Origin of the sequence: Peptacetobacter hominis, assembly GCF_006861675.1 — a bacterium.
Taxonomy (GTDB): Bacteria; Bacillota; Clostridia; order Peptostreptococcales; family Peptostreptococcaceae; genus Peptacetobacter; species Peptacetobacter hominis.
Genome location: NZ_SGJB01000005.1, coordinates 1 through 57,671, shown reverse-complemented (window position 1 = coordinate 57,671; position 57,671 = coordinate 1). Strand labels below are relative to the sequence as shown.

43 protein-coding genes, 1 pseudogene, 1 CRISPR repeat array and 1 riboswitch are annotated in these 57,671 nt (G+C 29.8%); of the genes and pseudogenes, 38 read left to right on the top strand and 6 right to left on the bottom strand.

Going from position 1 to position 57,671, the window contains the following annotated elements:
- The first annotated feature begins 33 nt into the window (after window positions 1–33).
- The 18 genes and pseudogenes from EXD82_RS03760 (at window position 34) to EXD82_RS03680 (ending at window position 17,320) form a co-directional block, all read left to right on the top strand.
- Window positions 34–1,401: a GTP pyrophosphokinase gene (locus EXD82_RS03760; RefSeq protein WP_142535575.1), complete on the top strand. Its 1,368-nt coding sequence runs from the start codon at window positions 34–36 to the stop codon at window positions 1,399–1,401.
- Entirely contained in the window at window positions 1,401–1,994 is a 594-nt protein-coding gene (locus EXD82_RS03755) for a molybdenum cofactor guanylyltransferase (protein ID WP_142535574.1), read from the top strand. The genes EXD82_RS03760 and EXD82_RS03755 overlap by 1 nt, the downstream gene beginning before the upstream one ends.
- A 4-nt stretch (window positions 1,995–1,998) precedes the next feature.
- Complete coding sequence (locus tag EXD82_RS03750) at window positions 1,999–2,508, top strand: MogA/MoaB family molybdenum cofactor biosynthesis protein (protein ID WP_142535573.1); 510 nt, start codon at window positions 1,999–2,001, stop codon at window positions 2,506–2,508.
- On the top strand, window positions 2,480–3,457 hold the full coding sequence (gene moaA, locus EXD82_RS03745) for a GTP 3',8-cyclase MoaA (RefSeq protein WP_246082004.1): 978 nt from the start codon (window positions 2,480–2,482) through the stop codon (window positions 3,455–3,457). Before EXD82_RS03750 ends, moaA begins: the two co-directional genes overlap by 29 nt.
- Before the next feature lie 2 nt (window positions 3,458–3,459).
- Window positions 3,460–3,921 (top strand): annotated as a pseudogene (gene moaC, locus EXD82_RS10560) (cyclic pyranopterin monophosphate synthase MoaC); the annotation flags it as partial.
- Window positions 3,922–3,942: 21 nt separating this feature from the next.
- The gene (locus EXD82_RS10555; RefSeq protein WP_206668147.1) at window positions 3,943–4,371 is read left to right on the top strand and encodes an MOSC domain-containing protein; all 429 of its coding nucleotides are present in this window, start codon (window positions 3,943–3,945) and stop codon (window positions 4,369–4,371) included.
- A gap of 170 nt (window positions 4,372–4,541) precedes the next feature.
- Window positions 4,542–5,135: a DUF3793 family protein gene (locus tag EXD82_RS03735; RefSeq protein WP_142535571.1), complete on the top strand. Its 594-nt coding sequence runs from the start codon at window positions 4,542–4,544 to the stop codon at window positions 5,133–5,135.
- 32 nt (window positions 5,136–5,167) lie between these two features.
- A complete protein-coding gene (locus EXD82_RS03730; protein WP_142535570.1) occupies window positions 5,168–5,602 on the top strand; it encodes a flavodoxin in 435 nt (144 codons plus the stop codon).
- Between the two features lie 230 nt (window positions 5,603–5,832).
- The gene (locus EXD82_RS03725; protein WP_142535569.1) at window positions 5,833–6,768 is read left to right on the top strand and encodes a 1-phosphofructokinase family hexose kinase; all 936 of its coding nucleotides are present in this window, start codon (window positions 5,833–5,835) and stop codon (window positions 6,766–6,768) included.
- A gap of 42 nt (window positions 6,769–6,810) precedes the next feature.
- Window positions 6,811–6,978: riboswitch (Lysine riboswitch) on the top strand.
- 117 nt (window positions 6,979–7,095) lie between these two features.
- Window positions 7,096–8,715 carry a Na+/H+ antiporter NhaC family protein gene (locus tag EXD82_RS03720; RefSeq protein ID WP_142535568.1) on the top strand — a complete coding sequence of 540 codons (1,620 nt, stop codon included), beginning with the start codon at window positions 7,096–7,098 and terminating at the stop codon, window positions 8,713–8,715.
- 195 nt (window positions 8,716–8,910) lie between these two features.
- Entirely contained in the window at window positions 8,911–9,702 is a 792-nt protein-coding gene (locus EXD82_RS03715) for a zinc dependent phospholipase C family protein (RefSeq protein WP_142535567.1), read from the top strand.
- Window positions 9,703–9,711: 9 nt separating this feature from the next.
- Window positions 9,712–11,001: an MFS transporter gene (locus EXD82_RS03710; RefSeq protein WP_142535566.1), complete on the top strand. Its 1,290-nt coding sequence runs from the start codon at window positions 9,712–9,714 to the stop codon at window positions 10,999–11,001.
- A 3-nt stretch (window positions 11,002–11,004) separates the two neighbouring features.
- Window positions 11,005–11,682 (top strand): HAD family hydrolase, encoded by a 678-nt coding sequence (locus EXD82_RS03705; RefSeq protein WP_142535565.1) that lies wholly within the window; start codon window positions 11,005–11,007, stop codon window positions 11,680–11,682.
- A gap of 163 nt (window positions 11,683–11,845) precedes the next feature.
- Complete coding sequence (locus EXD82_RS03700) at window positions 11,846–12,532, top strand: response regulator transcription factor (protein WP_142535564.1); 687 nt, start codon at window positions 11,846–11,848, stop codon at window positions 12,530–12,532.
- Entirely contained in the window at window positions 12,529–13,770 is a 1,242-nt protein-coding gene (locus EXD82_RS03695; RefSeq protein ID WP_142535563.1) for a sensor histidine kinase, read from the top strand. The genes EXD82_RS03700 and EXD82_RS03695 overlap by 4 nt, the downstream gene beginning before the upstream one ends.
- 103 nt (window positions 13,771–13,873) lie before the next feature.
- Window positions 13,874–14,587, top strand: a complete 714-nt coding sequence (locus EXD82_RS03690; RefSeq protein ID WP_142535562.1) for a polyphosphate polymerase domain-containing protein — start codon at window positions 13,874–13,876, stop codon at window positions 14,585–14,587.
- A 21-nt stretch (window positions 14,588–14,608) separates the two neighbouring features.
- The gene (locus EXD82_RS03685; RefSeq protein ID WP_142535561.1) at window positions 14,609–15,301 is read left to right on the top strand and encodes a DUF4956 domain-containing protein; all 693 of its coding nucleotides are present in this window, start codon (window positions 14,609–14,611) and stop codon (window positions 15,299–15,301) included.
- Between the two features lie 18 nt (window positions 15,302–15,319).
- On the top strand, window positions 15,320–17,320 hold the full coding sequence (locus EXD82_RS03680; RefSeq protein ID WP_142535560.1) for a carbohydrate-binding domain-containing protein: 2,001 nt from the start codon (window positions 15,320–15,322) through the stop codon (window positions 17,318–17,320).
- A gap of 42 nt (window positions 17,321–17,362) precedes the next feature.
- Here the strand turns inward: EXD82_RS03680 and EXD82_RS03675 are convergent, their stop codons facing one another.
- Genes EXD82_RS03675 through EXD82_RS03665 form a run of 3 tightly spaced genes read right to left on the bottom strand, consistent with a single transcriptional unit; the run spans window position 17,363 to window position 19,628 of the window.
- On the bottom strand, window positions 17,363–18,124 hold the full coding sequence (locus EXD82_RS03675; protein ID WP_142535559.1) for an ABC transporter permease: 762 nt from the start codon (window positions 18,122–18,124) through the stop codon (window positions 17,363–17,365).
- Window positions 18,125–18,143: 19 nt separating this feature from the next.
- Window positions 18,144–18,866: an ABC transporter permease gene (locus EXD82_RS03670; protein ID WP_142535558.1), complete on the bottom strand. Its 723-nt coding sequence runs from the start codon at window positions 18,864–18,866 to the stop codon at window positions 18,144–18,146.
- Window positions 18,867–18,878: 12 nt separating this feature from the next.
- Window positions 18,879–19,628: an ABC transporter ATP-binding protein gene (locus EXD82_RS03665; RefSeq protein ID WP_142535557.1), complete on the bottom strand. Its 750-nt coding sequence runs from the start codon at window positions 19,626–19,628 to the stop codon at window positions 18,879–18,881.
- A 153-nt stretch (window positions 19,629–19,781) separates the two neighbouring features.
- Here EXD82_RS03665 and EXD82_RS03660 point away from each other — a divergent pair, with 153 nt between their 5' ends.
- Both EXD82_RS03660 and EXD82_RS03655 read left to right on the top strand, forming a co-directional pair.
- Window positions 19,782–20,489 (top strand): response regulator transcription factor, encoded by a 708-nt coding sequence (locus EXD82_RS03660; RefSeq protein WP_142535556.1) that lies wholly within the window; start codon window positions 19,782–19,784, stop codon window positions 20,487–20,489.
- Between the two features lie 2 nt (window positions 20,490–20,491).
- A complete protein-coding gene (locus EXD82_RS03655; protein WP_142535555.1) occupies window positions 20,492–21,859 on the top strand; it encodes a sensor histidine kinase in 1,368 nt (455 codons plus the stop codon).
- 399 nt (window positions 21,860–22,258) lie between these two features.
- On the opposite strand, the gene EXD82_RS03650 is transcribed toward EXD82_RS03655, so the two are convergent.
- Window positions 22,259–22,477, bottom strand: a complete 219-nt coding sequence (locus tag EXD82_RS03650) for a hypothetical protein (protein WP_142535554.1) — start codon at window positions 22,475–22,477, stop codon at window positions 22,259–22,261.
- A 426-nt stretch (window positions 22,478–22,903) separates the two neighbouring features.
- The gene (locus tag EXD82_RS03645) at window positions 22,904–23,794 is read right to left on the bottom strand and encodes a LysR family transcriptional regulator (protein WP_142535553.1); all 891 of its coding nucleotides are present in this window, start codon (window positions 23,792–23,794) and stop codon (window positions 22,904–22,906) included.
- A 136-nt stretch (window positions 23,795–23,930) separates the two neighbouring features.
- Here EXD82_RS03645 and EXD82_RS03640 point away from each other — a divergent pair, with 136 nt between their 5' ends.
- From EXD82_RS03640 to EXD82_RS03565, 16 genes are all read left to right on the top strand, one after another.
- Window positions 23,931–24,254, top strand: coding sequence for a carboxymuconolactone decarboxylase family protein (locus EXD82_RS03640; RefSeq protein ID WP_142535552.1), 324 nt, complete (start codon window positions 23,931–23,933; stop codon window positions 24,252–24,254).
- A gap of 20 nt (window positions 24,255–24,274) precedes the next feature.
- Window positions 24,275–24,676 carry a cupin domain-containing protein gene (locus EXD82_RS03635; RefSeq protein WP_142535551.1) on the top strand — a complete coding sequence of 134 codons (402 nt, stop codon included), beginning with the start codon at window positions 24,275–24,277 and terminating at the stop codon, window positions 24,674–24,676.
- A gap of 24 nt (window positions 24,677–24,700) precedes the next feature.
- The gene (locus EXD82_RS03630; RefSeq protein ID WP_174919146.1) at window positions 24,701–25,219 is read left to right on the top strand and encodes a flavodoxin; all 519 of its coding nucleotides are present in this window, start codon (window positions 24,701–24,703) and stop codon (window positions 25,217–25,219) included.
- 68 nt (window positions 25,220–25,287) lie between these two features.
- A complete protein-coding gene (locus EXD82_RS03625) occupies window positions 25,288–25,824 on the top strand; it encodes a DapH/DapD/GlmU-related protein (protein ID WP_142535644.1) in 537 nt (178 codons plus the stop codon).
- Window positions 25,825–25,925: 101 nt separating this feature from the next.
- The gene (locus EXD82_RS03620; RefSeq protein WP_330573694.1) at window positions 25,926–26,993 is read left to right on the top strand and encodes an iron-containing alcohol dehydrogenase; all 1,068 of its coding nucleotides are present in this window, start codon (window positions 25,926–25,928) and stop codon (window positions 26,991–26,993) included.
- Window positions 26,994–27,291: 298 nt separating this feature from the next.
- On the top strand, window positions 27,292–28,041 hold the full coding sequence (cas6, locus tag EXD82_RS03615; RefSeq protein ID WP_142535549.1) for a CRISPR-associated endoribonuclease Cas6: 750 nt from the start codon (window positions 27,292–27,294) through the stop codon (window positions 28,039–28,041).
- Between the two features lie 16 nt (window positions 28,042–28,057).
- Window positions 28,058–29,473 carry a type I CRISPR-associated protein Cas8a1/Csx8 gene (gene cas8a1, locus EXD82_RS03610; protein ID WP_142535548.1) on the top strand — a complete coding sequence of 472 codons (1,416 nt, stop codon included), beginning with the start codon at window positions 28,058–28,060 and terminating at the stop codon, window positions 29,471–29,473.
- 38 nt (window positions 29,474–29,511) lie between these two features.
- On the top strand, window positions 29,512–30,405 hold the full coding sequence (gene cas7i / locus EXD82_RS03605; RefSeq protein WP_246082002.1) for a type I-B CRISPR-associated protein Cas7/Cst2/DevR: 894 nt from the start codon (window positions 29,512–29,514) through the stop codon (window positions 30,403–30,405).
- A 71-nt stretch (window positions 30,406–30,476) separates the two neighbouring features.
- A complete protein-coding gene (gene cas5 / locus EXD82_RS03600) occupies window positions 30,477–31,580 on the top strand; it encodes a CRISPR-associated protein Cas5 (protein ID WP_142535546.1) in 1,104 nt (367 codons plus the stop codon).
- 50 nt (window positions 31,581–31,630) lie between these two features.
- Entirely contained in the window at window positions 31,631–33,937 is a 2,307-nt protein-coding gene (gene cas3 / locus EXD82_RS03595; RefSeq protein WP_142535545.1) for a CRISPR-associated helicase Cas3', read from the top strand.
- 19 nt (window positions 33,938–33,956) lie between these two features.
- The gene (cas4, locus tag EXD82_RS03590; RefSeq protein ID WP_142535544.1) at window positions 33,957–34,451 is read left to right on the top strand and encodes a CRISPR-associated protein Cas4; all 495 of its coding nucleotides are present in this window, start codon (window positions 33,957–33,959) and stop codon (window positions 34,449–34,451) included.
- Window positions 34,452–34,469: 18 nt separating this feature from the next.
- A complete protein-coding gene (gene cas1b / locus EXD82_RS03585; RefSeq protein ID WP_142535543.1) occupies window positions 34,470–35,462 on the top strand; it encodes a type I-B CRISPR-associated endonuclease Cas1b in 993 nt (330 codons plus the stop codon).
- Between the two features lie 12 nt (window positions 35,463–35,474).
- Entirely contained in the window at window positions 35,475–35,753 is a 279-nt protein-coding gene (gene cas2 / locus EXD82_RS03580; protein ID WP_142535542.1) for a CRISPR-associated endonuclease Cas2, read from the top strand.
- Window positions 35,754–35,919: 166 nt separating this feature from the next.
- Window positions 35,920–50,490: a CRISPR direct-repeat array (repeat unit 30 nt; unit sequence ATTAAAGTAGAACCATATTGGAATGTAAAT).
- Between the two features lie 132 nt (window positions 50,491–50,622).
- Window positions 50,623–53,874, top strand: coding sequence for an ABC transporter ATP-binding protein/permease (locus EXD82_RS03575; RefSeq protein ID WP_142535541.1), 3,252 nt, complete (start codon window positions 50,623–50,625; stop codon window positions 53,872–53,874).
- 136 nt (window positions 53,875–54,010) lie between these two features.
- On the top strand, window positions 54,011–54,244 hold the full coding sequence (locus EXD82_RS03570; protein ID WP_142535540.1) for a DUF1653 domain-containing protein: 234 nt from the start codon (window positions 54,011–54,013) through the stop codon (window positions 54,242–54,244).
- Between the two features lie 119 nt (window positions 54,245–54,363).
- Window positions 54,364–55,203 (top strand): hypothetical protein, encoded by an 840-nt coding sequence (locus EXD82_RS03565; RefSeq protein WP_142535539.1) that lies wholly within the window; start codon window positions 54,364–54,366, stop codon window positions 55,201–55,203.
- Between the two features lie 45 nt (window positions 55,204–55,248).
- On the opposite strand, the gene EXD82_RS03560 is transcribed toward EXD82_RS03565, so the two are convergent.
- A complete protein-coding gene (locus EXD82_RS03560) occupies window positions 55,249–55,755 on the bottom strand; it encodes a hypothetical protein (RefSeq protein ID WP_142535538.1) in 507 nt (168 codons plus the stop codon).
- Between the two features lie 218 nt (window positions 55,756–55,973).
- On the opposite strand from EXD82_RS03560, the gene EXD82_RS10275 reads away from it, so the two are divergent.
- Window positions 55,974–56,165 (top strand): hypothetical protein, encoded by a 192-nt coding sequence (locus tag EXD82_RS10275; protein WP_174919145.1) that lies wholly within the window; start codon window positions 55,974–55,976, stop codon window positions 56,163–56,165.
- Window positions 56,166–56,465: 300 nt separating this feature from the next.
- Window positions 56,466–57,578: a coiled-coil domain-containing protein gene (locus tag EXD82_RS10420; RefSeq protein WP_246082001.1), complete on the top strand. Its 1,113-nt coding sequence runs from the start codon at window positions 56,466–56,468 to the stop codon at window positions 57,576–57,578.
- The last annotated feature ends 93 nt before the right edge of the window (window positions 57,579–57,671 follow it).

The following is a 57,671-nucleotide window of genomic DNA, read 5'->3' as shown; positions in this document are numbered from 1 at the left end:
AACGCTATGTGCAGTACTGAAAGGAAAATAAAAATGAGTTTAAAAGAGTTTGAATTTATAGATAAATCAGTTGATATACTTGCAGAAATGTCTCCAATGCTTGCGGATATATCTGATGATATAGAAGAATACCTTGAAAAAATTCTTAAAGAGAAAGAACAGGAATATATAAGTATATCTTCCAGGGTAAAATCAGAATCAAGCCTTAGAGAAAAAATAATAAGAAACAGATATCTGATAAAGTTTGATACAGCAGACGAGATGATGGAATTTCTTCCGGATCTTATAGGACTTAGAATAGAGTGTAAATTTATAGAAGAAGAGAACAAAATATATAGGCTTTTAAGAAGATACTTTAATAGAACGGACGATAAAGTATATTATTATAACAAAGAAAATAAAAATATACAGCTTAAGCTATCTGAGAGACAGCCAAGCAAACAGAAAAATGGATTTGAAATCTATAAAATAGACGGAATATACAAAATACTCAATAGAAATATAAATTTTGAACTTCAGATAAAATCACTTGTAAATGTGTTCTGGGGAGAAATAGAGCATAAAATAATATATAAAAACAATACTTATCTACTTGCCGATGGATTTATAAAAAATCTTATGGTGACAATAAAACAGAATCTTACTATGATAGACCAGCAGCTTTTAAGCCTGTATAAAACATTCCATGCTCAGAGAGGATTTAATGAATATACAAGTAGAAAAGAAATAGAAAAATTATTTGCAAAATTTGTATATGACATATTTTCTCAGAAAATGCTCGATAATATCGGATTTATTGTAGATTTTAAAAAAGCATGTGAAACAATAATAAATTATTCACTTAACAAGATAGAATCTGACGATAAAATAGGTCAGTTTGTACTTAGAGAATTCAGCAGACTTACAGAAATAGTTTCAAAGGATATCGATTTTAATAATGAAATAGAATTTGAAACAGAGCCTGAATTTAAAGATGAGTTTTCAAAGAGAATAGGTGGACTTTTCAGAGAGAGACTTAATACAGAATTTCCATGGAATCTGTTCTTCAGGATATTATTTGAAATAGAGCCATATAAGAACAGAAAAGATTTTGAGAATTTTGTTTACTATATAAAAGAAACTGTTCTTGATAGAAAAATGAGAGAAAGTATAATTGAAAAATTTGGTGAAGAGGATGGAAACTCTATAATTCATGAAATATATACAGAAGTTGCAAATCTTTTTGAAGATATAAATGGTGTTGAAATCCTTTATAAACAGAATCTGGAAAAAATTGCCGTGATAACATCTGATGTCATGTATTTTACAGTGGAAAATTATGAAAACTGTATAGAGTATGAAGCAGGAAGAGCAGAACTTTTTGCCAAGTTTACAGAGAGATTAGAGGATATATTTGATTAATGGATTTTATAAAAAAGACGGGTGTAATTTTGTGCGGTGGAAAAAGTAGAAGAATGGGAATTGATAAAGGGAGTCTTATTATAAAAAATAAGATGTTTATCTCGTATGCAATAGATGCATTTGAAAGATTTGAAGAGATTATACTTGCCACTGACAGAATTGAGAGACATGATTATCTGGAAATAGTATCAAAAGAGAAAGAAAGAATAAAAATTATTGAGGATATATATCCTGAAAAAGGTCCCATATCGGGAATATATACAGCAATGAAATCTGCAAAATACGATATAGTTGTGATTGCATGCGATATGCCGTTTATCAGTAGGAACCTAACTGAAAATATAGCCGGCAGACTCGATGAATGTGATGAAAAATATAATGTAATTTTATTTTCAGATAAAAGAATTCAGCCGTTGTGTTCTGGATATAGAAAAATATATAAAGATGAAATTAATAGATGTATAATGGAAAATAAATTGAGTCTGGTTGATTTTATAAAAAATAATAAATATATTTTATTTGAAGAAACCAACAAAACGTATGTGAAAAACATAAATTACCCTGAAGAATACAGGAAACTTGACGGGAGGTAGAAATATGATAAACACTGCCATAATAACGTTGAGCGACAGGGCATATAGAGGAGAGAGAGAAGATCTTACAGGTCCTGAACTCAAAAGATTTATAGAAAATAACAAAGATTATAGCGTAAAAGAGGAAGTTTTGATTCCGGATGAATGCGAAAAACTTAGAGATATACTTATAGATATGTGTGATAATAAAAAATATGATTTCATAGTTACAAATGGAGGAACAGGTCTTTCAAAAAGGGATATTACTCCTGAAACCACATTATCTATTATTGACAGAGAGGTTCCGGGGATATCAGAATACATGAGGATGAAGTCATCTGCAATAACGAAAAGAGCAGTTCTCAGCAGAGGAATATGTGGAATAAGAAAAGAAAGCCTTATAATTAATCTTCCGGGAAGTCCAAAGGGAGCTTTAGAGAATATTGAATCTATAATCGACATAATACCGCATGCAATTGATACAATAAAAGGAAATGTATCGGATTGTGGAAAGTGTATCAAAAATGATAGATAGATATGGAAGAGTAATAGATTATCTGAGAATATCTCTTACTGATAAATGTAATTTGAGATGTGTTTACTGTATGCCGGCTGAAAAAAGATTTAGGCCGGGATATGTAAATGATGTGATGAAGCCTGAGGACTTTAAATTCCTTATAAAAGGATTTGCTGATAATGGAATAAAGAAAATAAGATTTACAGGAGGAGAGCCGTTGTTGTATCCTCAGCTTCCTGAGATTATAAAATTTACAAGAGAATGTGGAGTAAAGGATATAGCAATTACAACAAATGGAATAGGACTTGTAGATAAGATAAAGACTTTGAAAGAGTGCGGACTTACTGCAGTAAATATAAGTATGGACTCTCTTAAACAGTATAAATACAGAGCTGTAACGAGAAATGGTAATTTGAATGAAGTAATAAATGCGATAAATGCATGCAGTGCTATAGGGCTTAAAGTGAAAATAAACTGTGTTGCAATAAAGGATTTTAATGATAATGAAATAGTTGACTTTATTGAAATATCCAGAAGAGCATACGTTGATGTGAGATTTATTGAACTGATGCCTATAGGAGAGGCTAAACAGATATATCAAAGGGGTTATCTTGATATAAGAAATGTAATAGAATCACTTCCGGAAATAAGAAAAGTAAAAGAAAGACAACATGGGAGCATAGCAGATTATTATGTCCTACCTGGATCTAAGGGAAGAGTAGGTGTAATAACTCCTTTAAGTTGTTCTTTCTGTGATAGATGTAATAGAGTAAGGATAACTGCAGATGGTATGCTGAAATTATGCCTGCATTCAAAAAATGAAATAGATTTAAAACCTCTTTTACATAAACAGTATCTATTCAATGAAAGTATAAAAGAATATATCTGGGTAAAACCAAGACGGCATAATCTTGTGAAAAGAAAGAGCAGCGACTCTTCAAGAGATATGTACCAGATAGGAGGATAATAATGCTTACACATATAAATAGCCATGGATATGCAAAAATGGTAGACGTAGGAGAAAAAGACATAACAAAGAGAACTGCTATTGCATGTGCTACTGTAAAAATGAGCCGCGATGCCATGAATCTTGTAAAAAATGGAAGTGAAAAAAAAGGTGACGTTATTGCCGTTGCACAGGTTGCAGGGATAATGGGGGCGAAGAATACATCTTTTAATATACCGATGTGTCATCATATAAGTTTAAGCGGATGTGACTTGAAATTCGATATAGATGAAAAAGAATGTTCTATAAAAATAAAATCAACATGTAGTACATTTGCTAAAACCGGTGTTGAAATGGAAGCCTTAAATTCCTGCACTATGGCAGCACTTACTATATATGACATGTGTAAATCTGCAGATAAGAAAATAAGGATAACAGATATACACCTGATGGAAAAAACAGGGGGAAAATCCGGAGATTTTAAAACAGATACCTTAGAAGAGGAAATGTATGTTGAATCTGTAAATTTGAGCTCTGAGAAAGGAACTGTTAAAACGCCTGTAAAATCAGTAGAGTGTATAAAAGATTATGGTATAAAAGGTGATGCCCATGCTGGAAACTGGCATAGGCAGGTAAGTCTTCTTGGGATAGAAAGTATAGAAAAGATGGAAAATATTTCAGGGAGAAAATTTTCCTATGGTGATTTTGCAGAAAATATAACTACAAGGGGAATCGAACTTTATAAGCTTGATCCTGGAACTCTATTAAAAATAGGAAATTGTGTACTTGAAATAACACAGATAGGTAAAAAATGTCATAATGGATGTAGTATAAAGAAAGAAACTGGTCAATGTATAATGCCGACAGAAGGGATATTTGCAAAAGTAATAAAAGAAGGAATAATAAATATAAAAGATAAAATTGAAATAATATAATATATTGCTGCCGATTTATAATCGGCAGTTTTTTTATTGTCATAAAACCTCAAATAAATGATATAAATTATCAAATAAAAGTCTTGATTAATTAAAAATAATGTAGTATTCTATATATAGATGAAATTGATAATTAAAATCAAAACCTGAAGAGTAGGAGGACATAAAAAATGGATATATCTTGTTTGAGATGCAGTATAAAAGGAAATATAGCACTACAGTGTTCCCTGGTTCTTTCAGGGATTAAACCTTCAAATTTACTTATATATAGTAACGAATGTTCCGGGTGTATATCAGAGGAACTGAAGAATACAGGACTTGAACATACAAAACTATATGAAGGTGAGAAGGAAAGTGTGTCGATTATATACAATAGATTCTCTATTGAAAATCTTATAAACGATACAGGAAATATAGATTTTATCAAAAAATATGGATATATCGATACAGATATAGATAATATACTTGTTCGATTATCAGATAGATATACTTCTTTCAGAAATAGAAAATCAGAATTTCCACACGAAATAGGAATACTTTTGGGATATCCTATAGAGGATGTTGTTGGATTTATAGAAAACAATGGACAGAACTTTATATATTCGGGGTATTGGAAAGTATACAAAAACGCTGAGGAAAAAATAAAAACGTTTGCAATGTATAAGGAAATAAAAAGATATTTTATAAAACAAATTGCAAACGGGAAGAAACTGTATCAAATAAGTTCTGAATTTAAAAATATAGATACAGTATTTGGTTTCTAAGATGAAAGTATTGTAGACAGGAGGATATTACAATGAATGAAGTAAAAATAGTTTATTGGAGTGGAACAGGAAATACAGAACAAATGGCGTCAATCATAGCTGACGGAATAAAAGAAGCCGGAAAGGAAGTTTCTCTTATCAATGTTTCCAACGCAAATATAGATGAAATATTAAAAGAGGATTTAATCGTTCTGGGATGCCCTTCAATGGGAAATGAGGAACTTGAAGAATCAGAGATGGAACCATTTGTAGCAGATATAGAAAAATCATTATCAGGTAAGAAAGTGGCTTTATTCGGATCTTATGGATGGGGATCAGGAGAATGGATGGAGTCATGGGAAGAAAGAATGAAAGCTGCAGGTTCTGAGCTTGTAGGAGAAAAAGGCATTATATGCAATGAAGCTCCTTCAGGATCAGATATTGATGAACTCAAAGAATTTGGCAAAATAATAGCTGAATCTATGTAATTGTTTAACTCATTGCGTGGGATATAAGAATTAGCCTAAAAACCCTATTAATCATATCAACTAACCATTAACCTTTTATTAAAATAAATTATTATAATTAGCCACCCACACAATGTACAAATAAATCCTTAAAGAATACCTTGGAAATGCTCTCGATATATTCGGGAGCATTTTTCATATTATTATGTTATACTAATGATATGGAATCATAAGAAAAGGGAGGCAAGAGGATGATTATAACGCTATCTTTGAATCCATCAATAGATAATACTCTTGATGTTGAAAACTACAAGCACAGAGGAGTGAATAACATAATAAACTCTGAGACTGATGCGGGTGGCAAAGGTATAAATACTGCAAAAAATCTAAAAATGATGGGCAAAGAACCTATAACAGTAGGATTTATTGCAGGTGATTCCGGAGTATATCTGAAAAAAATGCTTGATAAATCGGGGATAAAAAACGACTTTATACCAGTGTACGGAGAGACTAGAACAAATACAAAAATAATAGAAGAAAATGGCGAAATAACAGAATTAAATGAAAAGGGACCTGATATATCAGAAGAGCGGATAAAAGAGCTGATGTTCAAACTTGAAGGGTATGCTGTATCCGGTGGAATTTTTGTACTTTCCGGTAATTCAAAAAACTGCTCAGACCAGGATATATACAGAAAAATAATATCGCTGGCACATTCAAGAGATGTTAGAACTGTTGTTGGTATAGACTCAGAAAATCCTATGGATATAATATCCGAAAAACCAGAAGTGTTAAAATTTAAACTTAAAGATATTTGCAGAATGAAAAATATATCTGAAGAAAAAGCTGATGATAAATTTATATCAAATACAATGAAAGAGCTTATAGAATCAGGAATAGATATTATAGCGTTGTCATGTGGTGAAAAAGGTGCTTATTTTGCAGATAAAAGTGGTGTAATAAAATGTCCTGGTCTAAAAATAAAAAAACACTCTACAGTTGGAGCAGGTGATGCGATGCTTGCAGGACTTGTATATGGATATGAAAAAAAATTAGGGTTGGAAAAGATAGCAGAACTTTCTATGGCTATGTCTGCAGGGGCAATAGCTACAATAGGAACAAAACCACCTTCAAAGGAAAATGTAGAAGAACTTAAAGGCATGGTTGAAAAAATATACTTGACATAAGTCTGAAATAATGTTAAAGTCTAGTTAAAACTAAATTAAGAAACTAATGATAGAGGCGCGATATTTATCAGTATACATGGATTCAGGGCAGGGCAGCCGTCTTTGTAGAAAGGAACTATCGCCGAAGAAACAGAGAATGCTTCAGATCTGTTTCTGGGCTACCGCAGAATATGCGATAGACTGTCACATGAGTGGAGAGCTATCTGGTATTATATATATATTATATTAATTGAATTATTGATAGGGAATTATAAGCCATAAATGCTGTGTTCGAAATGTGACATATCATTTGTGGCTTTTTTATTGTATAAAGAGAGGATGAAAAAAATGAGAAACAGAAGAAATTTTCTAAGCGTGGCGACACTGCTTATTGCCATTTTGATAATGACTACGGCAACTGTATTTGCTGAAGGAGATGCAGCTGAATATACTCCGGCTGTATATGCTACATTCTGGGCACTTGTACCACCAGTTGTAGCTATAGTTCTTGCACTTATAACAAAAGAGGTTTATAGTTCACTTCTTATAGGAATAATCGTAGGTGGAGTATTCTATGCAGGTGGAAACTTTGAGCTTGCAATAACACATGTATTCAGTGACGGTATAATATCAGTACTTTCTGATTCTTACAACGTAGGTATACTTATATTCCTTGTAATACTTGGTGCTATGGTAAGCCTTATGAACAGAGCAGGAGGATCAGCAGCATTTGGAGTTTGGGCTGGAAAACATATAAAAACAAGAGTAGGAGCACAGCTTACAACTATTCTTTTAGGATGCCTTATATTTATAGATGACTATTTCAACTGCCTTACAGTAGGTAGTGTTATGAGACCTATAACAGACAGACATAACGTATCAAGAGCTAAACTTGCATATCTTATAGATGCAACAGCTGCTCCGGTATGTATAATAGCACCGATATCTTCATGGGCAGCTGCTGTTACAGGATTTGTTCCGGGAGAAGATGGTCTATCAGTATTTATACAGGCTATACCATATAACTTCTATGCACTTCTTACAATACTGATGATGCTTGGACTTGTTATGTTCAAAGTGGATTATGGTCCTATGAAAGAGCATGAAATAAATGCTGTTAAAAATGGAGATTTATTTACTACAGGTGCAATGCCTTATGCATATACAGATGAAGAAAAAGAAAATACAGACGGACATGTAATAGATCTTCTTATACCTATATTTTCACTTATAGTTTTCTGTGTTATAGGAATGATATACACAGGTGGATTTTTCAGTGGTGAAAGTTTTGCATCATCTTTTTCAAATGCAGATGCTTCACTTGGACTTTCACTAGGAAGTTTCTTTGCATTAGTTGTTACAATACTTTTATATGTATTTAGAAGAGTTCTTAGTTTCAAAAAATGCATGGAATGTATACCAGAAGGTTTCAAATCTATGGTTCCTGCAATAATGATACTTACTTTTGCATGGGCTCTTAAAGCTATGACAGACAGTCTTGGAGCAGCGGTATTCGTTGAGGGAATAATGAAAACTTATGCTCAGGGACTTAGCAATTTCCTTCCAGCTATAATATTTGTTGTTGGATGTTTCCTTGCATTTGCAACAGGAACTTCATGGGGAACATTTGGAATACTTATACCTATAGTTGTTGGAGTATTCTCTAATGATCATACTATGATGATAATATCTATATCAGCATGTATGGCAGGAGCTGTATGTGGAGACCATTGTTCTCCTATATCAGATACTACTATAATGGCATCTGCAGGTTCTCAGAGTGACCATGTGAACCATGTATCTACTCAGCTTCCTTATGCAATGTCTGCAGCAGCAATATCATTTGTAACATATCTTGTTGCAGGATTTACAAAATCAGCTGTGATATCACTTGGATTTGGAATAATAGCAATGCTTGCATTCCTTATGTTCCTGAAAATGAATCATCAGAGTGCTGATGAACTATAAAAAGCAAAGCAGTAAAATTAAAATAAATAAAGAATCACTCTAATCTGAAAAAGAGCCTTACGTATAATAATACATAGGCTCTTTTTCATGTTGAAATCAATTCTTAAGAATGATTAATATTTTCTTTACAAAATAGAACTGTTCATATGATATAATTTAATAGGCTGATTAATTTTTGAACAGGCAGGTGATATTATGCCAGCAATATATGCTCACGATAGATTTGGGAAAAAAGTATATAAGAAACTGGATGGAAATTTAAAGAGAATAGTATCAGAAAACTATGAACAGTACAGAATAGGCCTTCAGGGACCAGATATATTCTTTTTTTATAAACCTCTTAAAAGCAACGATGTAGCTAAATATGGAAATCATCTTCACAGTATATCTGCATATGACTTTTTTGAGAATGCAGTAAATGTACTTAGGAAAAATGAATATGCAGAAAATGAATATGCGTATATTATGGGTTTTATATGCCACTACATATTAGACAGTGAATGTCATGGATACGTAGATGAGATGATAAAAGAGCTTGGAGTTGATCATCTTGAAATAGAAGAAGAATTTGAAAAAATGCTTCTCAAAAAAGATGGTGAGGATCCTATTGGATACCCTCTGAAAAACCTGATATCTCAGGATGAAAAGACAGTTGTTTCAATTGAGCCTTTTTATGATGATATAATAGATAAGGATGTAGTTAGACAGTCATTAAAAGATATGAAAATGGTAAAAGGAGCTCTATACTCAAAGAGCAGATTTGGCCAGTGGGTAAGAAACACGATTTTAAAGCTTGCGGGTAAAGAGGAATATAAATGGATTATGCATCAGATAAAGGATAATCCGATATGTGAAAAAAGCAATACTGGTCTTTATAAAAGATTTGAAAATTCAGTTGACATTGCAGCTGAAATGATAAAGAGTTTTGATGATACTCTTAAAAATGGAGAAGAACTTAATAAAAGATTTGACAGAAATTTTGAATAGGGGAGAAATATGAAAGACAAATTGACAAAACTTGAAAAAGACTGGATTTTGTATGATGTTGGAAATTCAGCTTTTATTCTTTTGACATCGACAATAATGCCGATATATTTTAATTACCTTGCGGACAGTGCTGGAATATCAGAGGTAAACTATCTTGCATACTGGGGATATGCCGCGTCAGTATCTACCATAATAGTTGCGATAATCGGACCTGTCCTTGGAACAATGGCAGATACCAAAAATCTGAAGAAAATACTGTTTACAGCGGCGATGATGATGGGAGTAATTGGATGTGCAGCATTATCTGTACCTACATCGTGGATAGTATTTCTTGCTGTATTTGTAATAGCCAAAGTAGGATACAGCACAAGTCTTATATTCTACGATTCTATGCTTACCGATGTAACTACATCAGAAAGGATGGACATGGTATCATCTCACGGTTATGCATGGGGATATATAGGAAGTTGTATACCATTTGTTATATCTCTTGTATTTGTACTTATGTATGAAAAAATAGGAATAAGTATGAATATGGCCATGACTATAGCATTTGTATTAAATGCAGCCTGGTGGATGATAGTAACAATACCTCTTTTGAAAAATTATAAACAAACAAACTATGTTGAGAATCAGGAGCATATAATAAAGGATAGTTTTGTAAGAATAGCGGAAACTATAAAAGATATAAAAAACCAGAAACATATTTTTATGTATCTTTTATCATTTTTCTTTTTTATAGATGGGGTATATACTATCATAGAAATGGCAACTGCATATGGTAGTGCACTGGGGCTTGATTCTCAGGGACTTTTACTTGCGCTTTTACTTACTCAGATAGTAGCCTTTCCGTGTGCGATAGGTTTTTCTGTGCTTTCTAAAAAATACAAGACAGATTCTCTTATAAAAGCATGTATAATCGCCTATACAGGAATTGCGGTTTTTGCGATACAACTTGATAAACAATGGGAATTCTGGCTTCTTGCAGTACTTGTAGGAGTTTTTCAGGGAGCAATACAGGCTCTCTCACGTTCATACTTTGCAAAAATAATACCTCCAAATAAATCAGGAGAATATTTTGGAATATATGATATATGTGGAAAAGGAGCTTCTTTTATAGGAACAACTCTTGTTGGTATAGTTGCTCAGATAACAGGTATAGCAAATGCAGGGGTTGGAATAATAGCTGTTATATTTGTAATAGGTTTTGTACTTTTCTGCAAATCAGCAAAATTGAACAGAGATATAATAAATAAAAAAGAGCTTCATAAAAATGAAGATATGAAAGGTATGGTTTAATAAATGAAGTTAAATGAAAAAATATCGGGTATAGTTTTTGATATGGATGGTCTGATGTTTAACACTGAGTGGGTGGTTAAACATTCATGGGATCTTGCAGGAAAAGAACTTGGATATGAAAATTTTGGAGATAATATATACAATACATTAGGAATGAACTTTAATGCCAGAAAAGAGTATTTTCTGAATAAATATGGTAATGATTTTGATTTTGAAAAGTTCACAGATATGTACAGAGCACATTCTCTTGGATACTTAGAGGAAAATGGAACGCCGGTAAAAAAGGGATTATTTGAACTTCTTGAATATCTAAAGAAAGAAGAAGTTCCTATGGCTGTTGCAACATCATCTACAGAGCAGTTTGCAATGTCAAAACTTACAGAAACTAAAGTAAAGGATTATTTTGACTATATAATATGCGGAAGTATGGTTGAATTTTCTAAACCTCATCCGCAGATATATCAGATTGCATGCAGAGAACTAGGTATAGATCCCTCAAAGGCAATAGCATTAGAGGATGCGCCAAATGGAATAAGGGCAGCACTCGGTGCAGGAATGAATGTAGTAATGATACCGGATCTTTTAAAAGATGCTCCAATAGAGCTTGAAGAAAAGCTTATGGCTAAGCTTGAAAGTCTGGACAAGGTTATTGAATTACTTGAAGAAATTAATACTTTATAATGAATTGTCATATCGAATAGAATATATGAAATAATCAAAAAGTAGCTTTCACATAGTATCTTTTAGAGATATAAGTGAGGGCTCTTTTTATATTATAAATTTTTATTGATTTTTCTTTGACATAAGATGTATTATAAAATATAAACAAGCAGGGGGGTATTTTATGAAACTTATTGTTGCAGAAGATGAAAAAGAGTTGGCAAAAGCACTCAAAAGAATATTAGAGCACAGCAATTATACAGTAGATACTGTTTATAATGGGGAAGATGCGTTGTATTATATAGAAAATGGAAACTATGATGCCGCTATACTCGATATAATGATGCCCAAAATGGACGGAATAGAGGTGTTAAAAAGGATAAGAAAAGATGGTATAAAAATACCTGTAATAATGCTTACAGCAAAATCTGAGGTTGATGATAAAGTAGAGGGTCTTGATAGTGGAGCAAATGATTATCTTACAAAACCATTTCAGACAAAAGAACTTTTAGCCAGAATCAGAGCTATGACAAGAAATTTATCTGAAAATGCCGTATCATCAGTCCTGGAGTTCGGTAATATAAAACTCGATACAGCATCATATGAAATGTATTCAGAGAATGAGAAGATAAGACTTGCAAATAAGGAATTTCAGATGATGGAAATGCTTATGAATTCGAGAAAACAACCTATCCCAACAGAAGTGTTTATGGAAAAAATATGGGGATACGATTCCGATACAGATATAAGCGTTGTATGGGTGTATATATCGTATTTAAGAAAAAAACTTCAGACACTAAAAGCAGATATAAATATAAAGGCAAGCAGAAACCAGGGATATATGCTTGAAGAAATGGGGAAAAATAAATGATAGAATCGCTTAGAAAAAAATTCATACTTGCATCTATGGTTTCGATTTTTCTTGTTTTGACGATGATTTTATCTGCCATATGTGTGCTGAACTATAATAGAATATCGGAAAATGCAGATAGCCTGATACAGATAATATATAATAATGGTGGTATAATGCCGAAAGTAAAGCTTTCAGACGATAACCCTCCAGATGAGTTGCCAAGAAAAAATATTGGAAACATGTCTCCAGAGACACCATACGAATCTAGATACTTTTCTGTAGATATCAAAAACACTGGTGAAATATCTGATGTAAACACCGGAATGGTTGTAGCAATAGATTCTACAACAGCAGTAAAATATGCACAGGAAGTATATTCAATGAAAAAGGAAAAAGGATTTTATGGAAATTATAGATTTCTGTGTATTGATAATGGGGATACAAAAAATATAGTATTTCTTGACTGTAGAAGAGATTTGGATTCTCTTATAAGCTTTATGATGAATGGAATATTTGTGTCTCTTATCGGTATGACAGCTGTATTTGTTCTGATACTGATAATTTCAAAAAGAGTATTTAAACCGGTAGAAGAAAGTTATAGGAAACAGAAAGAATTCATAACAAATGCCGGGCATGAGATAAAAACTCCTCTTACAATAATAGATGCAAATACTGATATAATAGAAATTGAAAATGGAGAGAGTGAATGGACAGATGGAATAAAAAATCAGGTAACCAGACTTTCAAATCTTACAAATGATCTTATTTCTCTTTCCAGAATGGAAGAATGTAGAGATTTCAATATGAAAGAGTTTTCTATTTCAGAAATGATAGAAAAAGAGGTGGAATCTTTCAGACCTGCAATGTCAAAACGAAATCTTGAAATAAAGAAAAATATAACATCTGATATAACATATATCGGTGATGAAAAATATCTGAGACAACTTATTACAATTCTTATGGATAATGCGGTAAAATATGCAGATGAGAATGGATATATAGAGGTGTCTCTGAAAAAACTTCATGGAAGAAGAAAAGTAGAGATAGTGGTTTATAATACATCAGATAAAATCGACAAAGAAAGTATAGATCAGATATTTGAAAGATTTTTCAGAGGAGATAAATCCAGAAATTCTGATTGCAGAGGGTATGGAATAGGTCTGAGTATAGCAAAAGCTATAGTATCTGCACATAAAGGTAAGATAAAAGCAGAAAGTCAGGATGGAAAATCAATATCTATAAAAGTAAATATATAAAAAGAGAGGCTGAAGGCCTCTTTTTTTATTATTCTTAACTTAAAGTAATTTAAAGTTCATTTAGAGTTCGGAGTGTATACTGTTTCAAGAAGGAGGAATACAGATGGAAGTACAGAAAATTTTTAAAAGATATGAGCTGAAGTTTATAATGAACGATGAACAGAGAAACAAACTTCTTGAGATAATGAAAAAATATATGAAAGAAGACGAGTACGGCGAAAGTACAATAAGGAGTATTTATTTTGATACAGACAGCTTCAGAATAATAAGAAAAACGCTTGAAAAACCAGCATACAGAGAAAAACTTAGAATAAGAAGCTATACAAAAGCAAATTCTGAAAGTGATGTATTTGTTGAACTGAAAAAGAAATATAAATCAGTTGTCTACAAAAGAAGAGTCATTATGAAAGAAAAAGATGCTATGAATTATCTGTGTAATGGAAATGTATCACCAATAAAAAATCAGATTACAGATGAGATAGATTACTTTAAAAGCTATTACGAAAATTTAAGGCCGTCAGTCATGATAAGTTATGATAGAGTAGCTTTTTATGGAATTGATGACAGAGATTTAAGAATTACATTTGACAAAAATATTATGTGGAGAGATTTTGATTTATCTTTATGCAGTGATGTATATGGGAGAAAAATACTGGATGATAACAAAACATTAATGGAAGTAAAAACAACAGGGGCAATGCCGATGTGGCTTGTTGAATTTTTAAGTTTTGAGAAAATATATAAATGCAGATTTTCAAAATACAAGAATGCATATTATGATATGTGTGAAAAAAACGAAAAAATGAAAGTATCGTAGAAAGAAAGTTGAGGTATAAAAATGAGCGGATTATTTAATGGAATATTTGATAGTAATATGGTATCAACGATACCGGTAAATCAGTTTATGATATGCATGGTAACATCTATATTAATAGGAGTAATGATGGCATATACATATATGTACAAAAGCAGATATACTCAAAGTTTTGTTGTAACAATGGCACTTTTACCTATGGTTGTATGCGTTGTCATAATGATGGTAAACGGAAACATAGGAGCAGGGGTAGCCGTTGCAGGAGCGTTCAACCTTGTAAGATTCAGATCAGTACCAGGTACAGCAAAGGAAATTGCGGCAATATTTATAGCAATGGGTGCAGGTCTTATTGTTGGAATGGGATATATAGGATACGCTGTTTTGTTTACAGTTATTGTATGTGCAGTGGATCTTATATATAGACAGATTGGATTTGGAAACGGGAAAAACAGAGAAGTTTTTAAAACTGTAAATATAACAATACCTGAAAACATAGATTATTCAGATGTATTCAAAGATATATTCGAAAAATATACAAGAGATGTTAAACTTGCACAGGTTAAGACGACAAATATGGGAAGTCTTTTTAGATTGACATATCAGATTGAATTTAAAAAGGATATATGCGAAAAAGAATTTATAGATAATATAAGATGCAGAAATGGAAATCTTGAAATAACTGTATCAAATCAGGATACGATGGTTTATGAACTATAATTATAAAGGGGGAATATTATGAAATTCAGAAAGTATATAAAAACGTATATAGTAGCTGCAGCGGTGATTGTTTTACTTGCAGGTTGTAATAAAGATAATAGCACTACAACAGAGGCTTCATCAATGGATCTGAGTGAGAGTGGAATTTCTGTTACGGATATGTTTACCGATAATGATATGGAATCTGGATATGATGAAAGCAACTGTACAAAAATAGAATTGTCTAGAGATAGTGCCACATCAGATGGAGAAAGTATAATAGCTGAAAATGGTGATATCGAGATATCAAAAGAAGGTACATATGTTTTCAGCGGAGAACTCGAAAATGGAAGAATAGTGGTGGATGCAGATAAAAGTGATAAAATAAGAATTGTACTTGATAATGCAAGTATAACAAGAAAAAACAGTTCGGCAATACTTGTAAAAAATGCGGACAAAGTATTTGTAACACTTGCATCTGATTCTGAAAATATATTGTCGTCTTCTGGTACTTTTGAAGCTGAAGACGATATAAATATAGATGCTGCTGTATTTTCGAAAGAGGATATAACCTTCAATGGAAGCGGTAAACTAAGTATAGAATCAGAACGGGGACATGGTATAGTATCAAAGGACGATCTTGTCTTTACAGGAGGAAACTATAGTGTGGTATCAGAAGGTCATGCGCTTAATGGAAAAAACAGTGTAAGAATATGTGATGGAAAATTTGAAATAGAATCAAGTCAGGACGGAATACATGCAGAAAATAAAGATGAGGAAAAGTCAGGATTTGTATATATAAGCGGTGGTGAATTTGAAATAACATCTGTCAATGATGCTATCGATTCAAAATATGCTGTTCAGATAGATGACGGAAACTTCACTTTGAATACAGGCGGTGGAAGTGTAAATGCAAGTACTGATTCAAATGGAAATACAAATGAAAACTGGGGAAAATGGGGTGGAGGAATGACACCTCCAGGTGGAAATCCACAGGATATGCAAAACTCTGAAATGAAAGAACCACCTAAAATAGATGAAAATAGTGAAACGGAAAAAACAACTCCAGACATTCCATCTCAGGACAGTACTACTTCAAACTCATCAGAAAATACGGATACAGAAACAAGTGATACAGAAGAAAGTGCGAAAGGAATAAAGGCTTCATCAAATCTTGTCATAAATGGAGGAAGTTTCAATATAGATTCATCTGATGATTCAGTACATTCAAATTCGGATGTTGTAATAAATGGTGGAGAAATGAAAATTCTATCTGGTGATGATGGTGTTCATGCTGACTCAAATACAAAGATAACAGAAGGAAGTATAAATATTTCAAAAAGTTATGAGGGAATAGAAGGTCAGAGTATAGATATATCTGGTGGAGATATAGATATAGTGTCATCTGATGATGGAATGAACGCAGCTGGAGGAAGTGACCAGAGTGGACTTAATGGAAGACCAGGAGCAGGAAGCTTTGAATCATCTGAAGATTGTTATATAAAAATAAGTGGATCAAATACGAATATAAGTGCTGATGGAGATGGAGTAGATTCAAATGGAACACTTGAAATATCAGGTGGTACTGTATATATAGAAGGTAGTGAAAAAAATCAGGCTGATACAGCTATAGATTATGATGGAACAGGAAAAATAACGGGAGGAACCGTGGTGGCAGTTGGACCTGGTGGAATGTCACAGAATTTCAGTGAAGCAACTCAGGGAACTATAATGGTAAATACAGGAAATCAGAATTCTAAAACAGAAATAGTTCTTACAGATAGTAGTGGAAATGAAATAGTTTCATACACTTCTGAAAAGTCATTTTCAAATGTGATAATAAGCTCTCCTGATATAAAGAAAGGAAGCAGTTATACATTAAAATACGGAGAAAATGAGGAGAATATAACTATGGACGATTATATTTATGGGGAAAGTGGATCAGGAATGAAACAACGCCCTGATGGTATGACAAAACCAGATAATATGCCTCAAAAGAATACTCAAGAAGATAATACGGACTCGAGTGAAACTGTATAGAGAAAAGCATCTTTCATTTTGAAAGATGCTTTTTATTATTTTTTATAAAATTTGTTTTTTAAAAGCTTTAATAGATATAAATTGTGTTATTAAAAAAATAATCGTTGCAAAAACTATGAAAGGGATAATTGTTAAATTATTATATACTAGATTTGGTGATACAGTATGCAGAGCTTTTGAGACAAGATATCCACTGTAACAATACGGGTATATTATCCAAAGAGGAGTATTTGCGATGAATATACTAGATATTATCATTAAAATGTTTAATCCAATAGATACTATTGTTTTTTTTGATATAGTAGCAATCATCCATATGCAACTAACAGCAGGAAGCATGCTTATAAATAATTTTAGAGACCATATTAGCATATATGAAATGGATATATTTTCGTTTATATTTTTTATATTAATCATCATAAATCCAAATATGATAAAAGAAATAAAAAAAATGAGTATTTCTAATGAAAGCAACACTAATATTACGATGAATTTTGATAAATATAAATTTGTTCTACTTATAGGAATAGAAAACATTTTTAACATTCCATTATTTTTAGTTTCTATATTTAAAAGTAAAACACAAATTATAACTATTGAAAAAGGTAGCAAGTAATATCCAAAAAGTAAGGCACTTTGAATAAACATTGCAGTCCAAGCATTTGTATATTCTTGTGTTAAATAGTTACCTATACTAGATATACCTGAAACAACAACCAATATAGGTGGTATAAAAAGAAATATAAATATGGCAGATCTTTTAATTTTTACGAACTCAACCCTTAGTAATTTAAAAGTAGACATATTTATCCCTCCTTTTTGATTATATTTTTTTATTCATAGAAAGAAAGTATCCACTAAAAAAGAAAATGAATGTTTCAACTATAGAAATGATAAGAATTAAAATATTAATATCTGCAGAATAATCTACAGAAGGTCTTATCATAAGTACAAATGGATTAATAAGAAAAATATTAAATTTAGAGATAGACATTGTCATACCGCTAAAAAAACCAATAACACCTACTCCTAATGTGAGCCATATATTTTCTAATATAGAAGATATCATCAGCATAAAACTAAATACTGGTAATGTAGAGAAAAAACAGTAAATTGAATAATTAATAAGTGTAAAAGGTTCAAAAGTATTAGCAGGAAGATATTTAAAACCTATAATATATAAAGAGATATCCTGTAAAAGGGCACATATTGCAACAAAAAACAGTAATATAAAGAATTTATTTCTAAAAATATGAGATATTTTAAATGGAAGAAGATAAAAATTTTTTATAGCATGGTTATGAAATTCTAAGTTATATGTCGCTGTAGTAATAATTATGATTCCAAACATATTAAGCATCATAATTACTCCATACAATTGAGTAAGTAATATATCCATGGGATGAAGAGGAAGACTAAGCAACGAATCTTTACGAAATAAAAAATTTGCAAAAGAGTATAAAGCTCCTAAGACACCCACAAAAGGCATAATTTCGAGGATATAAGTATGTTTATATTTTTTTAGCTCAATAATTATACTTTTCATGAAATCACATCCTTATTTTAATAATTTATTGTCCTTATCTATTATATAAAGAAATATTTCTTCTAGGTTACTATCTTCAAAACCATTTTCTGTTGATAGTTTCTTCAAGTTTTCTAAACTTCCTTCAAAAAGTAATCTTCCATGATTTAGGATACCTATATCATCGCAAATAAGTTCGATTTCGGAAAGCATGTGTGATGATATCAATATAGTACAGTCAAATCTTTTTGGAAGAGACTTGATTAAACCTCGTATTTCATGTATTCCAACAGGATCCAATCCATTTGTAGGTTCATCAAGGATAAGAATAGGTGGTTTTCCAATTAATGCTGAAGCAATGCCAAGTCTTTGTTTCATTCCTAGGGAATAGTGTTTAGCCTGTCTATCTGCAAAAGCTGATAAACCAACAATTTCCAGTGCTTCATCTACGCTTGAAGGAGGAAGAGAAAGAATTCTTCTAATAATCTCCAAGTTTTCTTTTCCTGTCAGGTTTGGATAAAATGAAGGTGACTCGATTAATGATCCAATTTTACTAAGAATTTCTATACGGTTATCAGGAAATTTCATATTATCAATCAAAAATGAACCAGATGTAGGTTTTATAAGCCCTAGAATCATCTTAAGTGTTGTAGTTTTTCCAGCACCATTTGGACCGAGAAAACCATATATATGTCCCTTTTTTATATTTATAGATACTTTATCTACAGCAGTAAAATTTTTATATTCCTTTGTCAAGTTTATTGTTTCAATTATATTTGTCATAATATATACAACTCCTTTCTTAATTTATACTATAACTATACTTGTTTACATTAATCTTCTATTTACCTTAAATTTACCTTACAAATATGAAAAAATACACAGAACTATTTTATAAAAGGTATAATAAAATAAAGGAAAGGAAAAGTGATTAAAATGAATGAAAATTATTTAAGAACAAAGAAAATATTAGTAGTAGATGATGAAGAAAATCTTAGAGAATTATTGATAACTATATTGGAAGAAGAGGGATTTATTAATATAGTAACAGCTGCATCAGTAAAATCTGCAATAGATATTTGTCATAAACAGAAACCGGATATTGCAATATTGGATGTTATGCTCCCAGATGGAGATGGTTTTGAACTTATGAATGAAATAAGAAGTTTTAGTAAAATACCAGTAATATTTTTGACTGCAAAGGACGATATACAAGATAAATATTCAGGGTTTGGATTGGGTGCTGATGATTACATTACAAAACCTTTTTTACCAAGAGAGTTTATTTTTAGATTAAAAGCAGTTCTAAGAAGGTGTTACAAAATAGAAAATACAGTTGTAGAATTATCTGATTGTGAGATAGATTTAAGTAAAGCTCAAGTTATAAAAAACGGATGTATATTTTCACTTACTGCAAAAGAACATGATATTCTAGAGACATTAATAAGAAATGCAAATCACATTGTCACTATAGATTCGTTGTGTGAAGCAGTATGGGGAGAAAATTACTTTGGCTATGGAAATTCATTATCAGTTCATATCAGAAGAATAAGAGAAAAAATAGAAGATAATCCATCTAATCCAAAATCTTTGATAACAGTAAAAGGACTAGGATATAAGTTAAAAATAGAAAGTAGGAGTTAATAGTGTACGAATTCGGGAAGTTTATAAGTAAACATTTATTGATGTATATATTGATACTTATTTTTATTGTTGTGATGAATATTTCAGTATTTTTTATTTCGTATAATAATATAGTTTATGGAATTAATAAAGAAAATCCGATTAAAATTTTAGATATGATATCAGATAATCTATCATATAAAAATGAAAAGTTTGAATTAACCCACAACACAACAAAGATCCTGGAAAAAAATGGGACATGGGCAGTTTTGTTAGATGATGAAGGTTATGTAGTATGGAGTTTCAATATACCTAAAGAAATAGCAACAAAATATACAATACAAGATGCAGTAAATTTTTCAAGAGGATATCTAAGCGATTACCCTGTGTTTACTCAGAAGTATAAAGAAAAAATTCTGGTATTAGGTTATCCTAAAGGCAGCTATTTTAAAATTTTGTCTAATTATCTTCCAATGTCAATTATAAAAAGGGCACCTTATACTATAGCAATAATGCTTGTCTTGGATATAATTATTTTATTTATAGTTTATTATTTATCTAAATATAGAGTTATGAGAAAAATAGCACCTATTCTTGATGGACTATCAAGCCTTTCAAATGGTCAAAATGTAACACTTAATGTGAAAGGAGAACTTGAAAAAATAGGTGAAGGGATAAACAAGACATCAGAACAGTTAAAAAAACAGGATAATGCAAGAGCAAATTGGATAAGCGGAGTCTCACATGATATACGTACACCTTTATCGATGATAATGGGTTATGCAGATCAAATTTCAAAAGCATCGGACATAGGCGATGATACAAAAAGGCAAGCAGAAATTATAAAATTTCAAAGTATAAAAATTAAAAATCTTGTTCAGGATCTAAATCTTGTAAGTCAATTAAATTATAATATACAGCCAATTAAAAAATCCTCTATATATCTATGTAAAATAATAAGACAAATAGTATCAGAATATATGAATAATGATATAGAAGAAATATATGAGTTTGAATTATCCTTAACTGAAGAAAGTGAAGTTGTTAGCATAGAAGCAGATGAAAGGCTTATATATAGAGCAATACAAAATATTATTTCAAATAGTATAACTCATAATGAAAATGGATGTAAAATATCAATAAGTTTGGATATTAAAGAAAATATATTTATTTTAACTATTTCAGATAATGGGAAAGGTATCTCAGATGAAGAGATTAAAATATTACATGAAACACCTCATTACATACAAAGTACAGATGATAGATTAGATTTGCGTCATGGATTAGGAATTTTTATAGTAAAAGAAATTGTAATGCTACATAATGGAAAAATAGAAATGAGCAGTAAGTTAAATAAAGGTTTTTCAACAAAGATATATTTACCTATATAAAAAATAAAAGCGCAAACGAAATCATATATATTCATTTGCGCTTTTATTGTTAAATTTATATTCCTGATTTTCCTATTCATTTATAAATATTGTAGTATTCCCAAAAGGATTAATCTTATTACATTTTTAGTAGTGAGATAATCGATATTAACCATTTAAATATCTTTTATTATTTATATATGCCAGAAATACACTAATTACAATAACGAATATGTTTATTGTTATATTGAACTTATTATTGAAACAAACAAGTCTCATATACCCTTCTATTAAAAAATCAATTACAGCAATAGTACTATATATTTTAAATGTTTCTACAATTATCCCAAAAGGCATAAGTAAAATTTTTTCATACTTCATAATCTTAACCGTTCCTATAATCTATTATTATATAAAAAATTATTTTGCATAACCTGTATATCCTACATATAAACAAAAACAAAATGTAATTATACTGCTTCCTATAGTGGTAGGACTATTAAACGATAGAAGTCTATTAGTATTTTGAAATATACTTTCTATCATCGCTATACTACAGTATACTTTTATCGCTTCTATAATAGTTATCGTAATTTTTCTTACAACAGTTTTATAATCCATGACATCACCAACTTTCAAATCAGCTCTACTTTCCGAAATTATTTATTATACATAAGGCAACATTTTTTCAATACTTGCCGCTATCCTTTTTAGCTAATTCATTGTAAGCAAAGCCATAGATATAAATTTTTTAATTTGTTCATCCTCATAATTATCTATCTCCATTTAACATATTTTTTACATTCGAATGTTTGTCCATATAATACTGTATTTTTTAAAATTTGGAAATATAAATTAATAAATAAGACAATATTGTAATTCTTATTAACGAATTCTTAATTAATTATTAAATTTCTATTGAAAAATTAAGAATTGATTTCTATTTTCAGAATATAAAAATAATACCATTAAATAAAATTTAGTTAAAAGATTATTTTCTGTTATTTTTTTTATATTTAAGACTATATTGTACTACCAAATTATTAATCCTATATCCCATTTTTATCATATTCCTGATTTTTTCAACTCATTTATAAACATTGTTACACTCTCTGAAGGGTTAAATGAATAAAGAAGCCCATAATCAATGCTATAATCCCATTCGACTGGAATAGTAACAAGAGAGGGATGAACATTTTTCCAGCATTCAAGAGATAAAAGAGCACAGTTTTCTTTTAGACATCTATTAAATACATTTATATCATAAAAATAGTCAGCATCCTCAATAATTATTTCAGGATGATTGGTGTTCAAATCGTGTCTGAGATAATCGTTTAGAGGAGAATCTCCTTCTTTTACCATTATAAGTTTTTCACCGTATAGATCTTCAAGTCTCAGTATACTTTTGCAGGCAAGAGGATGATCCATTGGTACTGCAACCATTTTTTTATATTTGCCAAGTCTATATAAATCACATCTGTCAAACCATCTTCTTGAATTACAGACTCCTATTATAAAGTCAAATTCTGTTCCAAGATTTTCAATAACGGATAATATGTCATTGTGGTCATCATCAAAAGGAATTATTTCAAGCTGAAAGTCTAACATACAGTGGCACATTCTAGACCATAAATCTATAAAAGCACTACATGGATTAAGAATAGATGTACCAACTCTTATAACTTTTTTGTTGCTGTTTTCTATAATTCTTGCAGCGTCAATAGATCTTTTTGTATCTTCCTTGATTTTGACAAGATCTCTATAAAGAGATTCACCAGAAGGAGTTATTATTACTCCAGAAGGGCTTCTTTTTATAAGGTTCAGATTTAGCTGTGATTCCAGATTATTCATCTGTTTCATAACAGCTGTAGGAGATATAAAAAGTTTTTCTGCGGCTTTGTTGAAGCTTCCACTTTCAACAACAGCGAGAAATGTATCAATTTTATGGTCAAACAAAACAATCACTTCCTCTGTAAAATATATTATATATAAAATATACTATAAACTTAAAGTTCAAACAATATCAACATATAGAAGATTCAGATTGTATTTATTTGGAGATATAATTAAGTTATAAAAGGAGATGATATATATGGTAAAAGTTACAGCAGGAAGAGATGAAATGGGAAAATTCGCACCAGAATTTGCAAGACTTAATGATGATGTTTTGTTTGGAGAAGTATGGTCAAGGGAAGATAAATTATCTTTAAGAGACAGAAGTATAATAACTGTTACAGCATTAATGTCTACAGGTATACTAGATAGCTCTCTTAAATTTCACATATCAAATGCAAAAAATAATGGTGTAAGTGAAGAGGAAATGGTTGAAATAATAACTCAGACAGGGTTCTATGCTGGATGGCCAAAAGCATGGGCAGCAATGAGAATGGCAAAGGAAATATATTCAGAAAAGTAATTTGAAAAGGAGAAAATACTATGAGCGATATAAAGGAAATAAGTGTATTCAAAACAGGTGAAAAAAATGAACGGTATGCAAAATATTTCAAAGGTCAGAGTTACCTTAATATGTTAAGCACAGAACAGGTAGTTATAGGAAATGTTACATTTGAACCTGGTTGCAGAAATAACTGGCATATACATCATGGTGGAGGTCAGATACTTCTTGTTACAGCTGGAGAAGGATGGTATCAGGAATGGGGCAAAGAAGCTCAGTTTCTAAAACCAGGGGATGTTGTAAATATACCACCTGAAGTAAAACATTGGCATGGAGCTTCAAAAGATAGCTGGTTTTCACATATAGCAGTTGAAGTTCCATCAGAAAATGGATCAAATGAATGGCTTGAAGAAGTCTCAGATGAAGACTATATGAAACTTTAATAATTATAGAAAGAAGTGATTAGATTGAGTAAATCAGCAGTAATATATTTTTCAAGAGCAGAAGAAAATTATTTTGATGGAGCTTTAAGATATATAGAAAAAGGAAATACAAAAGTAATTGCGGAAAAGATAGCTGATGAAACAAATGCTGATATTTTTGAAATAAAAATGTTAAATCCGTATTCAGATAATTATAGAACATGTACAGAACAGGCAAAAGAAGATCTTCAAAAAGGTATAAGACCAGAGATAGAGATAGAACTTAAAAATCTGGATGGATATACTACAGTATATCTTGGTTATCCAAATTATTGGAACACAATACCAATGCCTGTACTTTCAGCTATAGAAAAATTTAACTGGGATGGAATAACGATATGTCCATTCTGCACACATGAGGGAAGTGGACTTGGATGTAGTGTAAAAGATATACAAAAGGCTGCAAAAGGAGCATCTGTATCAGAAGCAATTTCGATATATGGAAGTCAAAGAGATAAATCAGATGATATAATAAAATCATGGATTGGTAGAATACAGAAATAAAGGATGATAAATTGATGGATAAAAACTATAAAATAGGAAATGTTAACCTGGAGAATTTCATAGAATATATGAACAGTAAAAAAGAGATTGAAGCTGGCTCTGATATTCATAAATATATGGGATATCTTGCTCAGGAAGCGCTTAAAATAACAGTGGAAATGAACAGTAAATATCATACTCCTGAGGAAGTACATGAACTTATGGAAAAACTTACAGGAAGAAAAGTGGGAGAAGGATTTGCTATCTTCCCTCCTTTCTATACTGACTGTGGCAAAAATACATTTATAGATAAGAATGTATTCATAAACAGTGGATGTAAATTTCAGGATCAGGGTGGAATTACAATAGGAGAAGGTACTCTTATAGGTCATAATGTAGTGATTGCTACATTAAATCATAATATGAGCCCGGAAAAGAGAGGTAATATGATACCGGCACCTGTTCAGATAGGAAAAAATGTATGGGTTGGATCAAATTCTACAATTTTATCTGGTGTAAAAATAGGTGATGGAGCAGTGATAGCAGCAGGTGCAGTTGTTACAAAGGATGTAGAAAAAAATACTGTTGTAGGAGGAGTTCCTGCAAAGAAAATAAGGGAGGTATAACAATGCTTGGAAATTTTGTTTATTCAAATCCTACTAAAATATATTTTGGCAAGGAATCTCTTGAAAATCTTGAAAAAGAACTTGAAAATTATGGTTAAAATATATTACTTACATATGGTGGAGGATCAATAAAAAAATCAGGACTTTATGATAAAGTTATTAAAATCCTTGAAAATGCCGGAAAGAAAGTAACAGAAGTAAGTGGAGTAATGCCAAATCCTACAGTTGAAAAACTTTATGAGGGATGTAAAAAGGCAAAAGAAAATAATGTTGATCTTATCCTTGCAGTAGGAGGAGGTTCTGTATGCGATTATTCAAAGGCTGTATCAGTATCAACATACTGTGAAGAAGATCCATGGGATAAGTATTTCCTTAGAATGGAAGATGTAGATAATAAAATAATTCCTGTTGGATGTATACTTACAATGGTTGGAACAGGATCTGAAATGAATGGAGGATCAGTTATAACAAATCATGATTCAAAACTGAAAATAGGCCATGTATTTGGAGACAATGTATTCCCTAAATTTTCAATACTGAATCCAGAAGAGACTTTTACAGTTCCTAAATATCAGATGGTATCTGGAATATTTGATATAATGTCGCATATACTTGAACAGTATTTCTCAGGAGAAGACGATTGTGCATCTGATTATATAATGGAAGGAATGCTTAAATCACTCATACATAGTGCAGAAGTAGCTGTAGAAAATCCTCTTGATTATGAAGCAAGAAGTAATATAATGTGGATTTCTACATGGGCGCTTAATACAATGGTGGCAAAAGGTAAATCCACAGACTGGATGGTTCATATGATTGGACAGAGTATAGGTGCATATACAGATGCAACACATGGTATGACTCTTTCTGCGGTATCTATTCCATATTACAAACATATAATGCCATATGCTATGCCAAAATTCAAAAGATATGCAGTGAATGTATGGAATGTAAATCCAGATGGAAAAGATGATAAACAGGTTGCTCTTGAAGGACTTGAAAGAATGGAAGAATTTATGAGAAGTATCGGTGTTGTCATGAATATTTCAGAACTTGGAGTGACTGAGGATATGTTTAGTGGTATTGCAGACGGAACTTTTATAATGAATGGAGGATATAAGGTTCTTGATAAAGATGAAATAATTGAAATATTAAAAGAAAGTATGTAAATAAATATAATTATAGGAAAATATTATGTATTCTGATATAATATTATAGAAAATATTATCCATATTGGAATGTAAATTTTAATCATATTATTTTCAGAAGATGTAGTAGTACCATATTGGAATAAAAACTAGTATTAAAAATAGTCCCTAATCATGTTTTGATTAGGGACTATTTTTAATTATCTAAAATTTATCCTTTTAAACATATTAAATTTAGAATTTTTTTAAATAAACTATTTACAAGGGGAAATTCTGGTGATATTATATAAGTGTAAATATTAAAGAAAGAGGTGAAAAAATGAAGTTTAAAAGATATATTCTGTCATTTGAACTTGACAGACCAGAAATGACGATAGAATATAGGAAGCGGGTTTTAAGTTTCTTGAAAAAGACTCTGACCGAAGCTAATGGTGGTAAATATTTTGAGAAATATTTTGGAAGTACAGCTCCAAAAGATTACTGTTTTTCAGTTGTTCTTCCTGGTGCAAAGTATACTGAGTCTAAAATTATAATAGAGGAGAATATGATAAAGGTTATATTCTCTGCAGACAATAGAGATAAAACTGATTTTGTCATGTACTGTGCACTTTTATCTCAAAAGAACAAACCTTTTCCTCTTGGGAACGGGAATTGCATGGTTTTAAAATCTATCAAAGAAATAAGAATGCCGGAAATAAAAAATTCGAGAATGATATTTAAAACATCAAGGGGAAGTAGTATATGTGTTAGAGAACATAATAGAGAAAATAATAAGGATAAATACTATATATATAGCGATGATAAATTTAGAGAAAAAATAAAAGAAGTACTTGCTTTACAGTTGAGGAAAGTCGCAATAGAGGATGATGTAAATGAAATAAAAATTAACCCTATACAATGTAAAAAAGTTGTAGTAAAGCACTATGGTCAATTTATAGATACAAGTGTCGGAATATTCGAAATATCAGCCAAACCATATATACTCCAATATCTACTTAATGTAGGTATTGGAAGTAGAAAATCTGCCGGATTTGGAATGATAGACCTTGTAACTCAAGATCTTTTTTAGAAAAGAGGTGACATAAGTGAAAATACTTTTAGAAAACGAAGAATATGATAGAAAGTTAATCCCGAGTGATTGGAGATATTCTGCAGCTATATATGGGCTATATAAATATCTAAATCAACGAGGACTAAAGTGTCATTATAGCGATGACGAACTTTTATATAACTCTGATGATATAACTGAAAAGGAAATTTTAGAGTTCATTGAGTACAACTATAATGAAGATATGCACCACATGTATATAGAAAATATACTCAGAAAATCCGAGTTTACAGAAGATGATATATCTCTTGTAAATGAAAAACTTTCTAATAAAAGCGGATCATCAAATACAATAATGAAAAATGTATTTAAAGGAATAAAGTTTGATGGAACAAATAAACAGGATATTATAAAAATTATAGATGAAAATAGAGAAACTCTTATAAGAGAGACTTTCAGAAATAAAAAAAATCTGTATTCAAATTTTGCAAATGTAAATCAGCTTTTTAACGATGATCAGGATTATTGCAGACTTGTAGGATACTGTATAGATGCTCCTAAAAAAGGAAAATCTATTGGATACAACTTTGAGGCTAAGTCATATGTGGGAAATGATATAAAAGAGATGGATTTTATACCGTTTGCTTTTTCTGGAGGAAGGGAAAAGTTCTTTATAAACAATAACTATAGCATTAAGTCTATTATAGGTACAAACAATATTCTTGAGAAAGAAATAAATAGTATAAAAAATACAGAAGATGAAAATATTAAAGGATGGAAAACAAGCACCAGAGGAGTATTATTCAAACTTATACAAAAATCATCTGATTTTATAGACTATGATGTCGAAGTTATAGTTAAAAATCAGGATAATGATTATTTTGAAACTATGTATATAAGAAAAGATTCAATAGAGATATTAAGAGAACTTGAATCGAAACATATAAACTATAACTCTATATGTTTTAGATATAAAGTTAATGACAAGCTATATATAGATTTTGAAAAAGAAGTTACAGATAGAATATTAAATAAGCTAGTCCTTGATGACCTTATAGAATTGATTTTAAAGGATAGAGATAGCAGGGAAAAAAGTACTACAAATCATAGTTGGAAGCTAAAAAATATGATATCTATAAATATACTTATAAGGGGTGAAGAGAATATGGAGAAAAAGACAAAACAAGCATTTGCGTGTGCAAAAAAAGTAGTTGAAAGATTTGTAAGAGACAAATCAGAAAATAAAATAAGTACTTATAGTCAGAAGTTGACAAGCGCTATTGTATTCAAAGACTACGATAGATTCTGCGAAATAATGCTACAGCTTTCAAATTATACAGGAATAGAGTTTGGATTTATATATGACTTATTTGAAGACTTTGAGGGACATAAAGATCTGGCTTACACATTTATAAGTGCATTATCAAAGGAATCTGATAAAGTTGAAGAATAAAAAAGAAACTAAAAATAAAGTAAATGGAGGAAAATAAAATGGCTAAGAGCTTAACACTAACAGTAGTGGCAAACATGACAGCAAACTATTCAGAGGGATTAGGAAATATATCAAGTGTACAAAAGGTATATAAAAATGGAAAGGTATACTCTATAAAAAGTAGAGAAAGTCTAAAAAACGCAATAATGGTGCAGAGTGGTATGTATGACGATCTTCAGACAGAGGTAGATGGAGCTACACAGAAAGTTGCAAATGAAAAACTAAATGCATCAAACTGTAGAGCACTTGAAGGTGGATATATGTACACTAAAGGAAATACTTATGTAAGAAACAGTTCTTTCTATCTTACAGACGCTGTTTCTTGTGAGAGTTTTGTAAATGAAACTAGATTCCATAATAACCTTTATCTAGCAATGACTACTGCAAAGTCTAAAAATATAAATCTTCAGAATAACGCAAAAGATGCAGGGCTTATGCCATATCAGTATGAATACGATAAGTCATTAAAGGTATACAGCCTTACAATAGATCTTGAAATGATAGGAAAAGATGAGAACTTCTGTAATGAGGAAAATTACCAGGAAGCATCAAAGGAAGAAAAAGCCGAAAGAGTAAAATCAATACTTGGAGCAGTTGAGAGTTTAAGCCTTATTGTAAAGGGAAATCTGGATAATGCTGAGCCTCTATTTGTAGTAGGAGGATTATCTGATAGAAAAACACATTATTTTGAGAATGTTGTAAGGGTTGAAAATCAGAAACTTGTAATATCAAAAGACCTTAAAGAAAGATTAGCAAAAGGATATTATGCAGCTCTTGTTGAGGGAGATAATTTTGTAAATGAATCAGATATAAAACTAGAGCTAAATCCAATGAGTGTAACATCATTCTTTGACAAGTTGAGAGAAGATGTAGATAAGTATTATGAAGTTTAGTTAAATTTATTTTCATACAGAGTAAAATATTTATTTACTCTGTATGAAATTATAATTGAGGTGAGAATTGGATGAAAGCTGTGAGAATTCTGCTTAGACAAAGCAGTGCAAACTATAGAAAAGAGGAATCTCTTACAAATAAAATGACATATCCCCTTCCTCCAATATCTACAGTTATAGGCGCTATACATAATGCATGTGGATATAGGGAATATGTTCCTATGGATGTAAGTATACAAGGTAAGTTTGAATCTATGCACAAAGAGCCATATACAGACTATTGCTTTCTGAATTCAACTATGGACGATAGAGGGATTCTGGTAAAAATGAAAAATAGCGATATGTTATCAAAGGCATATGAAAAGGTTGCAAGTGCAAAAAAAAGTCAGGGAAACAGTTTTATAAAGGGAATAACTATACAGGTTCATAATAAAGAGCTTCTTGAAGAATATAGAATCTTGAAGAATCTGAAAAATAAAATTGATGAATATAAAAAGGGCGAGTACAAAGAGAAAGTAAATGAGTATAAATCAAAAATTAAAGAACTTTCAGAGTCTAAAAAGAAATATGATAAAAAATCAGATGAATTTAAAAAAATTCAGGAAGAAGAAAAGGCTGTAAAGCAGGAAAAAAAAGAGTTCGAGGATAAAGTAAAGGGATATGAGCAGATAAACTATACAGAACCGGTATCTAAGTTCAGATCACTTACGACAGCTCTTAGATTTTACGAAGTTTTAGATAATATTGAACTTGTACTACATATAAAAGCAAAAGAAAATGTTATGAATGATATTGTCGAAAATATATATAATCTAAAGGCAATAGGAAGAAGTGAAGATTTTGTTGATGTATTAGAGTGTAAGATTGTAGAACTTGACGAGGATATTGTTTTAGATGAAGAAATATCAAATGAAAAGTATTCTGCATATCTAAAATATGATGATGTACTAAATGAAAAAATATTTTCAGATGATGAGAGAAAAAGTATTGTTGGGACAAAATATTATCTTAATAAAAGATACTATATTGAAAATGGAAAGAGAATATTTGATATAAATAAAGAAGATAGTATTGTAAAAGCAGTTTATACTTCAAAATATTTTATAGAGGAAACATCAGAAAATGTATATATAGATAGGGAAGATAATAGAGATTATATAGTTAATTTTCTATAAAATAGGCAGCAGTTAATCTGCTGCCATATTTTAAATAGGGGGAATAAAATATGAATAATGTGTCGAAGAAAAAATATGAAGTGTTCGAAAAACTAAATAAGCCTATGTTAAATCTTATATCTGAAAGAAATGCAAAACCAGATAAAACTGTAAAAGAACATACAGAAGATTTGCTTAATGTTTTAGACTCGTTAAAAAATATGGGATATATAGAGGATAATATTTATAATCTTACAGAATTAGCATGCTTATATCATGATATAGGAAAAATAAATTCGGAGTTTCAGAAAAGGGTAAATCATGGCGGGAAATTTAATCCTGAAAAGGAGATTACACATAATATATTATCGTATTATTTTATAAATCATGACTTATTTGAAGATGAGGATGATTTTTTTAGAGTTGCTTCGGCAGTACTTAAACACCATAATTACAATAAAAATGTTATTGAAGAAGTGAATAAAAAAGAACTTATATCATCTTTGATAGGAGAGTATTCTCCATATAAAATGAAAAGAAGCTATAATAAAAAAATAGAAAAAATAACAGAAACTCAGGATATAAAAGGTATAAAGATAAAAGGATATCTTCACAAATGTGATTACAGTGCAAGCGGAAATTATACAGCAGAGTATCCGAACGATTTTCTTAGTAAATCACTTGATAATCTTATGGAAAAATGGAAAAAGAATAATTCAAAGGCGGGGTGGAATGAACTTCAGGAATTCTGCATGAATAATAAAGATAAAAATATAATTGCAGTGGCTCAGACAGGAATGGGAAAAACAGAAGCAGGTCTTTTATGGATTGATGATACAAAGGGATTTTTTGTACTTCCGCTTAGAACTGCAATAAATGCTATTTATGATAGGGTAAGAATTGAAATGCTAGAAAATAAAAATATAGATAAAAGAGTGGCAATACTTCATTCGAGTTCTCTTGAATACTATCTAAAAAATATAGCTAAAAAAGATGATATAAATGTTGAAGAAGTAGAAAGCACGGATATATTAAATTATGAAAATCTTGCAAAAAGATGGTCAATACCACTGAATATAAGTACAATGGATCAACTTTTTGATTTTGTATTTAAATATCAGGGATATGAACTTAAACTTACGACATTATCGTATTCAAAGATAGTAATAGATGAGATACAGATGTATTCACCAGAACTTCTTGCATATTTAATGTATGGTATAAAAAAGATATATGAATTAGGTGGGAAAATTGCAATTCTTACGGCTACATTACCACCTTTTATAAGGGATTTACTTAAAGATAAAGAGTATGGAGCTGGTATTACTTTTGAAGAAGGCGAATTTATAAATGAATCAGAAAGTAGACATAATATGAAAGTAATAGAGGATAAGATAAATATAGAGGATATCGTTGATTTATTTGAGAAAAATCAAAATGAAGAAAAAGGAAACAAGATACTTGTCGTATGTAATACAATAAAAGAAGCTCAAAGTATATATAGAAAACTTAGAGAAAAAATAGATAATGAGTCTATAAAATCTAAAGAAAATAGAAAAGAAGATTATGTGAATATGCTGCATAGTAAATTTACGAAAATGGACAGAGCTTCAAAGGAAAAAGACATTATAGAATTTGGAAAAACATTTGATAAAAATGGCAATATTGATATAAAAAATGGTATATGGGTTTCGACATCTATCGTTGAGGCAAGTCTTGATATAGATTTCGATTATTTATTTACAGAGCTAAACGATTTGAATTCATTGTTCCAGAGAATGGGAAGAATAAATAGAAAAGGTAAAAAAGATAATAAAAATACTAATATATTTGTATATACAGATATGGATAATGATATTGTAAATAATTCAATGAAGCTATTAGATGAAACGATATATAATCTATCAAAAGAAGCGATTATAAATCAGGGAGATGGCATAATATCTGAAAAAGATAAATTAGACTGTATAAATACTTATTTAACGTCAGAAAATATGAGGGCAAGCAAATATATGGTATCGTATAGAGATGTATTTAGTAAAATAGCTTTTTTAGAACCACATACGATAGAAGAATCCAATATAGATCTTAGAAAAATCAACTCAATAGACATTATACCATCACCTGTTTATAATAAATATTCAGAAGATATAGAGAATATAAAAGATAGTATACAAATATGTACAGATAAAGAAGAAAGAATAAAATTAAAGGAAGATTTGAAAAAATATATTGTATCTGTAAGAAAATTTGAGGTCAAAGATAAAGTAACAACTATTAAACTAAGCAAATACGAAGAAATAGATGTATATGAATGTGAATACGATGAGTATGAAGGATTCAAAAGAGGAGAATGTAAAGAAACTAATATACTATAAATCTTAGGAGTTGATTTTCATGCAAAGAGAAATAACTGGTATGATGATTTACTATTATATGGTATGTGAAAGGAAGTTGTGGTATTTCTGTAATGAGATACAAATGGAATCTTTTGATGATAATGTGCGGATAGGAAAAGCGCTCGAAGAAAAGAGTTATCAAAAGGAAGATAAGCATATAAATATAGATAACATAGTTAATATAGATTTTATAAGATCTAAAAAGATAATACATGAAGTCAAGAAAAGTAGAAAAATTGAGGAAGCGAGTATACTGCAATTAAAATATTATTTATACTTTCTAAAAAGTAGAGGAATAGATGGTATCTCTGGTAAAATTGATTATCCTCTGCTTAAACAAAGTATAGATGTAGAGTTGAATGAGGAAGATGAAATCTTGTTTGAGGATATGAAGTCTAAAATAAAAGATCTAATAGAGAAAGAAACACCGCCTAAAGAGAATAAAAAAAGTATCTGCAGTAAGTGTGCATACTATGAATTATGTTTTATATAAGAAAAAGGAAGTGCTGATATGAAAAAGAGCTATTATGTATATAACAATGGGACTTTGAAAAGAAAAGATAATTCGATGGTATTTATAAATGAAGAGGGTGAAAAAAGATATATTCCAATAGAAACCGTAGATGAGATATATGTTATGGGAGAAATGGAATTAAATACAAAGCTTATAAATTTTTTCTCGCAACATGGTATCACAGCACATTTTTTCAACTATTACAGTTTTTATTCCGGGAGTTTTTATCCAAGGGAAAAATTGGTGTCAGGTAAACTTCTTGTAAAACAGGTTGAAAGTTATACAGATAAAGAAAAAAGATTAGATATAGCAAAAAGAATTATAGATGGAGCCAGTTTCAATATATATAGAAATTTGAGATACTATAATGGAAGAGGAAAGGATCTCAAATCATATATGGATAAAATCGAGGGATTAAGAAGAGAAATCAGTAAAAGCAAAGATATAAAAGAATTAATGGGATATGAGGGTAATATAAGAAAAATATACTATGAGGCATGGAATATAATTATAAATCAGGAGATTGATTTTACCAAAAGAGTGAAAAATCCACCAGATAATGCTATCAATACTATGATTTCTTTTGCGAATACCTTAGTATATACAAAAGCTATATCTGCTATTTATGAAACTCAGCTGAATCCAACGATAAGTTATCTTCATGAACCTGGAGATAGAAGATTCTCATTGAGTCTTGATATAGCTGAGATATTTAAACCTTTAATAGCGGATAGACTGATATTTTCATTGTTTAATAGAAACCAGATTAATGATAAATGTTTTACAAAAGGACTTAATTATCTGCATCTTAATAAAGAAACTTCTCAAATGATAGTATCTGAGTTTGATCAGAGAATGAAAAAGACACTTAAGCATAAAGATTTAAACAGAAGTGTATCTTATGAACATTTGATAAAACTTGAATGCTATAAGCTAATAAAGCATATTTTAGGTGAAAAAGATTATGAACCATTTAAAATATGGTGGTAATTGGGAGGAAGTATGTATATTATTCTTGTTTATGATATAAAATTAGATAAAGAAGGTCAGAAGGTTCTTAGAAAGACTTTTAATATATGTAAGAGGTATCTTTCACATATACAAAATTCTGTATTTGAAGGTGAGTTGTCAAAATCACAGCTTATGTCATTGAAGTGGGAAATTGGAGAAATAATAAGAGAAGATAAAGATTCTGTAATTTTGTTTGAGAGTAGAAGTGATAGGTGGTTAGACAAGGAAATGTTAGGAATAAAAGAAGATAAGACAAGTAATTTTTTATAATTGTCGACCTATGATAAGTATATAATTGTAGGAGATTGACAATGTTGGAATTTGAGTTTTGAGTAGTTTTTATATTCTTTTTAGATAGGTTTTATGTTATGATTTTTAGTAGGAAGACAAGTTTTAATAGTAGAGGCCTTGTAAAGGCTTGATTGTAGAAGGATTGATTAAAGTAGAACCATATTGGAATGTAAATGTTGCCAGTCTTTTAAAAGCAGATTTTTCTAATGCCGAATTAAAGTAGAACCATATTGGAATGTAAATGTAAATGAGGAAAGCATAGAAGAATATGCAGAATTAATTAAAGTAGAACCATATTGGAATGTAAATTTATACTGACTATTTGTATATATATCTAATACAATAATTAAAGTAGAACCATATTGGAATGTAAATTTCATTATGGTTAGCGCTCGCCAGTCCATGTTGCAGATTAAAGTAGAACCATATTGGAATGTAAATTAAATGAACCATTCAGTTTATCCTCTGGCATCTTTCTATTAAAGTAGAACCATATTGGAATGTAAATTATTACTCACTTAAATCACTCCTTTATTTTTCTTGTATTAAAGTAGAACCATATTGGAATGTAAATAAAAAATTGGCATTCGAAGGATATACAGTTCCAGGCAATTAAAGTAGAACCATATTGGAATGTAAATGAATTGGTGTGTTTGATAATTCATTACTATTTTCAATATTAAAGTAGAACCATATTGGAATGTAAATGAAATAAAGGATGAGCAGACAGTAGAGTTCTACAATATTAAAGTAGAACCATATTGGAATGTAAATAGCTCCATTAACTTTGTATTTATATTGTTTTTTGTTATTAAAGTAGAACCATATTGGAATGTAAATGTTTTTTTAGGATTATATGGAAATTTAGATAGCTCTATTAAAGTAGAACCATATTGGAATGTAAATTTAAATATATTTATATAAATATTTTACAATTAAAAAATTAAAGTAGAACCATATTGGAATGTAAATTTAAGTAAGTGGGACTGTGCAGGTTTCGCACCTGCATTAAAGTAGAACCATATTGGAATGTAAATAAAAAATTGGCATTCGAAGGATATACAGTTCCAGGCATTAAAGTAGAACCATATTGGAATGTAAATGTTTAGATAAGTTATAGCACTTTTATAATCGTTGAATATTAAAGTAGAACCATATTGGAATGTAAATTATGAATGAAAATGTCAAAAAAGGAAACTATATAGAATTAAAGTAGAACCATATTGGAATGTAAATGACGCTGGAATTACTTCATAAGAGAAATAGAGCAGGATTAAAGTAGAACCATATTGGAATGTAAATGCAGTATGGAATGAAATATCTCTTGAAGAGTGGCCAATTAAAGTAGAACCATATTGGAATGTAAATATTTGGGTATTTGACAGAAGAGCAATAGAATTCTTCATTAAAGTAGAACCATATTGGAATGTAAATAGATAGTAGCTATAGTAAAGGAAATAGAATCAACTAATTAAAGTAGAACCATATTGGAATGTAAATTGTAAGCCCACATGCTTCTCCTGGTCTTAATCCCATGATTAAAGTAGAACCATATTGGAATGTAAATCTACAAAAGAGCAGGTAATGCAGTTTATAAAATATACATTAAAGTAGAACCATATTGGAATGTAAATTGTTGCAGCTTCACCTATTAATTTAACTATAGCTTCATTAAAGTAGAACCATATTGGAATGTAAATCCAAAAGAAACTGAGAATTTATATATTTTAGCTAGGATTAAAGTAGAACCATATTGGAATGTAAATTTATCTCTGTTCATTTCTGCTGCATCATAATATGCTAATTAAAGTAGAACCATATTGGAATGTAAATTTCGCTGGAATACACCAATCTGCATTGAAATAGCAAATTAAAGTAGAACCATATTGGAATGTAAATTTTTGATACATCAAATCATAGATTTTGTTGTATAGAATTAAAGTAGAACCATATTGGAATGTAAATGATCTTGTTGGAAATAAGGTATTTATGACTGGAATTATTAAAGTAGAACCATATTGGAATGTAAATTAGATAGATGCATTTGCTATTTTAGCTTGACCTACTATTAAAGTAGAACCATATTGGAATGTAAATATGACTGCCCAGGAAGTGGCGGACAGATTAGGTAAGTGATTAAAGTAGAACCATATTGGAATGTAAATACCAACAGTTCTTCCGCCTTTATTTATGTCTTTATGCATTAAAGTAGAACCATATTGGAATGTAAATGTTGAACGTTGGTTTGGTTCAGAGATACTTGAGCATATTAAAGTAGAACCATATTGGAATGTAAATGAAGGATTTAAAAACATTGTAATTGCAGATACATATGATTAAAGTAGAACCATATTGGAATGTAAATTTTGCATTTACTATTTCTTTACCTCTCATGATTTTAATTAAAGTAGAACCATATTGGAATGTAAATATTTTACATTCAGCTTTATTTGCTACAGCAGCAAATATTAAAGTAGAACCATATTGGAATGTAAATACTTTTGAATTATTTGTTTAGCATTTCTTTTATTGAATTAAAGTAGAACCATATTGGAATGTAAATCCATGGAAAAGATAGAAAGGCAAATAGTATGAAATTATTAAAGTAGAACCATATTGGAATGTAAATGATAAAAAAGGCAATCTGAGAACAGTATATTATGTGTATTAAAGTAGAACCATATTGGAATGTAAATCTATAAGAAGTGCACCTGCACCACACGTCGGGTCAATTAAAGTAGAACCATATTGGAATGTAAATACTGGAGAAATATTAAAAGCAAAAATTGAGCTATCTATTAAAGTAGAACCATATTGGAATGTAAATAAATATAGTGTATCTTCAGTTTCATATATGATATTCATTAAAGTAGAACCATATTGGAATGTAAATCAGGGTGAAAAGGGTGATAAAGGAGACCCTGGTAAAATTAAAGTAGAACCATATTGGAATGTAAATGACGAACTTAGATATAAAATTCAAGATGCAGCGACTTATTAAAGTAGAACCATATTGGAATGTAAATATTGTATGTATATCTGTTCTTGATACAACTGTTCAATTAAAGTAGAACCATATTGGAATGTAAATGGGAAAAAACATTTATTAATACAATGTCTTACTTATATTAAAGTAGAACCATATTGGAATGTAAATGGATCAATTTGGTTTTGTCTTGACTCAGCTTTAATGATTAAAGTAGAACCATATTGGAATGTAAATGACATACTTTGTGAATAAGTTTTTAAACCCAGAAATATTAAAGTAGAACCATATTGGAATGTAAATTTTACATTATCATATTATGAAAACAATAGAAAAAATATTAAAGTAGAACCATATTGGAATGTAAATGACAGAAAATATAACTGTAGAAGACGACCAGATAGATTAAAGTAGAACCATATTGGAATGTAAATATATGGCTCTGCTGAAAATGAGTAAAAGCTTAACAATTAAAGTAGAACCATATTGGAATGTAAATTCTTTTTTTGCATATCGACTTAGAAAAGACGGTGGATTAAAGTAGAACCATATTGGAATGTAAATTTTCCTGTTGGTTTAGGTTTTTTAACTCTTATTTCTTATTAAAGTAGAACCATATTGGAATGTAAATTCAGATATTAAAACTTTCTGAAACTCATCTAATAGAATTAAAGTAGAACCATATTGGAATGTAAATATCATATACTTTTATAAAAAATATTCCTCCGTCCAATTAAAGTAGAACCATATTGGAATGTAAATGGAATGTTCCCATCTTCTGTATTATTTATAAATTGAATTAAAGTAGAACCATATTGGAATGTAAATGAAGATAATTTTGATAAAAAGTCAAAAGAATACAAGCATTAAAGTAGAACCATATTGGAATGTAAATATGATTCGGCTTGCTCAAATGATAAAGGATTTAATAATTAAAGTAGAACCATATTGGAATGTAAATATTTAAACGAAGTTCTACCTCTCTTTTTGTTTTTTTAATTAAAGTAGAACCATATTGGAATGTAAATACCGTATGGACCAGACCAAAAACAAGGATTAGATCAATTAAAGTAGAACCATATTGGAATGTAAATAGTGCTGTTGTAGCACCAGTTGCAACTGCCTGTGCTGATTAAAGTAGAACCATATTGGAATGTAAATGAAAGCACAATCGAAAACAAGGCAATAAATGATTAATTAAAGTAGAACCATATTGGAATGTAAATAAGTTTATAGTGGTTCACGAAACGGATAATACTGATATTAAAGTAGAACCATATTGGAATGTAAATCTTCTGAAATTTCCTCTGATACCGGACCTACGCTGAATTAAAGTAGAACCATATTGGAATGTAAATTTTTAATAGGAGGTAGAGTAGATATGAATAATGATATATTAAAGTAGAACCATATTGGAATGTAAATTACTTCCACTAAAACGTTCATCCATCAAACTTAAAAATTAAAGTAGAACCATATTGGAATGTAAATAGATCAGTAAGTCCTGCAACTGCAAGTTTATTTGACATTAAAGTAGAACCATATTGGAATGTAAATGAAGCAATATTGTAGCATGAGTATGTCTAAATGTATGATTAAAGTAGAACCATATTGGAATGTAAATGTGAATTTAGAATTCACTCCTAAAAAAGTAATATTAATTAAAGTAGAACCATATTGGAATGTAAATTTTACTTACAGTTATTCTTTCAGGCGGTTTTAATAATTAAAGTAGAACCATATTGGAATGTAAATTTGCTCGTTCATCAAGATCATGTGTTGATTTGAAAAATTAAAGTAGAACCATATTGGAATGTAAATAACAATCATTCGCTGATTTTTCAGATAGACTAAGCGATTAAAGTAGAACCATATTGGAATGTAAATCTTGATGATTATAACAGACCAATACCGTATCCGCTTATTAAAGTAGAACCATATTGGAATGTAAATGCGGAAGGTCTTTAGGATTATACTTTTTACCATCTCATTAAAGTAGAACCATATTGGAATGTAAATATTTCTTAGTTTTCTTTTTTATCTCTTCATTTTGCCATTAAAGTAGAACCATATTGGAATGTAAATTTTAGCATTGGATCATCTTCTTTATTTTTCTTTTCTAATTAAAGTAGAACCATATTGGAATGTAAATTGAAAAAGTGAATATCATATATGAAACTGAAGATACAATTAAAGTAGAACCATATTGGAATGTAAATTAATGCCAATGCCTTTTATCTGAAGGCAGATTTTTTAAATTAAAGTAGAACCATATTGGAATGTAAATGAAGAGGATGACGAGGAAAATATGCTCGAACTTGAGATTAAAGTAGAACCATATTGGAATGTAAATCTATATCTTCGATAGCATTGCTTAAAGCTTCTAGTGATTAAAGTAGAACCATATTGGAATGTAAATTCAGTTTATCAATTCCACTTCTTATTTGTTCGATTGATTAAAGTAGAACCATATTGGAATGTAAATTTGCACAACATTTACAATAAAACATTGTATGTGGTGGATTAAAGTAGAACCATATTGGAATGTAAATTTGAAGTTCCCCATCGCTTATTCTTCTTGTTAACTTTATTAAAGTAGAACCATATTGGAATGTAAATAGTGAATTACTCGTTGCAGGACTTATACCAACGGCATTAAAGTAGAACCATATTGGAATGTAAATACAAAGGGAGAATTTAGAGAATATCTTAATAATAGATTAAAGTAGAACCATATTGGAATGTAAATGAAAAAACAAAGATATATGAACAGCAGATAAGAGCAGATTAAAGTAGAACCATATTGGAATGTAAATGTTCTTCAATCTATCATACTGGTTCTTCTTAGATTCATTAAAGTAGAACCATATTGGAATGTAAATTAGCTTCTTTTTTTCCTATTTTCAAAGAAAAATATCTATTAAAGTAGAACCATATTGGAATGTAAATATGTGAATTTCGTGGCTATTGTTTTAGCTATATTAGTATTAAAGTAGAACCATATTGGAATGTAAATATAGATACCGTATCGATAGACTATGGGGAAAAAGAAATTAAAGTAGAACCATATTGGAATGTAAATAATAATAAAAACGCGGTTTCAACAGGAGAGTACGAAATTAAAGTAGAACCATATTGGAATGTAAATGTTATGGGGAAAAACACATGATAAAAAACATATACTATTAAAGTAGAACCATATTGGAATGTAAATATTCAAAGGCAATGGGAATGAGGCTTGTAAATGTAAAATTAAAGTAGAACCATATTGGAATGTAAATGATACTTGGCGTAGTCTTTAAGCGGGTTGTAGCCGTATTAAAGTAGAACCATATTGGAATGTAAATGCTTGCGTTTTTACGAAGCCTAACGTATTTGATAGAATTAAAGTAGAACCATATTGGAATGTAAATAAAATCACCGGAAAAGGGCAAAGATATTTTGTTGATAATTAAAGTAGAACCATATTGGAATGTAAATTAGAAGCGTTGTCTCCTAGTGTTGACAGCTTTCCAGATTAAAGTAGAACCATATTGGAATGTAAATTCGCTAAGCCATCTTGAAGAAACTCGTTTAAATTTTCATTAAAGTAGAACCATATTGGAATGTAAATATTACAATTTCTGTTATATTCGATTTTATATCATCAATTAAAGTAGAACCATATTGGAATGTAAATCTTGCAAAGTCTTCAAGGCAATTTTTTAAACTTTTCATTAAAGTAGAACCATATTGGAATGTAAATATGTTTAATCAAATACATTTGCGATGTCTGAATCGCATTAAAGTAGAACCATATTGGAATGTAAATCAGAATCGGGAACAACTGCATAAGTTCTTTTTCTTGATTAAAGTAGAACCATATTGGAATGTAAATTTTAAATCGACAACAGTTGTAATATCCTTATCAACTTATTAAAGTAGAACCATATTGGAATGTAAATACATACATGTCGAACTCATATTCTTTTTCAGAAGAAATTAAAGTAGAACCATATTGGAATGTAAATTATGCTTGAAGCAAGAGAGGAAACTCCATTTTTTATATTAAAGTAGAACCATATTGGAATGTAAATATGTTTAATCAAATACATTTGCGATGTCTGAATCGCATTAAAGTAGAACCATATTGGAATGTAAATTTGATATTCCAATCGTTTTATCATATTCAAAAATAACATTAAAGTAGAACCATATTGGAATGTAAATAGTATCCCACCTTTCAGCATTGCCAGATTTAAAAGTATTAAAGTAGAACCATATTGGAATGTAAATATTCGCCTTGCTACTCTGTTCACGTTCCAACTTTATTATTAAAGTAGAACCATATTGGAATGTAAATTCTTCTGGGGTTTTAAGCAATAGCATATTAAAAGACATTAAAGTAGAACCATATTGGAATGTAAATTTTTTCACACTCTTATTTTTTAGATTTCTTTTTTAATTAAAGTAGAACCATATTGGAATGTAAATGAGCTTGATGCATATTCAGAAACAACATGGTATGGAATTAAAGTAGAACCATATTGGAATGTAAATGATGAGGTTCTAAAAATGGCTGATTTATACAAGAACGATTAAAGTAGAACCATATTGGAATGTAAATAGAGGGTTCTTTTTTTATACTTTATTTTTGGAAAGGATTAAAGTAGAACCATATTGGAATGTAAATAAATGATAGAAGGTGGTAAAAATGTTTTTTTAGATTTATTAAAGTAGAACCATATTGGAATGTAAATTCATCCAGCGATATTAGGATACAATTCTTTTGCAGCATTAAAGTAGAACCATATTGGAATGTAAATATGATCCTGGAAATACAACTGTATCAGATGAAAAAAATTAAAGTAGAACCATATTGGAATGTAAATTTAAATATTTAAGCAAATTCAAAAGGCGGGGGGACTATTAAAGTAGAACCATATTGGAATGTAAATGCTGCTTCTTTATAAGAGCCAGTATATCTTTCTTTAATTAAAGTAGAACCATATTGGAATGTAAATATCTGGAAAATTACTTTCTTCTTTTTTTCGCATTGATTAAAGTAGAACCATATTGGAATGTAAATTTACTATTTCTTTCAAGATAGTAGTCTGTACCCTCTATTAAAGTAGAACCATATTGGAATGTAAATTTTGTTCTTCCTCCTACTTCACTAAAAAATATTGAATTAAAGTAGAACCATATTGGAATGTAAATTAATTTGAGCCATCTGCTGACATTAACTTAGCATCTATTAAAGTAGAACCATATTGGAATGTAAATCATAGATTCAAACTTACCTTGTATACTTACATCCATATTAAAGTAGAACCATATTGGAATGTAAATGAAGATGTATGTATAAGAATTAAAGAACTTGCAGAAATTAAAGTAGAACCATATTGGAATGTAAATCAAGCAAATAATAGAAATAGGCTAGGGCTTTCAAAGATTAAAGTAGAACCATATTGGAATGTAAATGCAAAACAATAGCCCCGCCTATTGCCATCATCTTTTATTAAAGTAGAACCATATTGGAATGTAAATAAAACTCCTCAGAAAGTGAAAATAACGGTTAGTGTGAATTAAAGTAGAACCATATTGGAATGTAAATTCGAGTGTTACTCGTTCCCATTGAGGTCGCCTTTTAATTAAAGTAGAACCATATTGGAATGTAAATTATGCTTCACCACTCATAACATGGAATCGCCCTTCTTATTAAAGTAGAACCATATTGGAATGTAAATTACCAACTGTTCTGTATCCGTATATCCAAGCGTCTGCAATTAAAGTAGAACCATATTGGAATGTAAATGCTTAGACCCTTAACCTGATTTGGATAATGCCAAATTAAAGTAGAACCATATTGGAATGTAAATCCTGTAACCACTCCTGCAGGTACTTTTGTATCTGTAATTAAAGTAGAACCATATTGGAATGTAAATTTTTTCTCCTTTACTGGATACATTTCTTCATATATCATTAAAGTAGAACCATATTGGAATGTAAATTATTTCTGATTTTGATTTAATTATTTTGTATCTTTATTAAAGTAGAACCATATTGGAATGTAAATAAATATTTTCTTGAATTAAACTTTGAAAAAACTATTTATTAAAGTAGAACCATATTGGAATGTAAATGCTTTATATATTTTAGGTAATATTGGATATAGTTTAATTAAAGTAGAACCATATTGGAATGTAAATTTCTGTAAGCCTTTCTGAGCCTTTTTTTATTGCTTGATTAAAGTAGAACCATATTGGAATGTAAATTTAATAATATTTTTTCGTTTAGTGTTTCAACAGAAATTAAAGTAGAACCATATTGGAATGTAAATTTGGTAATTTTGTTATATCTATTTTTGTTATATCACATTAAAGTAGAACCATATTGGAATGTAAATTTCATCAATGCCTTTATTTATTATTTTTTTTAATTTATTAAAGTAGAACCATATTGGAATGTAAATCAGATTACAATAAATGGTTATAATTTCAATGTTTTTGGATTAAAGTAGAACCATATTGGAATGTAAATGAAGAAATAATTTTTAAACTTATTAAAGAAAAATAGATTAAAGTAGAACCATATTGGAATGTAAATCAAAACAATAGCCCCGCCTATTGCCATCATTCTCTCATTAAAGTAGAACCATATTGGAATGTAAATTCTTATAAAATATATATTATATCTTCAAGCCCTTGTATTAAAGTAGAACCATATTGGAATGTAAATGATATTGATGTAGATAAAGCTGATTATGAATATCGAATTAAAGTAGAACCATATTGGAATGTAAATTCATCTGGAACTGGAGTTCATCTTTATTATGTTCATTAAAGTAGAACCATATTGGAATGTAAATGATGAAACAAATTATATTGTAAACACGGAGATAATAATTAAAGTAGAACCATATTGGAATGTAAATTTTTTTGGCGATCTTAAATTATCTGATATAGATGCAATTAAAGTAGAACCATATTGGAATGTAAATGAGGTGTGGAACTGGGCAAAGCCCAGTAATACTCTCAATTAAAGTAGAACCATATTGGAATGTAAATGTAATATGTTTGGTGGTGATGATGATTATGCGTTCATTAAAGTAGAACCATATTGGAATGTAAATATCTGGTATCCGGATGAAACAAACTACATCATAAATATTAAAGTAGAACCATATTGGAATGTAAATTTCATCTCAGCTACGCAAATATAGTCAGGATTTGATGATTAAAGTAGAACCATATTGGAATGTAAATGTAACTATAACAGTTATAGCAAGTAAATCTCAGGCATTAAAGTAGAACCATATTGGAATGTAAATGAATTTTCAGCAGAAACAACAAGAAATGCTGAAAAATTAAAGTAGAACCATATTGGAATGTAAATTTACAATACAGATAATATTCATATACATGTCGCAATATTAAAGTAGAACCATATTGGAATGTAAATATATGGCTGATGTATATATAAAAACCGGTATTGCAATTAAAGTAGAACCATATTGGAATGTAAATATATGAGTTATACCAGTTAGATGAGTTTCCTAATACATTAAAGTAGAACCATATTGGAATGTAAATACTGAGGAACTAGACCCTGAATTAGTTAGGATAAATAATTAAAGTAGAACCATATTGGAATGTAAATGAAGATAGTGGAATATTCGCAAGACTTGGAAACAATTAAAGTAGAACCATATTGGAATGTAAATATAAATATAGCAAGTCCTGAGCAGATATCTATATTATATTAAAGTAGAACCATATTGGAATGTAAATATAAATATAGCAAGTCCTGAGCAGATATCTATATTATATTAAAGTAGAACCATATTGGAATGTAAATATAAATATAGCAAGTCCTGAGCAGATATCTATATTATATTAAAGTAGAACCATATTGGAATGTAAATATAAATATAGCAAGTCCTGAGCAGATATCTATATTATATTAAAGTAGAACCATATTGGAATGTAAATATAAATATAGCAAGTCCTGAGCAGATATCTATATTATATTAAAGTAGAACCATATTGGAATGTAAATTTTTAACATTGATTGAAAAGCCTCAGCAAATGTTACTATTAAAGTAGAACCATATTGGAATGTAAATGTACTTGCTATAAACTCAATGTTCTTAACTACACCCATTAAAGTAGAACCATATTGGAATGTAAATTAAATGGGTCTAAAATAGTTTCATTTTTAAAAGTTGATTAAAGTAGAACCATATTGGAATGTAAATCAGTATCTTTATCATAAGCTCCACCTCTGTTCGACATTAAAGTAGAACCATATTGGAATGTAAATGTGCATTAACTAACAGTGATATTCTATCTAATGAAATTAAAGTAGAACCATATTGGAATGTAAATATATAGGCATCTGTCAACTCAATATCACTATGTATATTAAAGTAGAACCATATTGGAATGTAAATGTGTAAATATATTTCCTGCAACAATACCTATAAAAATTAAAGTAGAACCATATTGGAATGTAAATTTGAATTATTCAAATAGTAGGCTAGACGGAAAATTGATTAAAGTAGAACCATATTGGAATGTAAATTAAGTGAAAGGTTTTTTATAGTGATAGCTATTTCTATTAAAGTAGAACCATATTGGAATGTAAATGGCTAAATCATTAGAAAATATGTCGCTGTGTCATGTGATTAAAGTAGAACCATATTGGAATGTAAATATACCTATCATTGTAGAAATTTATTTTCTGCCTTATTAAAGTAGAACCATATTGGAATGTAAATTTTGTTTTATCAAATTTCTTTTTATTGAAATTATCTAATTAAAGTAGAACCATATTGGAATGTAAATTAGGATTTCCGTTTATATCAGTTAGTACAGTATCTGTATTAAAGTAGAACCATATTGGAATGTAAATATGCTATCATCAGTAAAATCTAAATTGAAAGAAACAAATTAAAGTAGAACCATATTGGAATGTAAATGAATTATATGATTGCTGGGATGTTGATTTTTCAAAAATTAAAGTAGAACCATATTGGAATGTAAATTTCTATAATTAAATTTTTTATATTATTTTTGACTTTAATTAAAGTAGAACCATATTGGAATGTAAATTATTACTCACTTAAATCACTCCTTTATTTTTCTTGTATTAAAGTAGAACCATATTGGAATGTAAATAAATATAGTTCAGATACAGAATTATATTATAAAAGCATTAAAGTAGAACCATATTGGAATGTAAATTTTGTGTTTCAATTGATTTTACTACTTCACCATTCATTAAAGTAGAACCATATTGGAATGTAAATCTAAAGCTACTTTTATATCTATGGTCGGTACTATATATTAAAGTAGAACCATATTGGAATGTAAATTATTATATCTTTTTACATAAGCTATAACATCTCTTTATTAAAGTAGAACCATATTGGAATGTAAATATACTTTTACTGTTTCCAGTTTCATGTCCAGCGTGATTAAAGTAGAACCATATTGGAATGTAAATTTATTAAAATTGTTGTGAGTCTGGATTACTTCAATGTATTAAAGTAGAACCATATTGGAATGTAAATTTATAGACATCTACCTCACCTGCTTTTACTATAGATTAAAGTAGAACCATATTGGAATGTAAATACGAACGGGAAAAAGTTACTTTCAGCCATTTATACTATTAAAGTAGAACCATATTGGAATGTAAATTATAACGAAGTGTTATACTTGGAGATGAATGATTGATTAAAGTAGAACCATATTGGAATGTAAATTCGAGTATGCTTCCGCTACTGTCTTAATGGCCTGATTAAAGTAGAACCATATTGGAATGTAAATGATATCCAGATAGTCAGCAAAAGACATATCTGTCTCAATTAAAGTAGAACCATATTGGAATGTAAATGATGCAATGTTTGATAGAGTAGAACCTTCCATCTTATTAAAGTAGAACCATATTGGAATGTAAATGGTAAAACTGTATCAGACGCAATGGAAGCACTTGATTAAAGTAGAACCATATTGGAATGTAAATGATTCTAGCAATATTTCTTTTTCTACTTCTGTTAGAATTAAAGTAGAACCATATTGGAATGTAAATAGCGGTTTTCTTGCTTTATCAACAACTGCTTTTTCAATTAAAGTAGAACCATATTGGAATGTAAATAAATCAATCGCATTCAACACTCAAATACAAGTGCTCGATTAAAGTAGAACCATATTGGAATGTAAATATTGAAATCATCATAAGTTCATCTATTGCCATCTTTATTAAAGTAGAACCATATTGGAATGTAAATAGCGTTCAGACATTCGTAGATACAATTCAGAAAGCGAATTAAAGTAGAACCATATTGGAATGTAAATGTAATAATCTGAATCTTATGCGTCTTTCTTCCTGGTGGATTAAAGTAGAACCATATTGGAATGTAAATTACACAAGCATGAGATTAAAGGCACTAAAATATATTATTAAAGTAGAACCATATTGGAATGTAAATTATATAAAAAAACATGTTGACGTATTTCAAGCTAAATTAAAGTAGAACCATATTGGAATGTAAATTCAAGCGTCATATCCAATCCAACTATTGCAGGATGAATTAAAGTAGAACCATATTGGAATGTAAATAATTCTTATCAATCATTTCATACCTTGCAATTTGAATATTAAAGTAGAACCATATTGGAATGTAAATGGAGATGATAAAAGAACATGAAGAGTATAAGCAACTGATTAAAGTAGAACCATATTGGAATGTAAATGTTTTTACTGTTTCTGATTTAACTTCTTTTCTTGTAATTAAAGTAGAACCATATTGGAATGTAAATGAGCTTGAAAGTCATACTCTTATAGATTTATGTAATATTAAAGTAGAACCATATTGGAATGTAAATTTACTTCTGCAGTCGAGAATGGAGTCTTGTTAGCAATTAAAGTAGAACCATATTGGAATGTAAATGTAAATGAGGAAAGCATAGAAGAATATGCAGAATTAATTAAAGTAGAACCATATTGGAATGTAAATTGATATAAGAGATAAAAGAGATAGGTTATATTACATATTAAAGTAGAACCATATTGGAATGTAAATACTGATAAATTTAAATTTAACAATGACAAAACCTCATTAAAGTAGAACCATATTGGAATGTAAATGAGACACACTTTGGGGGCTTGCCAAAAAATACTATGATTAAAGTAGAACCATATTGGAATGTAAATATGAAGCGATAGAGATTATATCAAATATCGAAACAGATTAAAGTAGAACCATATTGGAATGTAAATATTTATCTTCAGCTTTTTATTAATCTTTCTGATGTTATTAAAGTAGAACCATATTGGAATGTAAATTTGCTGCAGCATTATCATCTGTTGGTTTAGAAGCAGATTAAAGTAGAACCATATTGGAATGTAAATTGCAAAAGATTTTTTCAAAAAAGCAACTGAAGATATGATTAAAGTAGAACCATATTGGAATGTAAATACGGAAGTAAAAAATACAATTGCAGCATGGACTAAAATTAAAGTAGAACCATATTGGAATGTAAATGTAAAAACATTTATTAATGAAAAAGGTGAAGAAAAGATTAAAGTAGAACCATATTGGAATGTAAATCCTTTTACTTTTACTGTAAAAGCACTTGGAGATTGTATTAAAGTAGAACCATATTGGAATATAAATAAGACTTGAACTAATGGACAGAATTTCTCATAAAGATGAAAGTATAATCATGTTGGAATATAATTAAATCTGTTATATTTGACATAATATTTGTATAAACTTAACACATCAATTAAATACAGAATATTAAAAATAAAATCCCCCTCAAAATACTAATAGTGATATAATCTTAATATGAAAAGAAAAGAGGTGACAACTTGCTACAAATCAAAAACATAAAAAAAGAATACAAAACAGGGGGACTTGTACAAAAGGCACTTGACGATGTAAGTCTAAACCTTAGAGACAATGAATTCGTTGCAATACTTGGGCCAAGTGGATCTGGAAAAACAACTCTTCTTAATATAATAGGAGGTCTTGACAGATATGACAGTGGAGATCTTGTCATAAATGGAATATCTACCAAGGAGTATAAAGATAGAGATTGGGACTCATACAGAAATCATACAATAGGATTTGTATTCCAAAGCTACAATCTTATTCCACATCAGACAGTTCTTTCAAATGTTGAACTTGCACTTACAATATCAGGAGTTTCAAAATCACAGAGAAGAGAGATGGCAAAGGAAGCTCTTGAAAAAGTAGGGCTTATAAAACATATACACAAAAAACCGAATCAGCTTTCAGGTGGGCAGATGCAGCGTGTTGCAATAGCCAGAGCACTTGTAAACGATCCTGATATAGTACTTGCTGATGAGCCAACAGGAGCTCTTGATAGCGAGACAAGTGTACAGGTAATGGAACTTTTGAAAGAAGTTGCTAAAGATAGACTTGTTGTAATGGTAACGCACAACCCAGAACTTGCAGAGGAGTATGCTACAAGGATAGTTACATTGAAAGACGGTAAAATACTTGATGATACAGATAGATTTGATGTATCAGAAGCTGACATAGTATCTGAAAAAAGTCAGAATATGGGGAAAACGTCGATGTCTTTTCTTACATCGCTTTCTCTTAGCTTTAATAACCTGAAAACCAAAAAAGGAAGAACAATTCTTACAGCATTTGCAGGTTCTATTGGTATTATAGGAATTGCACTTATTTTATCATTATCTAACGGAATTAATAATTATATAAACGATATTGAAGAAGAAACATTGTCAGAATATCCGCTTCAGATTCAGAAAGCAGGATATGATATGTCGTCTTTATTTCGGAGTATGTCAGGTTCAAATTCAAAGGATTCTGACAGCAAAAAAACAAAAGAAGATATGCGGGTTCAGGAGACACTTACAGGAATGTTTTCAACTGTAGGTTCAAATGACCTGAAATCACTTAAAAAGTATTTTGATTCAGGAAAATCAGGTATAGAGAAACATACAAAAGCTATAGAATATTCATATGGCATAGAGCCGCAGATATACAGTGCAGATACTGATAATATAAGACAGGTTCATCCTGATAAATCATTTTCTGCTATGGGTTTAGGTTCTGAAAGTACTACAAATAGTATGATGTCATCTATGATGAGTACAAATGTGTTTATGCAGATGCCGGAGAATAAGAGTCTTTATCAGAATCAATACGATGTAAAGGCTGGGAAATGGCCTTCAAAATATAATGAATGTGTACTTGTTCTTTATCCAGATGGAAGTATAAGCGATTATTTTCTTTATGCTCTTAATCTAAGGGATCCAGAAGAACTTGATAAGATGGTAAAACAGTTTGCAAAAGAAGAGGAAGTTAAAATCCCAGAAGGTAAAAACGGATATTCATATGAAGAAGTATTGAATGCAGAGTTCAGACTTGTAAATGCAGCGGACTGTTATCAATATGACTCATCTTATAAAGTATGGAAAGATAAGAAAAATGATGAAAAGTATATGAAATCTCTGGTTGAAAAAGGCGAGAAAATAAAAATAGTGGGTATAGTTCAGCCTAAGAAAGATGCTTCTATATCAATGCTTATGCCTGGAATATACTATACACCTGAACTTTCCAAACATGTTATAGAAAAAGCTTCTGAAAGCGAGATTGTAAAACAGCAGTTAAAAAATGAAGATATAAATGTATTTACAGGCAAAGAATTTAATTCAAAATCATCAGAAGGTGGATTTGATATGAAATCTTTATTCAAAGTTGATGAATCAAAATTTGCATCAGCTTTTCAGATGGATCCAAGCCGGATAAATGTCGATTTAAGCAATCTTAATAACCTTATGGGACAGGTATCTCTTCCAGGTATAAATATTTCTGATATTATAAGTAAAATAGATATAAATATATCTACTGAACAGATAAACAGTATGATATCGGATTTGGCAGCTGGGTATATGGATTATGTAAAGAATAGGCCTGAAATGGATTTTAGTATGTTGGATATTCAGGTTATGTCATATCTGAACAGTCCTCAGGTCGAAAAACTTCTTATCGACCAGGTTGAACAGGCTATAAAGGAAAATGGTGAAATAAAGCTTACAGATGCTCAGATGAAGGAAATTCTAAATACTATAATAGACGAGTTCTATAAGTATTCAGAGGAAAATAATCTTCCAGACATAATGAAAATGGGACAGTATTTTATGGAGTATATACAGACTGATGAAGCAAAAAAAATTATAAATAAACATCTTGATGAAATAGCGCGGTCAAACTCAATAGAGGAACAGATATATTCTATTCTTAAAGGATATATGGGATCTGTAACAGGTTCAATTTCATCTGCTCTTGAAAAAGAAATAACAAATAGCATGAGAAAGTTAAGTGCTTCAATGGCAAATGCTTTTAAATTTGATATGAGTGCTTTTTCTGGAGCTATGAATATGGATATGAGCGAAGAGGAAATAATGGAACTTATGACAGCAATGATGTATCAGGAAGACGAGACAAGCGAAAACAACCTTAAAAAGCTTGGATACGCAGACTTCAGTAATCCATCAGAAATATCTATATATCCTAAAGACTTTGAAGAAAAGGAAAAGGTAATAGATATATTGGATTCATACAATGAAAGAATGGAAAAAGCGGGACGGGATGACCAGGTTATATCATACACTGATATGGTCGGAAGTCTTATGTCTTCTGTAACAACAATAATAAATGCGATAAGTTATGTTCTTGTGGCATTTGTTGCAATATCTCTTGTCGTTTCATCTATAATGATAGGTGTAATAACATATATAAGTGTACTTGAGCGTAAAAAAGAAATAGGAGTTCTTAGAGCAATTGGAGCTTCAAAGAAAAATATTTCACAGGTTTTCAATGCTGAGACATTTATAATAGGAGCATTATCCGGAATAATCGGAATAGGAATGACGATTATACTTATCGTTCCTATAAATCAGATAATACACTCAGTAACAGGTAAGGATAATATAAATGCAGCACTTCCGATATTTGCAGGAATAGTTCTTATAGTTATAAGTATTCTGCTTACTCTTATAGGGGGAATAATACCTTCAAGAAAAGCTGCAAAGGAAGATCCTGTTACGGCACTTAGAACAGAATAAATTTTTAAGTAAATATAATACTCTCTGATATAATACCATCAGGGAGTATTTTGCTGTTATAAAATAAAATCAATAGGGATTATAAAAGTTGTACTTGGGGTAATATAGATATTATAAAATATAAAGGAGTTGTAATATGAGAAATATAGAAATAAAAAGATTATATAGACATTTCAAAGGAAATCTTTATTATGTACATGATATAGCTGTTCACAGTGAGACAGGAGAAAAAATGGTTGTATATCAGGCTATGTATGGTGATTATGGTATGTTTGTAAGACCTTTTGATATGTTTATCGAAGAGGTAGAGGAAGGAAGAAAAGATAATATTACAAATCAGAAATATAGATTTGAGATATTTGAAAAATAATAAATTGCAAGGTTATTAATAAGATTACAATAAAATTACAATATTCAGAAAATATTTTCTTTGAATCGTAAAAATGATAGAATCAAAAAAAGATGATTTCTGTCATAGGAGGAAGCTATATGAAAAAGAGCAGATTTTTTGTATTTATTGTAGTTTTAGCTGCCATAAGTATTGCAGGGACGTACTATTTTGTAAATAATTTTAACAAAGACAAATTTATAGGAGTATTTATTACAACAGAATCTGTAAGCAATGAATCTGGAAATGAAAAAATTTATGCTCGGGTATCAGATAAAAAAGACGGAGAATTTGTCGAAAAGGATGTAACATTTAAAAATCTGAAAGGAATAAGATTTATGGCACCTACTTTTGCCGATAAAAATGGAGAAAGTACAACTTATACAATAAGTGATCCAGAGATAATCAATTCAAATGTAGATGTTGGGGATAGAGGTACAGTAATATCTGGAGAGATATATACGTTGACAGGTGACAATAACAATTTGCCGACATATTTTTTCAATGAAGTATATCAGGAATCTAATGGAAGGATATATATTAGTAGAGATAGAGAGTTTGGTTATGAAGCAGATTCAAGAGACGAAGAAGGAGAAATGATGACTTTTTCTACCATAAAAGATGACAAGAAGACTGATTCATATGCTAAAATGTCGATATATGCAATATTTGATATCAAAGGGATAAATATATATCAGATGGATAAAAATAATACTGTTATTTCAAAATCAGAGATAGATCCGTCAAATATACCAGAAAGTATAAAGAAAACTGACGGTGCAGAGTATGTTGTTGTTGAATACGATAAAGTAGATTTAAAAGGAAATAAAGTTGTTACAAGAAATTTTTTTGAGAAAGATTATGAAGGAGATTTATTTGTAAATTTAAAATCAAAGAGTGGAAAATATATATTTAAAGAGACTAGTATAGAGATTAAATAAATATCATACCCCCAGAACTTATAATTTTAATTCTGGGGGTTATTTTTATATTCTAAAGAAACGTCGATATATAAAGATTCCAATTAATATGAGAACTGCCACAAAAATTAATGAGATAACTGTATTTCTAAAAAATCTAACCCTTCTGTAGTGATAATATTCAGACTGATTTTCTTCAAGTATTTTCTCGGCTTCTTCCTCTGAATATCCTTTAGCCATTAATTCTTCAACTATATCATCATCGGTTATACTATGGTGATTACCGCTAAGCATATGAGAAATTCCGTACATTCTAAAAAAGTTATTTGTAAGGTGTGTATTTCCAATATAGTTATAATTATTTTTATAGTTGTTTTTTCCTGAAGTATTTGATTTATTAGTGATTCTTGGAATCTTAAATGATTTTTTAGTAGTATATGAATGGTTTGTTCTTCTGAGAGAAGATGTTCCTCTACTAAAACTTCTCATTTTTGCATAAGATGTATTTGAGATGCTAACTAATGAGAAGATTAGCATTGTTGATAATAATATTAATAAGGTTTTTCTTTTCATAAATATATCTCCCTCTTTTGTTTTTTAGCTAATATATATTATACATGTTAATAGTATAATTTAATAGAATAGATGTATATATTCAAAAGTATATAGACTGATTTATACCGGGGATTGGTTTTGAAGTTAATTAATAATACTATTGATGAGGTTGTATAATAGATAGTGATTAGATAAAATAAAAAGGTTATATTTTAAGATGTGTAAAAATAGGGGCTATGCCCCTATTTTTTTCTGTATGGATAGATTTTAAAAAGAAAATAACCGAACCAGTACAAGAGGAAAAATACGTGAGAAAAATAGTTACATATCATGGAGATACTGATGCAGCTTTAATCATATCTCATAAATACAAAGCAGCTTTAATGAAGGAGTCAGATTATTATTCAAAAGAACCAAGGGCTAATTAGGTAATAAAAGTAGGTGGCAATGCTACAGACATATATATGCTACATTCAAGAATGCAGAATCGAGTTGACTCAAAACAAAACTCGAAAAAACTCGAAAGAATTTTAAATGTGATGATTATGTGATAATAATCGAAATCAATGGAGGTATATAAAAACTAAAATATTTAAAAAAATATCCTTAATAATACACAAAATGAGTAGGGGCGGAGTTGCACTTACCCATTTTGTTTTATAGAAAATGTAGAATTTTTATATAAACTATGATATTATAAATATACAATATTCTTAGGAGGAGAGAAAATGGGTTTTGTATTATTTTTATTAGTTGTTGTATGTGTAATATTTTATATTGAAAATAAAAAGCAAAATATTACACATAAAAAGTATAATAGTGTTGAATTATCATCAATTGATGATATAAATAATGCTATTCTTGAAAAAGAAAATATAATATCAGAGATTAAGGAAAAAAACGATAATTGCCAAAAGAGAATCGATAGCATAAAAAATGCAATAGCAGCTATGGATGAGTCTGTATCGGATGAGGATAAAGATGTTTTTAATGACAAGATAAAGGTCATTGAAGCTGAGATTCTTGAAAATAATAGCAATATGGATAAGCTAGAATCTGAGAAAGAGAAATTAATGAGGGATTTAGAAACAAAAAACAAAGAGCAGGAATTATCAAAAGCAGACATAAAAGAGGAGGATAGTTCTGAAGAAATCATAAATGATAAGAATGTTAAAGATATTAAAGAAGAAAATAAAATAACTACTACAAACAATAAAAAGAATTGGAAAAAAATTATACTTAGAAAAGAAACGATAATTCCGTTTGTAGTAGGGATTATAATAGGAGCATTTATATTTAATGATAGTAGTAGTATAGCTGAATATCAGGCTCAGATTGAAGAAAAAGATTCTAAAATACAGGAATTACAGGCAAAAGTTGATGAGGCGGCTCCTTGGTTTGAAATGACTGCAGCAGAACAGGCTAAAAAAGAAGCTCAGCTTCAGGCTGAAAAAGAAGCTCAGGAAAAAGCTGAAGCTGAAAAACAGGAAGCTGAAAGAAAGAAACGGGAAGAGGAAGCAAAAAAAGGATATGAAACTGGAATAACTTTTGAACAATTAGCGAGAACTCCAGATGATTATTTAGCTAAAAAAGTTAAATTTAGCGGAAAAGTTGTTCAGTCTATGGAAGATGGAACATCTGTAACTATAAGATTAGCAGTAGATGGTGATTATGATAAAATTATATTAGGAAGTTATGATTCAAGTATAATATCAGAAAGAATCCTAGAAGAAGATTATATAACAGTATATGGTTTAAGTACTGGAATATATACTTATGAATCTACAATGGGAGCTAGTATAAGTGTTCCATCTATGACTATAGATAAGATATCAAGATAGTATTATATTATTTAAAGGTGCTGTCGCATTAACGTTTTTTATAACGTTTTGCGACAGCATTTTTTCTTGTTATCAGTAAATAGTGGTTGTAAA

Bases quoted from the DNA above. Each gene is read 5' to 3' on its own strand.
- EXD82_RS03760 (WP_142535575.1), top strand. From the start codon at position 34: ATGAGTTTAAAAGAGTTTGAATTTATAGATAAATCAGTTGATATACTT.
- EXD82_RS03755 (WP_142535574.1), top strand. From the start codon at position 1,401: ATGGATTTTATAAAAAAGACGGGTGTAATTTTGTGCGGTGGAAAAAGT.
- EXD82_RS03750 (WP_142535573.1), top strand. From the start codon at position 1,999: ATGATAAACACTGCCATAATAACGTTGAGCGACAGGGCATATAGAGGA.
- EXD82_RS10555 (WP_206668147.1), top strand. From the start codon at position 3,943: ATGTATGTTGAATCTGTAAATTTGAGCTCTGAGAAAGGAACTGTTAAA.
- EXD82_RS03735 (WP_142535571.1), top strand. From the start codon at position 4,542: ATGGATATATCTTGTTTGAGATGCAGTATAAAAGGAAATATAGCACTA.
- EXD82_RS03730 (WP_142535570.1), top strand. From the start codon at position 5,168: ATGAATGAAGTAAAAATAGTTTATTGGAGTGGAACAGGAAATACAGAA.
- EXD82_RS03725 (WP_142535569.1), top strand. From the start codon at position 5,833: ATGATTATAACGCTATCTTTGAATCCATCAATAGATAATACTCTTGAT.
- EXD82_RS03720 (WP_142535568.1), top strand. From the start codon at position 7,096: ATGAGAAACAGAAGAAATTTTCTAAGCGTGGCGACACTGCTTATTGCC.
- EXD82_RS03715 (WP_142535567.1), top strand. From the start codon at position 8,911: ATGCCAGCAATATATGCTCACGATAGATTTGGGAAAAAAGTATATAAG.
- EXD82_RS03710 (WP_142535566.1), top strand. From the start codon at position 9,712: ATGAAAGACAAATTGACAAAACTTGAAAAAGACTGGATTTTGTATGAT.
- EXD82_RS03705 (WP_142535565.1), top strand. From the start codon at position 11,005: ATGAAGTTAAATGAAAAAATATCGGGTATAGTTTTTGATATGGATGGT.
- EXD82_RS03700 (WP_142535564.1), top strand. From the start codon at position 11,846: ATGAAACTTATTGTTGCAGAAGATGAAAAAGAGTTGGCAAAAGCACTC.
- EXD82_RS03695 (WP_142535563.1), top strand. From the start codon at position 12,529: ATGATAGAATCGCTTAGAAAAAAATTCATACTTGCATCTATGGTTTCG.
- EXD82_RS03690 (WP_142535562.1), top strand. From the start codon at position 13,874: ATGGAAGTACAGAAAATTTTTAAAAGATATGAGCTGAAGTTTATAATG.
- EXD82_RS03685 (WP_142535561.1), top strand. From the start codon at position 14,609: ATGAGCGGATTATTTAATGGAATATTTGATAGTAATATGGTATCAACG.
- EXD82_RS03680 (WP_142535560.1), top strand. From the start codon at position 15,320: ATGAAATTCAGAAAGTATATAAAAACGTATATAGTAGCTGCAGCGGTG.
- EXD82_RS03675 (WP_142535559.1), bottom strand. From the start codon at position 18,124: ATGTCTACTTTTAAATTACTAAGGGTTGAGTTCGTAAAAATTAAAAGA.
- EXD82_RS03670 (WP_142535558.1), bottom strand. From the start codon at position 18,866: ATGAAAAGTATAATTATTGAGCTAAAAAAATATAAACATACTTATATC.
- EXD82_RS03665 (WP_142535557.1), bottom strand. From the start codon at position 19,628: ATGACAAATATAATTGAAACAATAAACTTGACAAAGGAATATAAAAAT.
- EXD82_RS03660 (WP_142535556.1), top strand. From the start codon at position 19,782: ATGAATGAAAATTATTTAAGAACAAAGAAAATATTAGTAGTAGATGAT.
- EXD82_RS03640 (WP_142535552.1), top strand. From the start codon at position 23,931: ATGGTAAAAGTTACAGCAGGAAGAGATGAAATGGGAAAATTCGCACCA.
- EXD82_RS03635 (WP_142535551.1), top strand. From the start codon at position 24,275: ATGAGCGATATAAAGGAAATAAGTGTATTCAAAACAGGTGAAAAAAAT.
- EXD82_RS03625 (WP_142535644.1), top strand. From the start codon at position 25,288: ATGAACAGTAAAAAAGAGATTGAAGCTGGCTCTGATATTCATAAATAT.
- cas6 (WP_142535549.1), top strand. From the start codon at position 27,292: ATGAAGTTTAAAAGATATATTCTGTCATTTGAACTTGACAGACCAGAA.
- cas7i (WP_246082002.1), top strand. From the start codon at position 29,512: ATGGCTAAGAGCTTAACACTAACAGTAGTGGCAAACATGACAGCAAAC.
- cas5 (WP_142535546.1), top strand. From the start codon at position 30,477: ATGAAAGCTGTGAGAATTCTGCTTAGACAAAGCAGTGCAAACTATAGA.
- cas3 (WP_142535545.1), top strand. From the start codon at position 31,631: ATGAATAATGTGTCGAAGAAAAAATATGAAGTGTTCGAAAAACTAAAT.
- cas4 (WP_142535544.1), top strand. From the start codon at position 33,957: ATGCAAAGAGAAATAACTGGTATGATGATTTACTATTATATGGTATGT.
- cas1b (WP_142535543.1), top strand. From the start codon at position 34,470: ATGAAAAAGAGCTATTATGTATATAACAATGGGACTTTGAAAAGAAAA.
- cas2 (WP_142535542.1), top strand. From the start codon at position 35,475: ATGTATATTATTCTTGTTTATGATATAAAATTAGATAAAGAAGGTCAG.
- EXD82_RS03570 (WP_142535540.1), top strand. From the start codon at position 54,011: ATGAGAAATATAGAAATAAAAAGATTATATAGACATTTCAAAGGAAAT.
- EXD82_RS03565 (WP_142535539.1), top strand. From the start codon at position 54,364: ATGAAAAAGAGCAGATTTTTTGTATTTATTGTAGTTTTAGCTGCCATA.
- EXD82_RS03560 (WP_142535538.1), bottom strand. From the start codon at position 55,755: ATGAAAAGAAAAACCTTATTAATATTATTATCAACAATGCTAATCTTC.
- EXD82_RS10275 (WP_174919145.1), top strand. From the start codon at position 55,974: ATGCCCCTATTTTTTTCTGTATGGATAGATTTTAAAAAGAAAATAACC.
- EXD82_RS10420 (WP_246082001.1), top strand. From the start codon at position 56,466: ATGGGTTTTGTATTATTTTTATTAGTTGTTGTATGTGTAATATTTTAT.